The organism is Aestuariibacter sp. GS-14 (genome assembly GCF_006494365.1).
GTDB classification, from domain to species: Bacteria; Pseudomonadota; Gammaproteobacteria; order Enterobacterales; family Alteromonadaceae; genus Alteromonas; species Alteromonas mangrovi.
The window spans coordinates 57,672-115,342 of record NZ_VHIP01000001.1; the positions used below are offsets into that span (position 1 = coordinate 57,672).

40 protein-coding genes (2 of these 40 cut by a window edge) are annotated in these 57,671 nt (G+C 48.1%); 21 read left to right on the top strand and 19 right to left on the bottom strand.

What is annotated here, in order from left to right; genetic code table 11:
• Nucleotides 1-307, bottom strand: partial view of a signal recognition particle protein gene (gene ffh, locus FJ444_RS00270; RefSeq protein WP_140955893.1) — the 5' end (the start) only. It extends 1,100 nt beyond the left edge of the window; only the first 307 of its 1,407 coding nucleotides appear in the window; its start codon is at nucleotides 305-307; the stop codon falls past the left edge of the window.
• 173 nt (nucleotides 308-480) lie between these two features.
• On the opposite strand from ffh, the gene FJ444_RS00275 reads away from it, so the two are divergent.
• Both FJ444_RS00275 and FJ444_RS00280 read left to right on the top strand, forming a co-directional pair.
• Nucleotides 481-1,275: an inner membrane protein YpjD gene (locus FJ444_RS00275; RefSeq protein ID WP_140955894.1), complete on the top strand. Its 795-nt coding sequence runs from the start codon at nucleotides 481-483 to the stop codon at nucleotides 1,273-1,275.
• Between the two features lie 83 nt (nucleotides 1,276-1,358).
• Nucleotides 1,359-2,660: an HlyC/CorC family transporter gene (locus FJ444_RS00280; protein ID WP_140955896.1), complete on the top strand. Its 1,302-nt coding sequence runs from the start codon at nucleotides 1,359-1,361 to the stop codon at nucleotides 2,658-2,660.
• A 44-nt stretch (nucleotides 2,661-2,704) separates the two neighbouring features.
• On the opposite strand, the gene FJ444_RS21295 is transcribed toward FJ444_RS00280, so the two are convergent.
• A complete protein-coding gene (locus FJ444_RS21295) occupies nucleotides 2,705-2,878 on the bottom strand; it encodes a hypothetical protein (RefSeq protein ID WP_181405013.1) in 174 nt (57 codons plus the stop codon).
• Between the two features lie 155 nt (nucleotides 2,879-3,033).
• Nucleotides 3,034-3,543, bottom strand: a complete 510-nt coding sequence (sixA, locus tag FJ444_RS00285; RefSeq protein ID WP_140955898.1) for a phosphohistidine phosphatase SixA — start codon at nucleotides 3,541-3,543, stop codon at nucleotides 3,034-3,036.
• Nucleotides 3,544-3,713: 170 nt separating this feature from the next.
• Here sixA and FJ444_RS00290 point away from each other — a divergent pair, with 170 nt between their 5' ends.
• The 3 genes from FJ444_RS00290 (at nucleotide 3,714) to FJ444_RS21300 (ending at nucleotide 11,857) form a co-directional block, all read left to right on the top strand.
• Nucleotides 3,714-6,461 (top strand): insulinase family protein, encoded by a 2,748-nt coding sequence (locus FJ444_RS00290; protein ID WP_140955900.1) that lies wholly within the window; start codon nucleotides 3,714-3,716, stop codon nucleotides 6,459-6,461.
• 182 nt (nucleotides 6,462-6,643) lie between these two features.
• Entirely contained in the window at nucleotides 6,644-11,155 is a 4,512-nt protein-coding gene (locus FJ444_RS00295) for an EAL domain-containing protein (protein ID WP_140955901.1), read from the top strand.
• A 546-nt stretch (nucleotides 11,156-11,701) separates the two neighbouring features.
• On the top strand, nucleotides 11,702-11,857 hold the full coding sequence (locus FJ444_RS21300) for a hypothetical protein (protein WP_174237803.1): 156 nt from the start codon (nucleotides 11,702-11,704) through the stop codon (nucleotides 11,855-11,857).
• Between the two features lie 64 nt (nucleotides 11,858-11,921).
• Here the strand turns inward: FJ444_RS21300 and FJ444_RS00300 are convergent, their stop codons facing one another.
• The 3 genes from FJ444_RS00300 to fadI form a co-directional block, all read right to left on the bottom strand.
• Nucleotides 11,922-12,119, bottom strand: a complete 198-nt coding sequence (locus FJ444_RS00300; RefSeq protein WP_140955903.1) for a hypothetical protein — start codon at nucleotides 12,117-12,119, stop codon at nucleotides 11,922-11,924.
• A gap of 149 nt (nucleotides 12,120-12,268) precedes the next feature.
• Nucleotides 12,269-14,401, bottom strand: a complete 2,133-nt coding sequence (gene fadJ, locus FJ444_RS00305) for a fatty acid oxidation complex subunit alpha FadJ (protein ID WP_140955905.1) — start codon at nucleotides 14,399-14,401, stop codon at nucleotides 12,269-12,271.
• Nucleotides 14,401-15,711 carry an acetyl-CoA C-acyltransferase FadI gene (gene fadI, locus FJ444_RS00310; RefSeq protein ID WP_140955907.1) on the bottom strand — a complete coding sequence of 437 codons (1,311 nt, stop codon included), beginning with the start codon at nucleotides 15,709-15,711 and terminating at the stop codon, nucleotides 14,401-14,403. Before fadI ends, fadJ begins: the two co-directional genes overlap by 1 nt.
• A 254-nt stretch (nucleotides 15,712-15,965) precedes the next feature.
• Here fadI and FJ444_RS00315 point away from each other — a divergent pair, with 254 nt between their 5' ends.
• The 15 genes from FJ444_RS00315 (at nucleotide 15,966) to FJ444_RS00385 (ending at nucleotide 33,723) form a co-directional block, all read left to right on the top strand.
• Nucleotides 15,966-16,922, top strand: coding sequence for a MoxR family ATPase (locus tag FJ444_RS00315; RefSeq protein ID WP_140955909.1), 957 nt, complete (start codon nucleotides 15,966-15,968; stop codon nucleotides 16,920-16,922).
• Nucleotides 16,923-16,925: 3 nt separating this feature from the next.
• On the top strand, nucleotides 16,926-17,891 hold the full coding sequence (locus FJ444_RS00320; protein ID WP_140955911.1) for a DUF58 domain-containing protein: 966 nt from the start codon (nucleotides 16,926-16,928) through the stop codon (nucleotides 17,889-17,891).
• A complete protein-coding gene (locus tag FJ444_RS00325; protein ID WP_140955913.1) occupies nucleotides 17,879-18,394 on the top strand; it encodes a DUF4381 domain-containing protein in 516 nt (171 codons plus the stop codon). Before FJ444_RS00320 ends, FJ444_RS00325 begins: the two co-directional genes overlap by 13 nt.
• Nucleotides 18,387-19,400, top strand: coding sequence for a VWA domain-containing protein (locus FJ444_RS00330; protein WP_140955915.1), 1,014 nt, complete (start codon nucleotides 18,387-18,389; stop codon nucleotides 19,398-19,400). Before FJ444_RS00325 ends, FJ444_RS00330 begins: the two co-directional genes overlap by 8 nt.
• Entirely contained in the window at nucleotides 19,397-21,337 is a 1,941-nt protein-coding gene (locus FJ444_RS00335) for a VWA domain-containing protein (protein WP_140955917.1), read from the top strand. Before FJ444_RS00330 ends, FJ444_RS00335 begins: the two co-directional genes overlap by 4 nt.
• Complete coding sequence (locus FJ444_RS00340; protein WP_140955919.1) at nucleotides 21,337-23,037, top strand: BatD family protein; 1,701 nt, start codon at nucleotides 21,337-21,339, stop codon at nucleotides 23,035-23,037. Before FJ444_RS00335 ends, FJ444_RS00340 begins: the two co-directional genes overlap by 1 nt.
• 7 nt (nucleotides 23,038-23,044) lie before the next feature.
• Complete coding sequence (locus FJ444_RS00345) at nucleotides 23,045-24,895, top strand: DUF885 family protein (RefSeq protein ID WP_140955921.1); 1,851 nt, start codon at nucleotides 23,045-23,047, stop codon at nucleotides 24,893-24,895.
• 113 nt (nucleotides 24,896-25,008) lie between these two features.
• Nucleotides 25,009-25,524: a sigma-70 family RNA polymerase sigma factor gene (locus FJ444_RS00350; RefSeq protein WP_140955923.1), complete on the top strand. Its 516-nt coding sequence runs from the start codon at nucleotides 25,009-25,011 to the stop codon at nucleotides 25,522-25,524.
• Nucleotides 25,517-26,218, top strand: coding sequence for a DUF3379 family protein (locus tag FJ444_RS00355; RefSeq protein ID WP_140955925.1), 702 nt, complete (start codon nucleotides 25,517-25,519; stop codon nucleotides 26,216-26,218). Before FJ444_RS00350 ends, FJ444_RS00355 begins: the two co-directional genes overlap by 8 nt.
• 145 nt (nucleotides 26,219-26,363) lie before the next feature.
• On the top strand, nucleotides 26,364-27,875 hold the full coding sequence (gene putP, locus FJ444_RS00360; RefSeq protein ID WP_140955927.1) for a sodium/proline symporter PutP: 1,512 nt from the start codon (nucleotides 26,364-26,366) through the stop codon (nucleotides 27,873-27,875).
• Nucleotides 27,876-28,267: 392 nt separating this feature from the next.
• A complete protein-coding gene (gene cysD / locus FJ444_RS00365; protein ID WP_140955929.1) occupies nucleotides 28,268-29,182 on the top strand; it encodes a sulfate adenylyltransferase subunit CysD in 915 nt (304 codons plus the stop codon).
• Nucleotides 29,182-29,775, top strand: a complete 594-nt coding sequence (cysC, locus tag FJ444_RS00370; protein WP_140955931.1) for an adenylyl-sulfate kinase — start codon at nucleotides 29,182-29,184, stop codon at nucleotides 29,773-29,775. The genes cysD and cysC overlap by 1 nt, the downstream gene beginning before the upstream one ends.
• Nucleotides 29,775-30,563 carry a 3'(2'),5'-bisphosphate nucleotidase CysQ gene (gene cysQ / locus FJ444_RS00375; protein ID WP_140955933.1) on the top strand — a complete coding sequence of 263 codons (789 nt, stop codon included), beginning with the start codon at nucleotides 29,775-29,777 and terminating at the stop codon, nucleotides 30,561-30,563. Before cysC ends, cysQ begins: the two co-directional genes overlap by 1 nt.
• Before the next feature lie 2 nt (nucleotides 30,564-30,565).
• Nucleotides 30,566-31,981 carry a sulfate adenylyltransferase subunit CysN gene (cysN, locus tag FJ444_RS00380; protein WP_140955934.1) on the top strand — a complete coding sequence of 472 codons (1,416 nt, stop codon included), beginning with the start codon at nucleotides 30,566-30,568 and terminating at the stop codon, nucleotides 31,979-31,981.
• Between the two features lie 17 nt (nucleotides 31,982-31,998).
• Complete coding sequence (locus tag FJ444_RS00385; RefSeq protein WP_140955935.1) at nucleotides 31,999-33,723, top strand: SLC13 family permease; 1,725 nt, start codon at nucleotides 31,999-32,001, stop codon at nucleotides 33,721-33,723.
• 50 nt (nucleotides 33,724-33,773) lie between these two features.
• Here FJ444_RS00385 and FJ444_RS00390 read toward each other — a convergent pair whose 3' ends face one another.
• The 13 genes from FJ444_RS00390 to FJ444_RS00450 all read right to left on the bottom strand — a co-directional run bounded on the left by FJ444_RS00390 (nucleotide 33,774) and on the right by FJ444_RS00450 (nucleotide 56,796).
• Nucleotides 33,774-35,003: a diguanylate cyclase gene (locus FJ444_RS00390; protein ID WP_140955936.1), complete on the bottom strand. Its 1,230-nt coding sequence runs from the start codon at nucleotides 35,001-35,003 to the stop codon at nucleotides 33,774-33,776.
• Between the two features lie 252 nt (nucleotides 35,004-35,255).
• The gene (locus FJ444_RS00395; protein WP_140955937.1) at nucleotides 35,256-36,008 is read right to left on the bottom strand and encodes a DUF3307 domain-containing protein; all 753 of its coding nucleotides are present in this window, start codon (nucleotides 36,006-36,008) and stop codon (nucleotides 35,256-35,258) included.
• Nucleotides 36,001-36,651 carry a MarR family transcriptional regulator gene (locus FJ444_RS00400; protein WP_140955938.1) on the bottom strand — a complete coding sequence of 217 codons (651 nt, stop codon included), beginning with the start codon at nucleotides 36,649-36,651 and terminating at the stop codon, nucleotides 36,001-36,003. The genes FJ444_RS00395 and FJ444_RS00400 overlap by 8 nt, the downstream gene beginning before the upstream one ends.
• Before the next feature lie 228 nt (nucleotides 36,652-36,879).
• Complete coding sequence (locus FJ444_RS00405) at nucleotides 36,880-40,089, bottom strand: glycoside hydrolase family 3 N-terminal domain-containing protein (protein ID WP_140955939.1); 3,210 nt, start codon at nucleotides 40,087-40,089, stop codon at nucleotides 36,880-36,882.
• Between the two features lie 20 nt (nucleotides 40,090-40,109).
• Nucleotides 40,110-43,040, bottom strand: coding sequence for a TIM-barrel domain-containing protein (locus tag FJ444_RS00410; RefSeq protein WP_140955940.1), 2,931 nt, complete (start codon nucleotides 43,038-43,040; stop codon nucleotides 40,110-40,112).
• 23 nt (nucleotides 43,041-43,063) lie between these two features.
• Nucleotides 43,064-44,788 carry a DUF5597 domain-containing protein gene (locus tag FJ444_RS00415; protein ID WP_255438829.1) on the bottom strand — a complete coding sequence of 575 codons (1,725 nt, stop codon included), beginning with the start codon at nucleotides 44,786-44,788 and terminating at the stop codon, nucleotides 43,064-43,066.
• A 17-nt stretch (nucleotides 44,789-44,805) separates the two neighbouring features.
• Complete coding sequence (locus tag FJ444_RS00420) at nucleotides 44,806-46,236, bottom strand: FAD-dependent oxidoreductase (protein WP_140955941.1); 1,431 nt, start codon at nucleotides 46,234-46,236, stop codon at nucleotides 44,806-44,808.
• Nucleotides 46,233-47,756, bottom strand: a complete 1,524-nt coding sequence (locus tag FJ444_RS00425; RefSeq protein ID WP_140955942.1) for a tryptophan halogenase family protein — start codon at nucleotides 47,754-47,756, stop codon at nucleotides 46,233-46,235. The genes FJ444_RS00420 and FJ444_RS00425 overlap by 4 nt, the downstream gene beginning before the upstream one ends.
• A 52-nt stretch (nucleotides 47,757-47,808) precedes the next feature.
• Complete coding sequence (locus FJ444_RS00430) at nucleotides 47,809-50,679, bottom strand: TonB-dependent receptor (protein ID WP_140955943.1); 2,871 nt, start codon at nucleotides 50,677-50,679, stop codon at nucleotides 47,809-47,811.
• Nucleotides 50,680-50,772: 93 nt separating this feature from the next.
• Nucleotides 50,773-53,178 (bottom strand): glycoside hydrolase N-terminal domain-containing protein, encoded by a 2,406-nt coding sequence (locus FJ444_RS00435; RefSeq protein WP_181405014.1) that lies wholly within the window; start codon nucleotides 53,176-53,178, stop codon nucleotides 50,773-50,775.
• Nucleotides 53,179-53,821: 643 nt separating this feature from the next.
• Nucleotides 53,822-54,706, bottom strand: a complete 885-nt coding sequence (locus tag FJ444_RS00440) for a hypothetical protein (protein WP_140955945.1) — start codon at nucleotides 54,704-54,706, stop codon at nucleotides 53,822-53,824.
• A 112-nt stretch (nucleotides 54,707-54,818) separates the two neighbouring features.
• Complete coding sequence (locus FJ444_RS00445; RefSeq protein ID WP_140955946.1) at nucleotides 54,819-56,012, bottom strand: ABC transporter permease; 1,194 nt, start codon at nucleotides 56,010-56,012, stop codon at nucleotides 54,819-54,821.
• A gap of 1 nt (nucleotide 56,013) precedes the next feature.
• A complete protein-coding gene (locus tag FJ444_RS00450; RefSeq protein WP_140955947.1) occupies nucleotides 56,014-56,796 on the bottom strand; it encodes an ABC transporter ATP-binding protein in 783 nt (260 codons plus the stop codon).
• Between the two features lie 209 nt (nucleotides 56,797-57,005).
• Between FJ444_RS00450 and FJ444_RS00455 the strand changes: the two genes are divergently transcribed.
• Nucleotides 57,006-57,671, top strand: partial view of a Yip1 family protein gene (locus FJ444_RS00455; RefSeq protein ID WP_140955948.1) — the 5' portion only. It continues 39 nt past the right edge of the window; only the first 666 of its 705 coding nucleotides appear in the window; the start codon lies at nucleotides 57,006-57,008; the stop codon falls past the right edge of the window.

Sequence of the window (57,671 nt, forward strand, 5' to 3'; positions counted from 1 at the left end):
CTACTGCTGGCGGTTGAGTAGACAGGTTAAGCCTTTCATTGGCTTCACCCATAACCGCTTCAAGTTCAGACTGAACGATCTTGATGAACACCTGGCCGGGCTTCAGGCTTTTAGTGACTTCCGTGCCGACTGCACGCGCCTTTACCTGATTAACGAATTCTTTAACTACCGGTAGCGCAACGTCAGCTTCAAGTAACGCCATTCTGACTTCGCGCAGGGTTTCTTTAATGTTGTCTTCGGTTAAGCGGCCCCGTCCACTGACATTGCGCAGTGTCTGCCCTAACCTTTCGCTGAGATTCTCAAACATTCTCTGTTTATCAACCCAATCAATGAATAATACCCGGAGTATACCGAAAATTGACCGGTTAACGTAGTGTGGATTAACGATTTATCATTTTCCGGCAGACATGCGGTTGAATTCTCTGTTATTCTGCAGTATCTATACCACGTTATTTATTATTTGCAGGTTTCAATTACTACATGGCTACCTTGTTCGCTTTGCTGGCAGTTGTTGCGTATTTTGTAGCAGCGGCGTCAATGACGGGGCGATTTTTTCACAATCAAGGCCCAAACAGGATGTTAGCGTTAAGCATTGCTGCTGTTGCAGTGCTGTGCCACAGTATGTTTTTAGGCGATGCAATTCTGGCAGCACAAGCTGGCCAGAACATGAGCATAACCAATGTGCTTTCGCTGGTTGCCTGGTTAATTACCCTTTCTATGCTGGTGAGTAATTCACTGCTCCCCAACGTCATTTTGTTACCCGTAGTATTCGGCTTTGCCGGATTTAGTGTGCTTGCATCGGCATTCATACCGGTTGAGCATATTATGCATATTGAGTTGCGTCCCGGCCTGGTAGTGCATATTACGTTGTCTTTATTCGCCTATGGTACGCTGGTTATCGCCTTTTTGTATGCACTTCAGATGTCGTATATAACCCACCAACTGAAGCACAAAGGTGCCAGTCTGTTGCACTCTACCCTGCCACCTTTAATGCTGGTTGAAGGTATTCTGTTTAAGTTGATCCTGATTGGCACCTTATTGCTGATTATCGCTCAGGTAACGGGTTTTGTGTTTTTAGAAAACATGTTTAGTCAGGGTTATGTGCACAAAACCGTGCTATCTATCGCCGGTTTGGCGGTATTTATTGTACTGCTGGCAGGGCAAAAGCTGTGGGGATGGCGCGGAAAACAGGTCATCGCATTAACCATTATTGGTGTAATGCTGCTTTCCTTGGCCTACTTTGGCAGTCGATTTGTAAAAGAAATTCTGCTCTGATAATTAACATCACCAATTAACACTTGAAACGCTCAGAGCGACTGACTACATTGGTGTTTCAAACTACTTAAAGGGATCCCTCGTTGGACGACATATCAACCAGTGCGTTGTTAATTGCACTGGCAATTTTAATTGCTTTATCTGCTTATTTTTCCAGTTCTGAAACCGGGATGATGTCGATCAACCGGTATCGGCTTAAACACTTACAAAGTGAAGGCCACCGGGGTGCAAAACGAGTCCACAAGTTATTGGAACGTCCAGACCGACTCATCGGATTAATTCTCATTGGAAACAACCTGGTTAATATTGCAGCCTCTGCCATTGCCACTATCATTTGTACCCGCTGGTTCGGTGAATACTGGGCTGTATTTGCCACTACCATTGGCTTAACTATTATTCTGCTTATTTTTGCAGAGGTAACGCCCAAAACACTGGCTGCACTCTATCCCGAAAAAGTAGCGTTCCCCAGCTCCATCATATTATCGCCAATGTTAATAGTTATGTATCCATTAGTGGCGTCGATTAACGGGATCACTAACGGTATTTTAGCCTTGTTGCGCATTAAACCCTCTGGCGAAGGTGGCGACTCACTCAGCCGGGAAGAGCTGCGAACAGTGGTATACGAAGCCGGCGCAATGATACCTAAAAAGCACCAGGACATGCTGGTAAGCATTTTGGACCTTGAGAATGTCACTGCCGAAGACATTATGGTGCCCCGCAGTGACATCGCCGCTATCGATATTAATGACGACTGGAAAGATATTCAGAAAAAACTCACCCAGTCTCAGCACACGCGAGTATTGCTTTACCGTGACAGCATAGATGATGCCGTGGGATTTGTGCATGTACGTGATGCATTGCGATTATTGTCGAAGGACCAGTTTTCTAAAGCCAGCCTGTTGCGCGCGGTTCGTGAAATATACTATGCGCCGGAATCGATTCCGTTACACACACTGATGTATCAGTTTCAGTCAGAAAAAGAGCGTATCGCACTGGTAGTTGATGAATACGGCGACATTCAGGGTTTGGTTACCCTTGAAGACATTCTGGAAGAAATCATCGGTGACTTTACCACTACTACCCTGCCAGCTTACAGCAAGGAAGTATCGGTACAACAGGATGGCAGTGTATTAGTCGATGGCAGTGCCAACATTCGGGAACTCAATAAAGAATTGAGCTGGAATTTTCCTACTGAAGGCCCCAAAACGCTGAATGGATTAATTTTGGAATACCTCGAAGAAATCCCAGACAGCAATGTAAGCCTGCGGTTAGCCGGATATCCAATCGAAATTATTGATATTAATGGGAATATGATAAAAACGGTTAGAGTAATACCTGAGTACTATCGCCCCGCTACAGTATCTGCCCCCGACCAACGAAACTAAGTATGGGTCAGCGGTAGCTGACCCATTACACCGCCAGCCAACCTTTACCCTGACTTTCGTTTAGCCAGTACTTTGGCTTTCGCAGCGGCAACCTTAGCCGACAAATCGGATAGCCTGGCCATGATTTGTGCCATTTCCTCGTCATTTTGCAGATCCGACTCTTCTAAGTGTCGTTCTAAAGACTGACGAAGCTGCTCTGGGATAGACTGACTAGACATGCGCTTTTTTGCATTTTCAACGCTGGGCGTTGAAATGATACCTTTGTTCCTCTCTACTACCTGTTTATATCGGTAGCAACGGAAAAAGCTAAAGCGAAAAGTTGGATTTGACGGCTAAATTTCAGCGCTCGAATGCAACGAGATTAGGTTGAGTACTACCCCTGAAAGTGACCCACTAAGACACCTTTACCGGTTTTAAGCTGGTATTTCACAACGGCAACCGATCCGGTGGCAAACAATGACATATTGTGAGAATCGCACAGAGCATCGAGTAAGTAAGATACAAACGGCATATGACTCACCACCAACAAAGGTTTACCGGGGTGTGTTTTCGCCATTTGATGAGCAAGTACATCAATATAATCGTGCGCAACACGAACATTACCTTCCGGCACAATGTCGCTATTTAACTCCATCTGCGCAGCATGAAATGTTTGCAGTACTTCATTATAGGTTTGACGGGTGCGTGTATAAGGACTGACCAAAGCCATTGATAATTCACGGTTCTGGCAATAGGATTCAGACAACCAATCAGAACTGATGTGAACTTCGTTTTTGCCTCGAAGCGTAAGGTTACGACTTTTATCATCGGTTTGCAGTGATTCTGCCTCACCATGGCGCATGATAAAAATAAAAATGTCGTCTTTGCTGCTTTGACCTGACATAACATTGCTAATATGATGAGGAATACATACTAACGATAGCAAAGGTCTGCCGACTCGCCTAGTACTATTATTAACTCTTAGACTAAGGTGTAACGGATGATCCGCCTGCTGTTAACCTGTCCACCGGCTAACTGCAAACAATAACACGTAGACAGAACGAAGATATTACATTGAATATTTCACAGGACATCGACAGCACTTATTCGTTTCAGTTGGAAAATGGCCTGCGGGTGTTAATTATCCACAAGCAGGAATTAACATCCTGTTGCGTTTCAGCGAGCATTAGAGCTGGGCATTTTTTTGACCCCGAAGAATGCCCCGGTCTGGCACATTTGTTAGAGCACATGTTGTTTATGGGTAACGCTGTGCTACCTCAACCCAACGCCATCAACGAATTAATGGAACAGGCTGGCGGCAATATCAACGCCTGGACCGGAACTGAATTTGCCAACTATCACTTTCAGGTGCATGCTCAGGCGCTGCCGCGGGTATTACCCGCTTTCGCGGCAATGTTAGGCGCCCCTAATTTTGACACTGAACAAATTCAGTCTGAAATAAAATCTATCGATGCAGAGTTTAAGTTCAAACGCAAAGACGACTTACGGCGGCTTTATCAGATCCACAAAGAAACCGCTAATCCTGCGCATCCTTTTACAAAGTTTTCTGTAGGTAATCAGCAAACGTTTGGTAAGTTTAGCCTGGAGCAATTGCAGGAAAAATTACAGGCTTTTCACGACACATACTACTGTGCAGCCAACATGACACTGGTGATTCACTCACCGTTCAGCGTAGGGCAAATTACGCCCTGGCTCACGCAGGCATTTGCCCCTTTACCAACCGGGCAAGCTGCAGAAATAAACCTGCCGGTGCTGTATACGCCTGAACAGTTGGGCGTCGAAATTCACATCACACCGCTGCAAGCGGCCAAACGGATGATCGTAACGTTTGCTCTGCCTCCATTGCATTTGGAAATAGCGACACGCCCACTTGATTTTATAAGCCATGTGTTAGGAGATGAAGGCGCCGGCAGTTTATTTGCCTATTTAAAAGCCAGGGGCTGGGTAACTAACCTGATTGCCGGCTCGGGTATTGAAGGTGTCGGATTCAAAGACTTTAATATTAATTTGCAACTCACTGACTCCGGTCTGGACAACCAATTTAATATCGTGTCAGCAATATTCCACATGGTTGAATTAATTAAAATGGCCGCCGGTGACGAGTGGCGTTTACTGGAAAAAGCCAAACTCAATCAGTTGGCCAGACAGTATGACGACTCACACAAGCCGCTACAAACCCTGTGTGACCTGGCAGAATTACATCAGTATTTTGATTGGGATACCATTGCCAGTGCATCGCAAAACGAAGCGCTTACCAGTGAATCATTAAACAGAGCACTGGCTTATTTTGTACCAGAAAATTTGCGTATCAAATTGATTGCGCCAGGACTTGCTACTAATCGTCGTTGTGCACACTACGACGCGGCTTATGCAATTAAGCCGATCTCCTCTGACTCGCTCGCCCGCTGGAAAAAGCCTGCAGCGGTTCACGCTATATCCATGCCCCCCAAAAACCCATACATCGGTGATAGCTACAGTCTGTGTCCACTGGATAACCGATTTGCAATGCCTCAGGAAATCAGAGAAGAAAAAGGCATGAGCATTTGGTTTTGTCAGGACCATACTTTCCGGGTACCGAAGGGTGACGTATTTATTTCTTTCGACATTCCGTCGCTGGCGCAGAACATTCACCAGGTAGCCGCTAAACGACTATGGCTTGCGGGGTTAAATGATTATTTGCAGGGGCAATTCTACCGGGCGGAAATTGCCGGATTGCACTACAGAATATATGGCCACCAGGGTGGATTTACCCTGCATACCAGAGGATTTAGTGCACAACAGGGTCAGTTGGTTCAAAAACTAACGAATGCAATTCACGCCTTTGAGCCCGACCCTCAGACTTTTCTTCAGGTGAAAAGTCTGCAATGCCAAAGCTTGCAAAATACGCTGTTAAACAAACCGATTAACCGCTTATTTTCCCGGTTAAGTGTACTCATTCAGCGAAACACTCACGCACCTGTTGAGCTGCTGGACGCTGTTGAACAATGTCAGTTTGATGATGTAAGGCGCGTTAAGGATCGCGCGTTTGATTATTACCACCTCGAAGGGCTAATTCACGGAAACTGGAGCAAAGAAGCAGCTGAACGCATTGCTGATAGTGTTATCGCGATGAGTCCTGGAGCGAAAGCATCACCACTCCCCCGCGCAATAGCCAAATTGCCAGTGGGACGCACTATGGTGCACGAAGTGAGTTGCGACCATGAAGACGCTGCCGTTGTTTTGTATCTTCAGGCACCCAGTAACGACACCTGGAATGTGGCGATGTGTATGGTACTGGAACAAATGCTGGCCGGGTCTTTTTTCAGTACGTTGCGAACAGAGAAACAGTTGGGATATCTGGTTGGCTCAGGTTATGTGCCGCACAATCAGCATCCGGGTATAACATTTTATATCCAGAGTCCAACGCATGGGCCACAGGTACTCATGTCACATATCAGTCAGTTTCTTCAGCAACAAACTCGTGAGCGAGCATTTTACGAAGGCTACTGGCCGAATATTCAGCGCAATTTACTGAAACAATTACAGGATGTGGATCTTAACCAGTCGATGCGCTCACAGCGCATCTGGCAGGGATTGGGCTCGAACGACAGCAATTTGCACCGCAATCAGCTTATCGCCAGTACAATTGAAAGTATGAGTTTTGACGATATCATTGGTTATGCCACCAATATGAATCTCAACCAGACCTTTGGCGAGCTTGTGCTGTTTTCTGCCGGAAAATTCCCCCCTTTACAAAGCGAAGAACAAGACACCATCACGCACATTGCAGACTTTAAATCCCGCGTAGAGTTCTATTTATAATGAGGGAAACACGGCTGAATACTCAAATTCAGCCGTGTTTGCTGAAGTTTTATTCACCCTGTTTTGCTATTCAAAAAAAACCTTGTAGAGCGCCTTGTAATTCGGCATATTGGTGCTTGGCTAGAACGGACGCTAACCAATTCAAATTAAAAGAAAGATAAGGCATTCATTGCCAAAGGTGTATGGTGCGCTCAACCCATAGAACGACGTTAGCACTGTTTTTAGTCACAGTGATAATTTTTATTGCCCGTTTAGCCAGTGCTAATGCGGCGATTAACGACATCCGCTTTAGTGAATTCACGCGGGAAGATGGTGTGTCTGAAGGCACCATTACATCAATTGCCGAGGATCAGTTTGGCTATATTTGGGTGGGCTCAGTTGACGGTCTGTTCCGCTTCGATGGCTATGAGTTTAAGCACTACCAACACTCACCTAAAAAACCGGATTCCATCCCCCCCGGATTCACCCGAACCATGTACGTTTCCTCAAATAAAGATTTGTGGATTGGTACTTATAATGGTTTAGCAAAATACTTGCCTGAATCAGACAGTTTCCGCGTTTATAAAACGGATAATTCACTTATCAGAAACAATGATATTTGGTCGATCAGTGAAGATACAAAAGGCAATATTCTCGTTGCAGATACCTCAAACCTCTATGTAATTGATGCAAAAAATAATGAATTAGAATTGTTAGACGAACGCATTGATTTTCCAGATGATATTGAGGTAATTCGCAATGAGCCAAGCAGAATTTGGATAGGTACCTACGGATATGGTGCATTTATTTACGATAAAATCCGACGACAGTTATTCCCACTTCGAACAGCGAATCCTTGGGGAATAAATCTGGAAGTCGATTACGTGTTTGACATCAAAGTGATTGATGGAGAGTATTGGATAGCATCCAATGAGGGTGTAAAAATCCTCAACAATCAAGGCGCTGAGATCAAATCAATAGATAAAAATCGTTATCCTGATTTATCGAATGAAACCATCAGAACTATTAGGGAAACAGAAAAAAACAGTGTCTGGCTAGGTACTCAGGATGGGCTGGGTATTCACAGTGCAATAACTGACTCACTGATTGTATATGGCACGGAAAACAGAAACCTCACGTATTTAAAAAATAATCAAATAAGAGAAATATTTAAAGACTCATCAGGCTCGATTTGGATTGCCACTTATGAAGGCTTGTACCGCAAAAATACATCAACTAATTCGCTCCGACTGTATTCTCATTTGAATAATGCTGACTCATCCGGCTCAAAGCGAATTTGGGCTATCGAAGAAGATAACGAGGATGCGCTTTGGATTGCTACGCAAAGTGCCGGTCTGGCGAAGTTTGACCTGAATAAAAGCACTGTCAATTACTATCTTGAAAATGAGCAAAACCAAATCTGGGACTTGGTTGTAGATACCGAAAATAATATTTGGATTGCCACATCCAAAGGCATTCGCCGGTACTCCTATTCAAACAATAAGTTAAAATTTGAAGAGTCTTTCATGGATAACATCATGATTGATGCAATCTATTATGATGGAAGCCAAATATGGACCTGGACCGAAATAGATGGTGTTGTTTCTATTGCAAAACGTAACGCAAAAAACACTGACTCATATACAATTACTCACCATAATCGTGATCTTGTTGCAGATATTTATTCTCCGGTATATGCAGACAGAGAGGGTAATATTTGGCTTACTACCATCGGTAGAATAGACATTTTCAGTCCTGCCCAGAAAAAGATCATAAGCAGTATTAACCTTAAACTGAATAAATCTCATAACACCTCAATTGTGAAATCTGTCTATGAATGGGGAAATTATTATTGGGTTACGACTCAATCGGCAGGGATTTATCAATTTGAAAAGAAAACATTTAAGCTAGTCAAAAATATTACGTTGGAAATCGACTCAAATGTAATTCTGGCGGCAACAGGCTTTAAAGATTCAATTTGGCTTTCTACAGAGACAGCAATCAAGCAGTTAACTCTCCCTTCACTGTCACTGGGCTTTAGCATCAATGGCGACCAGCTTGAATACAACAACTATTCGGAAGGAGCCGTGTCAGTTACACATGACAACGGTTTAGTGTTTGGCGGAGATAAAGGATTTCATTTCTTTTATCCTGAATTATTCGCTGAAGCCACTCAGAATTCTTCAGAAAAGATGTCAAATATACCTCAACTTTTTTCGTTGAAGATTTTTGGTAAGGAACAGGAATTTAGTGGTGCCAGTAGCACATTGGATAAACCGCTGTATTTAAAACAGGACCTGTCGCTTGCTTACAATGATTCCCGATTCAGTTTTTCATTTGGTATTATCAATGCGAGCTCACCAAGAACAGTAAAATACCGATACAGATTAACTGGTTGGGACCACAACTGGAGTGAGTCAGGTCCTGATCGTCAGGCTTTTTATAATGACGTTTCTTTTGGAGACTATACCTTCGAAGTTCAAGCACTCGAGGATGGCAAGGCATGGTCACCTTCGCGTACACTGAATATAACCATCTCCCCTCCCCCCTGGCTGCACCCTGCTGCCCTGGTATTCTATGGTTTCTTTGCTGCGCTAATGGCCCTTTACGTGGTACGTCAATATCACGTAAGACGTTCTCAACGTATTGCGGTATCGGAATCAGAGGAACGATTAAAACTCACGTTGTGGAGTAGCGGCGATGAACTATGGGACTGGGATGTATTCCGTGGTCAGGTATACCGTTCTAATACCTGGGGCACACTGGACTTCCCACAAGACGATATCCGTACCAACAGTGCATACGACGCCAACATACATCCGCACGATTTACGCCGCGTACAGGATGCGTTAAAAGCGCATCTCGACGGAAAAACCGAATTTTTCGAACTCGCTTACCGCGCTCGCACATTCACCAATCAGTGGGTTTGGATCCTTGACCGCGGTAAAGTCGTTCAGCGTGACCACAATAACCAGCCTGTGCGGATGACAGGGACACTGAAAAACATTCAGCATTTAAAAGACGCTGAAGAACAGTTAAATCTGTTTAAACGGTCAATCGAAAACATTTCCGAAGGCGTGTTCATTACCGACACCAAATTCCGTTTTATCTCAGTAAACAATGCTTATTGCACCTACACCGGTGAAACCCGTGAGCAAGCACTGGCGAGTTATTTGTATTTCCATCAATACCCAGAGGCCTTTACGGAGGAAATTAAAAAAACCTTGAAAGCGCGTGGCAACTGGAGCGGTGAAGTGGAAAGTAGCCGGGTGAACGGTGAGCGCTATGAAATTGAATTAAATATTGATGCCGTGCACGACGACGATGGTCGCATTTCGCACTTTGTAGGCGTATTCTCAGACATTACGTCACGCAAGAATACCGAGAAAGAACTGCTGAAACTGGCAAACTCAGATCCGTTAACCGAATTGCCCAACCGTTCATTCTTCCAGGCCAGCCATAGTAATCTGGTGCGCAAAGGTTCACATCATGCCCTACTCTGCCTGGACATGGATAATTTTAAGAAAATCAATGATTCTCTGGGTCATCAAACCGGTGACATTCTGATCAAGCAAATTGCCAAACGCATTCAGCGAATCACCGACGCCAACTCGACCTGCTATCGGTTAGGTGGTGATGAGTTCAGTGTATTAATGGAAGACGTGTCAGACATTCACAGTATTACCCATTTTGCCCAGAATGTGCTCAATACTCTCGCACGACCATTTATTATCAACAAACAGGAATTTGTGCTGGGGGCCAGTATTGGAATTGCGTTGTTCCCAGAGGATGGTTCATCACCCCAGGAGCTGCTTAAAAATGCCGATACTGCCATGTATTTCGCTAAAAACAACGGCGGCAACAGTTACCAGTTCTTCAGTGGTGAAATGAACCAAAACGCTGTGCGCCAGCTACAAATTGAGAACCTGATCCGACAGGGGATCAAAGACGATTTATTTACTGTTTACTACCAGCCCAAAGTAGACATTACCACCGGCAGACTGGTGAGTATGGAAGCACTGGTGCGCTTTGAACATCCTCATAAAGGTATTGTAAGTCCGGGACAATTTATTCCATTGGCAGAGCAAACCGGACAAATCATTGAGATTGGTGAGCAGGTGTTAAGAAAAGCCTGTCTCGACACCAAGCGTTGGGTAAGTGAAGGCTTGTTCAGTGGCCGGGTTGCGGTAAACATTTCAGCAAAGCAATTTGAATTGCCCGACCTGGATGATCGGATTGAGAACATTTTGCGTCAGGTTGGTTTATCTCCTCTTCATCTCGAGTGTGAAATTACCGAAGGCACGTTAATGGAAAATCCCGATGAAGGTTTGCGAATGATGCAGCGCCTTCGCGATCGCGGCATTCATTTGGCACTGGATGATTTTGGTACCGGATATTCTTCGCTGGCGTATTTAAAACAATTCCCGCTGAATACGTTAAAGATAGACAAAGCATTTATCGACGATATCGCAAACAGCAGCGTAGACCGCCATATGGCAGCAGCCATTATCAATATCGCCCATAATTTGGGCCTGAAAGTAGTGGCAGAAGGCGTGGAATATGAAGAGCAGTTGAACATTCTGCGTCGTTACGACTGCGAAATGATCCAAGGCTTCCTGTATAGCAAACCGTTAAATGCAGAGCGGTTTGAAAAGCTGCTCAGAGAAAACAGCCTGCTTCACAAAATCATTAATAAAGTCTCACCTGACGCCTAGCAGCTCTTTGAACGGGCTGCCAGTGTCGTGTTTAGCTTCACCCTGATGATATTACTCATCTCGCTAATATCCGCTCTCAAGCGCGCGTGGTGCGTAAATTTCCTCAACCTCTTGATAAATACTTCCCTAGCCGTTTTAACAGGGTTCAGGAGGCCACACTGGCATACGTATCACTTTTACGCTGTAACATCGAAAACATTAGTTTTACTCAATATATATTGGCTAATGTATTTATTTCTATGTACTTTTCATGCAAGTAAAAAAACAAACAACACATTTTTATAACGCTATTTGCAATAGAAAGGTAAAGAAACGCAAACTTTTGACACCATTGCCTCAAGTTTTTCCGCAAGCGGCAGATAAATGCATAGAACGGCAATAATTTCCGGTAACGGATTTTTGACGCCGCTCACATTAATAATCCAACTTGTTGTTATAAAAGGAATTATAAAGTTGGCACAATGTTAGCTATAGACATTGTGACGACAGAAACAATGTCAGTCAGTTTTGTTTGTTTTGTTTGTTTATAATAATGAGGAATGAAAGATGTTGAAAGCTTATGCAGTCGCGCTAGTTCTTTCTACTACAGCACCTGTCGCAGACCAAAAGCAAGAAGGCGCTCAAAAAGCACCTGTACAGAAAAAAGAAGTTGCAACAGAGACTCAGCAGTTCAAACCTAAGACTAACGGTGTTCGTCTTTAATCTGCAAGATTTCGCGTACAAAAAGGGAGCTTGATGCTCCTTTTTTTATGCCCGACATTCAGCGCTAAGCGCGTAACACAACGTTATTAAAGCCTGTATCACGGCGCATTCTGACATGGCGCGAAATGGTAAACATAGGCAATAATAACGGGCCTAATACGCATCCGGCTGCTGCCCAACGCTTTGCAGCTAACCCAGCTTTCAGAGACTCAACGTAAAAAAATACGCCTGACAAAACCGATACCAAAATAATCGTCAACATTTTGACACCTCGCTCAAAGAAAACTGAAAAACCGATAGTCAGAAAACGCGCGAATAATATACGATCGCACACACAAAACCAGCATTTTTATTCGTTATAATGAAAAAAACCGGGCAATGCCCGGTTTTATACAAGTTATTAACAAGTATTTAATAGAAGCTTCTATTTTCCTTTACCATTTCTTCCAGAACTGGCGCAGGCTGATACTTCTTATCAAGCTTTTCAGCGTAGTAATTCAAGCGCTCTACTACCTTTTTAATGCCAAGTTGATCCATATATCTGAAAGGTCCGCCCAGGAATGGGGGGAAGCCAATACCAAAAATTGCGCCTATATCCCCATCACGTGGATTGCGGATCACACCTTCGTCTAAACAGCGTGCGGCTTCATTTAACATCATGAGTACGCAGCGTTCAGATATTTCAGATTCACTGCGGCTCTTGTTCGGCTGAATACCCAATAAAGTGTACAAACTGTCGTCCACTTCTTTTCCTGGCTTTTTGCCTTCATACAGGTAAAAACCGCGTTTGTTTTTCTTACCCTTGCGATCATCTGCCAACACTTTGTCGAAAGCGCCTGGGGCGGTAAAACGCTCACCAAAGGCGTCAACCAGAATGGGGATAATTTTGGTACCCACATCGATTCCCACTTCATCAAGCAGCTTCACGGGACCCACCGGGAAACCAAAGTTAAGCAGCGCTTTATCGATATGGTCGATAGGCTCACCGGCAAGGATCAGGTTCGCCGCTTCGTTCATATAGGGCGCGAGAATACGGTTCACGTAGAAGCCCGCTCCGTCTTTTACTACTACTGGCGTCTTCCCTTGTTTCTTGGCAAATTCAACGGTAGTTGAAATAGTTTGATCAGACGTCTTTTCATGCGCGATCACTTCCGCCAGTGGCATTTTATCTACTGGAGAGAAGTAATGCAGACCAATGATATTTTCAGGACGCTGCGCCCCTTCAGCAATTTGTCCAATTGGAATAGACGAGGTATTCGACGCAAAAATCGTACTTTCTTTGCAATTGTTTTCCACGTCAGCAACCATCTGCTGCTTCAGTTTCACGTCTTCAAATACTGCCTCAACCACAATGTCTACATCTTGCATACCGGCGTAATCCAATGTGCCGGTTAACAGTGACATTTGCTTCTGCATTTCCGACTTCAGCATAAATTTACGCTGCACTTTTTTAACCAGCAGGTCGTAGCTGTATTTCATGGCATTGGCGATACCAATTGGCTGGATATCTTTAATACGCACTGGCACTTTCGCTTTGGTCGCCGTAACAAACGCAATACCCCCACCCATCAGACCACCGCCCAACACGCCGACTTTAGCCACTTTTTCCGGGGCAACATTCGCCACACCAGATTCTTTCTTCATGGCAGTTGTAGCAAAGAATATCTGACGAAGCTGTTTTGATTCAGGTGTCATCACCAGTTGGCCAAACGCTTTTGCTTCAGCCTCTAAACCAGCTCGCATGCCTTTGCTCAGACCTAATGCCACCACATCAAGAATTTGCTGTGGCGCTGGGTAATTTCCGCGTGTTTTTGACTGGGTTTGTTGCGCCGCTTTGTTAAACAGAATATTGCGACCTGGGCCCGTGCCTTCAAGGAATTTATTAACCAGCCCTTTTTGCGGCATTTCACGGTTTGGTTTGCCCTTAGCAGCAAAGATACCCGCTACGTCCAATAGCACTGAATGCGGCACAACTTCATCAACCAGGCCGTATTTTTTAGCCTGCTTTGGACGTACCGCACCACCGGTGAGCATCATTTTAATGGCTTGTTGAATACCGATTAATCGAGGTAAACGCTGTGTTCCGCCACTGCCTGGTAATAAACCCAGCTGTACTTCAGGCACACCCAGTTGCGTCGCAGGGGCATCGGTACAAACGCGGTAGTGGCACGCTAATGCCAGCTCTAATCCACCGCCCAGTGCAGGGCCGTGAATAGCCGCCACAAAGGTGGCACGCATTTTTTCGATGCGGTCAAAAATGTCCTGACCACCTTTGGCTAATGCCTGTGCCTCTTCCGCCGTTTTACAGGCGTCCAGCATAGTAATGTCAGCACCGGCGACGAAAGAGCTGGGTTTACCACTGATCAGCACCACGCCTTTAATGTTGCTATCAGCTTCAATTTCATCCAGGATTTTGGTGATGTCATCGCCAAACGCCTGTTTCAGGGTATTCATTGACTCACCCGGTACATCCATGGTGAGTACGGCAATGCCGTTGTCCTGGCGGCTTAAAGTAAATGCGCTGTTTGCTGCTTGTTCAGTCATTACGCTGTCTCCAAAATCATAGCTGCGCCTAAACCACCTGCCGCACAGGCAGTGATCAAACCGGTACCACCGCCACGGCGGTTCAATTCATTCAGCATTTGCGTGATCATACGCGTACCTGTTGCGGCAAAGGGATGACCATATGCAAGTGAACTTCCCATCACGTTGAATTTGTCCATATCGATTTCACCGGTAGCTTTGCTGCGACCCAGTTTTTCCTGAGCAAACTTATCGCTGGCAAACATTTTAACGTTTGCCAAAGTCTGAGCAGCAAAGGCTTCATGCATTTCAATCAGCGTCAAATCGTTCAGTGTCATGCCTGCACGCTCTAATGCAATGGGTGAGGCGTAAGACGGGCCCATCAGCATATCTTCCCATACATCAATTGCCGCAAATGCATAACTCTTAATATAACCAAGTGGTGTGTAGCCCAATGCTTTCGCTTTGCTCTCGGTCATCATCAGTACTGCTGATGCACCATCAGTTAATGGCGTTGCGTTGGCCGCAGTTACTGAACCGTATTTGCGGTCGAATACCGGACGTAATTTTGCATAGCCTTCCAGCTTTGAATCGAAGCGAATATTGTTGTCTTGCTCCAGCGCACCTTTAAACGGTTCGGCATAGGCAGTCATTACTTCACCAGCCAGTTTGCCTTCTTTCCAGCTTTGCGCTGCAAGCGTATGCGAGCGGTGCGCCAGTTCATCCTGTGCTTCGCGAGAAATACCATGGGTTTTCGCCATCTGCTCAGCAGTTTGTCCCATAGATAAACCCGTTGAATATTCAGCAACCGCCGGCGGTACTGGCAGTAAATCCTTAAAGCCAAGATGCTTAAGTACGGCCCATTTTTGACCCAGGGTTTTGGTTTTTTGCAGGTCAACCAGTGCACGGGCTAATTTTTTCGATACACCAATAGGTGATACAGAGGTTGAATCAGCACCACCGGCCACCCCCACTTCCACTGTGCCAGCCATCATAGATTCTGCGATATTCACCGTAGACTGGAAGCTAGTTGCGCAAGCGCGTGATACGCTGTAGGCGTCGGTATGCACATTCATCCCGGTGCCCAGAACGATTTCGCGTGCGATATTGGGGGCTTCTGGCATTTGAACTACCTGACCGTAAACAAGTTGATCAACTAATTTAGGATCAACGGCATTGCGGATCAGAAGCTCGTTTACCACCATTTTGCCCAAATCCACGGCGGGAACACCGTGAAAATACGTCGCCATTTTTGCGAAGGGCGTTCTAAGCCCAGCGACAATGGCAATGCGATCGCCATCACGCGTTGTAACCGATTGCTGTTTAGCCATTATTTATAACCCTTGTTGTAGACCTGGTAGTGGTCAGACCTGTTATCAATGCGCCGATTTTTACAAACAATTAAACAAATAGCAAATCCGCAGAAGAATATTTTGCAACAATTAATCTCTTGATGAGAAAAAGTAGCTTGAAACAGAATAAGGGAACCTTATATTGACTTAACAGTCAGATAGCTTCAATTCCAACACGGAGCAGTAAGTATACGCTCTGTGATTCAATAACGATAACAAGGTTAGAAAACTCTATGGCAGCTGAGCAGTTCAGGCAGTTACACGCCTATCTTGATTCACAAATTATCGGTCAGTCTCAACTCACGCTGAATATGCTGATTGCACTGCTGGCCGACGGCCACTTGTTAGTAGAAGGCCCACCAGGATTGGCGAAAACCCGGGCCATCAACGCCCTGGCTAAGGGTATTGATGGCGATTTTCACCGCGTACAGTTTACCCCAGATTTGCTACCCGCCGATTTAACGGGTACGGATATTTATCGCCCGGAAACAGGCCAGTTTGTGTTCCAGCAAGGTCCTTTGTTCCATAATCTGGTGCTGGCAGACGAAATTAACCGTGCGCCGGCAAAAGTGCAATCTGCGCTGCTCGAAGCCATGGCTGAGCACCAAATTACGGTTGGCAACAAAACCTATGCTCTACCAGAACTATTTCTGGTAATGGCAACGCAGAACCCGCTGGAGCAGGAAGGCACCTATCCCCTGCCAGAAGCGCAGTTAGACCGCTTCCTGATGCACCTGGAAATTGATTACCCGGATGCCGACACCGAACTGCAAATCCTGCAATTAACGCGCAACGAAGAGCTGAGTAAGCCCACAGCGCTGCCACCTACATTGAGCCAGCAAGATATCTTCGCTGCGCGTAAAGCGGCATTAGCACTGCACATGGCCCCCGCACTGGAAACCTATTTAGTGCAGTTGATTATGGCCACGCGTCGCCCTGAAAATTATTCACCTGAATTAGCTCAGTGGATTGAATTTGGTGCCAGCCCTCGTGCCACCATTTCACTGGATCGCTGCGCCCGTGCCCATGCGTGGTTGGCCGGCAGGGATTTCGTTGGTCCCGACGACATCCAGGCTGTGTTCCACAATGCGCTTCGCCACCGTTTGATCCTGTCTTATCAGGCCGAAGCGGAAGGCGTCACTGCAAATCAGGTTTTGGACACCATATTAAATCTGGTCGCTGTGCCTTAATCAATGATTGCCGTACAACAACAGCTCAATAGCCTGCAGTCCAATGGCATTCAGTTAAATGTAAAGGAACTGCTGCAATACAAGCAGTTTGCCGGGCTGTTAGACATGAAACCCACACGCACGCCTCAGGCGCGTTTGGCAGGTAGTTACCTGACTAAACACAAGGGGCGTGGTATGGAGTTTGATGAAGCCAGGCACTATCAGGCGGGTGATGACATTCGTGCCATCGACTGGCGCGTGACTGCGCGTACCGGGAAAACCCACACCAAGGTGTACCGCGAAGAGCGCGAGCGCCCGGTATTTGTTTTGTGTGATTTATCGGGCTCGATGCAATTTGGCACCCAACTGCTGCTCAAAGCTGTTCAGGCTGCGCATTTGAGTGCATTAATCAGCTGGGCAGCGGCGCAACGCGGCGACAAAGTGGGCGCGTTAATCTATTCGGATTATGCTCATAAAGAATGTAAACCATTAAGCCGCAAGCGCGCAGTTTTAAGCATTTGTCATGAACTGATGCAGTGTCAGAATGAAGCGAGTCAGGCGCAGCTTCCAGCCCCTCAGGCAAATCTGGAACAGGCTTTGTCCCGACTGCGCCGTCTGGCCAGGCCCGGTAGTCTGGTCTATATCATCAGTGATTTTTTGCACCTTGATGAGCGCGCGCTACAGCACTTAACCCAAATTAGCCGGCATTGTGAAGTGAGTGCCATTGCCATCACCGACCCGCTTGAGCATACCTTGCCAACGCTTCGCCACACGCAGAGTGTGAATGTTACCGACGGCGAGCAAAAGCAAACCTGGACATTAGGCGATCCGGTACTGGCTAAACACTATTCCGCCAGCCAGCAAGCGCGCTGGCAGCAGGTGAAAGACAGTCTTGGCCGCTGTAAAACTGGAATGGGCTTTATTGATGCCGGTATCCCCCTAACCGAACAACTTGAACGCTTGCGGAGGCAGCCAGTATGGACCCGTTAGCCCAGTTAAATGATATTCAAACGCCAACTGGCGTAGATTGGTGGCCGCTGGCATGGGGTTGGTGGGCAGTTATTGCGTTGGTATTGCTGGTTACCATAATGGCAATTCGCACCTGGTATCTTCACCGCCAATTTACCAAAGCCAAGCGTGAGGCACTGGCAACACTTGCCGCCTTCGCTACTGAGCCAGGCCAGGCCGCGGTAGACACCAATCAATTACTCAAACGCGTTGCGAAGCACTATTTCGACGCTGAAACCGTTTCCGCATTATACGGTAATCAGTGGCTACAGTTTTTACAAAGCGCAGTTAGCAACAAGCACGCAAAATCCGTGATGGCCGGACTGGAAGTCATGACCAGTAAGGTGTATCAGCAAGCACCTTGTACAGAAGCAGAAGCCAGCGATATTTTTTCAGCGGCAACAGTGTGGTTGAAACAAGCTAATTTTAAGCGAGTTCCCCCCATAGAGACGGCAGTTAAAGCGCGGGAGGCAAGTCATGTTTGAGTTTGCCTGGTGGTGGGCGCTGTTTGCTCTGCCCTTACCCTTCATCGTTCGCTTGCTGAGTCCTAAAACTCAGCAAACGGATGTTGCGCTGCGGGTACCGAATTTAATCAACAATCTGCCGCAATCGAAATCACCTAAGGCAGCAAAACGCGGTTGGTTGATACTGGCAACAATAATGTGGATTTGTTTGGTACTGGCTGCAGCCCGGCCGCAATGGTTGGGTGAGCCGGTTAATGTGCCAAATGAAGGGCGTGAAATGATGCTGGCGGTGGATTTGTCTGGCAGTATGAAAATTGAAGACATGATGGTAAACGGCCGTCAGGTTAATCGCCTGACCATGATCAAATCTGTACTGTATGACTTCATTCAACGCCGGGTTGGCGATCGTCTTGGGTTGATTCTGTTCGCCGACACGGCCTATTTGCAAGCACCTCTCACCTATGACAGGGAAACCGTCGCAACCTTATTGGACGAGGCCGTAATTGGCCTGGTAGGTGAACAAACGGCGATTGGCGATGCTATTGGTCTTGCTGTAAAACGATTTGAACAAAAAGCCGAATCAAACCGCGTACTCATATTGCTTACAGACGGCCAGAACACGGCCGGTAATATCACACCACAACAAGCAAAAGAACTTGCCGTGGATGCCCAGGTTACGGTTTACACCATCGGTGTAGGGGCTGATGCCATGACCGTTTCAAGTTTCTTTGGCAGCAGACAGGTAAATCCCTCGCAAGAGTTGGACGAAACCATGTTAACCGATATTGCGAAAGCCACCGGCGGCCAGTATTTCCGTGCGCGCAATGCCGCCGAATTAAACAACATTTACGCGATGCTCGACCAGCTCCAGCCGATTGAAGGCGAAGCACGTAAAATGCGCCCGCTAACGGCGTTATTTTACTATCCGCTGGCCCTGGCATTGTTACTTAGCGCACTGCCAGTGATTGGTATTTTGCTGCGAAGTATCTGGTTCAGACTGGCTGGTAGCAATGAGGCCGTATCATGAACAGTGCCTTCAATTTTCTCCCTGCAGATTTTCACTTCCTGCGCCCTGAATGGTTTTATGCACTTATCCCATTAGTGTTGCTACTTTGGGTGGTCTATCGCTGGCGTCGCACAGCAACGGGCTGGCAAGGTGTGATTGCTGGACACCTCTATCAATATTTGGTAACCGGGCAACACACGGCAAAAAGCAATACTCTGGTGAGTTGGCTTGCGCTGGCATGGCTACTCGCGGTATTCGCATTAGCCGGACCAAGTTGGGAACGTATTCCCCAGCCTGTTTTTCAGGTAAAAGCCGGTCACGTAATCGTTATGGATATGTCATTGTCGATGCGCGCTACCGACGTTACGCCAGACCGATTATCCAGAGCGAAATACAAAGCTATTGATTTGGTAAAGCTTATCAACGAAGGGGATATGGGCTTGGTGGCTTACGCGGGTGATGCGTTCACCATTAGCCCATTAACTGAAGATGCAACCACTTTAACAGCCCTGCTCCCCAGTTTGAGCCCGGAAATCATGCCCACTTCAGGCAGTGAACCTGTATTGGGGTTAAAAGCCGCGGCCAACTTACTGGAAAGTGCCGGCTATCAGCGCGGTGCACTTTACTGGATCACTGATGGCGTTGAACTGGAACAAATGAAAGAACTCAGCGACTTTTTATCTTCCACACCTTATACCGTGAATATTCTGGGTGTCGGCACGCAAACTGGCGCGCCCATCAAACAGCTCAATGGCGAACTATTAAAACGCAGTAATGGCGCAATTGTGATCCCAAAAATGAATCCGTCAGTGTTGCAACAACTCAGTCGCCAGAGTGGCGGTAAGTTCTCTGAAATCACCGCTAACGACAGTGATATTCGTAAAATTGCTGCGGTAAATCGATTTGATGATGCCGAAACTGAATCACAGGACAACAACAAGCAAGGTGATAAATGGGCAGAAGCCGGGCCGTATTTGCTGCTCCTATTACTGCCGATTGCCGCCCTGTCGTTCCGACGCGGTTTGTTGTTCGTCCTTTGCTTGTGTGTGCTAATACCCATGCAATCGCCTGTTGCCGTAGCGCAAACACAGCCAGGTCAATCACCCGTCGCAGACACCAACGAAGCTGTACAACCCAATACCATTAGTTGGTGGCAGAAACCCTTTTTGAATGCCGATCAACAGGGCTATGAACAGTACAACAGCGAACAATTTCAGGACGCCTCTGAATCCTTTGAAGATTTATCGTGGAAAGGCGCAGCGCAATATCGCTCTGGTGAATACGAAGCGGCTGCAGAGACTTACGGCCAGTTAAACAGTGCGGAAGGCTTTTACAACCAGGGCAACGCGCTGGCAAAAGCGGGCCAATTGGAAGAGGCTATTGCCGCTTATGAACAGGCGTTGGCAAAACGCCCGGATTATCCTGAAGCAGCACAAAACAAAGCGCTGCTTGAACAATTAAAAAATCAACAGGACCAACAACAGGATCAACAAAATCAGGGCGATAATCAGAATCAATCTGACGATCAACAAAACCAAAGTGAGCAAAACGGCGAGAATCAACAGCAAAATGGTGAAGGTTCAGACCAACAGCAAAGTGGAGAAAATGATCCGTCAAAAAGTGACCAGCAAAACGGTCAGGATCAACAGCAGCAATCATCAGACAATCAGCAAAATGCTGAACAGAACGGTGAGCAGTCTGACCCACAGGATGCCCAGGACGAACAACAGCAACAGGCACAACAGCCTGAAAATGGCGAGCAGGAAGCTGGCGAAAGTGAAATGAAACAAGCAATACAAGGTGACGCCGAGCGCGACAAAGAGACCGAACAACGACTCAATAATCTATTGCGTCGCATCCCTGACGACCCAGCCTTCCTGTTGAAACGCAAAATGCAATTGGAAGCGCAGAAACGTCAGTATCGTCGTCCCCCTTCTTCAGACCGGAGTGATTGGTAATGATCAGTAAACGCCTGATTGCAGGTTTATTAATGTGCGTGCTGCCTTGGATATCTCAGGCCGAAGTAACCAGTGTGACAGCCACTATCGACAAAAACCCTGTGATGCTCGACGAGGCTATCGTGTTAACGGTTGTGGCTGAAGGCGATGCCGAGCGCGATGCATTCGACAGTTCCGTTTTATTAAGCGATTTTGTGGTAGGCCGCACGTCAGTGGGTTCACAAACGTCAATTGTCAACTTCTCTACCCGCCAGACAACTACCTGGTCTACTACCTTGTTTCCGCGCAGTGTAGGCAAATTTACTATTCCGGCATTTACCATCGAAGGCAAGTCGAGTGCACCTATTACTGTTAACGTTATCCCGGTACAACAAGGTAGCAATGCGCCGGCCAGAGACTACTACGTAGCCACCGAAGTCAATCAGTCGAATGTGTACCTGCAACAACAGTTGCGCTACACCGTGAAACTCTATCTGGCATCGCAAATTGAACGTGGTAGCCTACAAGCCCCTGAGCTTGAGAATGCGCAAATTCAGCAACTAGGTGAAGACAAGCAATACACAGAGCTGGTAAATGGCAAACGTTATCAGGTAATTGAACGCAACTTTGCGATTCTGCCTCAGCAATCTGGCGACTTTACCATTCGCGGCCCGGTCTTTTCTGGCGAAGTCATTGCAGCGAATACCAATCAGCGATTTGGCTTTTTTAACCGTACTCAGGCTATCAACCGGGTTGGCCCGGATGTGGATATCAGTGTTAAACCCATTCCGCAGGACATAGACTATCACTGGCTGCCGAGCGACTTTGTGCAACTGGATGAAAACTGGCAAACCGATGAATTTGTGGTAGGTGAACCGGTAACCCGCACACTCACGCTTACCGCCGTTGGGGTAGTGGAAGAACAGCTGCCCGAGATAGCACAAATATACCCGCCCGCATTTAAGCTTTATCCCGACCAACCCGGCAGCGCAACCGCCGAGCGCGACAACCGGTTAATTGTACAGCGTACCGAATCAGTAGCGCTGATCCCCACCAAGCCTGGTGAGTTTATTATTCCAGAGGTCAAAGTGCCCTGGTTTAATACCAACACAGGCAAAACGGAATTCGCAACACTGCCTACCCGCACCATCACGGTAGCACCCGCGGCAAACATGGGTAACACGCCAACTCCAGCAACGCCGCAGGCTCAGGTGCCGCCACCTGCAATACAGCAGGTTACATCAGATCAAGGATTACCTGACGCTGATAACGCCCAGCCACAGGCTGCAGAATCACTGATATCACCAAATTCACAGCAAGGAATTGATCATTGGCACTGGCTGTTAGCTGCGCTTTGGTTACTGACTGCAGCAGGTTGGTTAATTCATGCTCAGAAAACGCGCTCAGTGAGCGCAGTGCCTTCATCGCAAAAAACGACTACTAACGCCGATGTTAAATCACTTATTTCAACCATTGAAAAAGGCAATGTGAGTGATATTCAAGCCGCCTTGCGCAGTTGGCAGGCGCAATTTTCTGCCGCACAACGATGGCAAATTCAGCAGTCGATCAAACCCGAGCTTGATCAAATGATGGCCTCGGCTTTTGCGAATCCGCCACAGGCCTGGAATAAGGCTGCACTAATTTCGGCAATAAAACGTATAACAACAATATCCAATACAAAAGACGGGGGGCTCACCCCGCTTTATCCACTACACAAATAGGGTTCTTATGCACATTCAAACACAGAAATTACGAAAGTTAAGCGCCATTGCTTTAGCAGTGAGTGGGCTAATTGCCTGCTCACCGGCAACGCAAACCACCGCCCCAACATCAGATACTGCTCAATCGGTGCAGGCACAATCTGAATCAGAACGTCTGGCAGCCTATTTTGAGCAAACCTTCCAGGACGACTTAAAACGCTCCCCGACTTTCCAGAGCTATCTGGGTATAAAATGGGACTACGACAAATGGGGTGATGAAAGCGACGCTTTTGCTGACGAAAGTATCGCCATTGCCAAAAAGCGCTTACAAGAAATTTCGCAGTTTGATATCAGCAAGCTGAGCGAACAGGAACAAATGAGTGTTCGCCTGTTCAAGCTGGGAATCGAGCGGGATTTAGAAAACGACAAATACCGCCACCATACCTATATTGTGCATCAGTTCAGAGCAGCTCATACCTCTGTTCCCAGCTTTCTGATCAACATTCACCGGGTAACCAGTGTGGATGACGCCAATGCCTACATTGCCCGTTTAAATAACGTACCTGGCAATTTTGATCAGGTAATTGAGCAAATGCAGATACGCGAAGCCCTTGGTGTGTTTCCACCCAAGTGGGCTTATGATCAAATGATTGAAGCGTCACAAAATGTGATTAGCGGCATGCCATTTGATGATTCTGACAAACCCTCTACGCTGTTGAAAGATTTCAGCGACAAAGTCGACGCCCTGAATCTGCCTGAAAATGAAGCATCGGCCCTGAAAGAGCAAGCTAAAACCGCACTGCTTACGTCTGTGAAGCCGGCTTATGAAAAGCTGATGGCAGCATTTGCCCATCAAAAGACCGTTAGCCCTGAAGGTGACGGTGTTTGGCGTTTACCCGATGGCGACAAATGGTATCAGAACCGCCTTAACTGGTTCACCACAACAGATTTAACCGCTGACGAAGTGCATCAGATTGGTCTTGATAATGTAGAGCGCATTCACAATGCGATGCGCGACATTATGAAGCAGGTTGAATTTGACGGCACGCTGCAGGAGTTCTTTGAATTCATGCGCACCGACAAGCAGTTCTATTACCCGAATACCGATGAAGGACGCGAGCGCTATCTGGCAGAAGCAACCGCCGCCATTGATACTATGCGCGAGGCTCTACCGGCGTATTTTGGTTTAACGCCAAAAGCGCCGATGATAGTAAAACGTGTTGAGGCTTTTCGCGAAAAATCAGCGGGTAAGGCCTTTTATCAAAATCCTGCGCAGGATGGCTCACGCCCGGGTATCTATTACGCCAACCTGTATGACATGAACGCCATGCCAACCTACCAAATGGAAGCGTTGGCGTACCACGAAGGCATACCCGGTCACCATATGCAGCGCGCTATTGCGCTTGAGTTGGACGGCATTCCGCAATTCCAGAAATTCCTGAGCTTTACTGCCTATACTGAAGGATGGGGTTTATACACCGAAGAACTCGCCAAAGACATGGGCTTTTACCAGGACCCCTACTCCGACTTTGGACGCCTGGCAATGGAATTATGGCGAGCCTGCCGTTTAGTGGTAGACACTGGCATTCACGCGAAAAAATGGAGTCGCGAAGAAGCGATTGCGTATTTGATCGCCAACACGCCGAATCCGGAATACGATGCCGTTAAAGCGATTGAACGATACATTGCCATGCCGGGTCAGGCAACGGCCTACATGATAGGAAAACTGAAGATAATGGAGCTGCGCGAAGCAGCAAAAGCCACTCTGGGTGATAATTTCAGTTATGCCCAATTCCATGACGTTGTGCTCAAAGATGGTCCTGTGCCATTGTCGGTACTGGAAGAAAAAGTACATCAGTGGGTTGAAAGTAAATCGTAATCTCACTCATTGTTTGATTGTGATAAAAAGGAGCTTCGCGCTCCTTTTTTGTTTTTTTGAAAAAAATCACCTACTGTTGAAATTTGTTTTACAGCGTGTCGGTCTATTCGGACATGAAAGAAAAAACTCAACGCTATGAAGCTTTAGTTCGCGCTCTGCACGCCGACGTGTATCGATACGCTTACTGGCTCACTAATAATAAGGCCACTGCCGAAGATATTGTGCAGGAAACGTTCCTGCGCGCCTGGCGCGCCCTCGACTCCCTGCAGGATGAAAAAGCCGCAAAATCCTGGCTTATCACCATTTTGCGACGAGAGAATGCACGGCGCTTTGAGCGCAAGCAGTTTGATTTGGTAGACATCGACGATGTGTCAGTTTCTGTGTCATCAGCAGACTGTCACGACAACGATACGGAAATCCGGCAACTGCGACGGGCGATGGCAAAACTGGAAGAAGACTACCGGGAACCGCTGGTACTTCAGATTCTGTTTGGTTTTAGTGGTGACGAAATAGCCCAACAACTGGATTTAAACAAAAACACCGTCATGACACGATTATTCCGTGCCCGCGCGCAATTAAAAGAAGCGCTGGCTCCCAGTCAACCTGAGCGAGGTCGCCAAAATGGATGAATTAGAATTTCGGCGCCGCATTTATGCTAACCCTGCGGATACCGACGAAGCCTTAGTGCAAGCAGCAAACGACGATAAAGGGTATGATGACTTTTGGCAGGATGTTAAACGTCTCGACGATAAACTCACACGCGCCATTGATGTGCCCGTGCCCGATGATTTAGCCAATAAGCTTATTTGGCAGCAAAGTGTACGCGAGTTCGCACACAAAAAGCGTAAAAACCGCTGGTACATTGGCCTGGCGGCAAGTGTTGCATTAACGGCTGGCGTAGGCATTACCGCCTGGCAGCAACAACATGTCTCTCTGGGTGACGCCGCGCTTGCGCATATGTACTACGCGGAACATGAAACGCCGGTAGGCGACGCACCGGTAACCGCGCAAATTGCCAATGCCAAACTGGCACAGTTCGGTGCAGAGATTGATCCGGCCATTGGCAAAATCGCGTCGGTAAATTACTGTCATCTGGATTCAATACGCAGCTTACACCTGATCATTGAAACCGCTCAGGGGCGAATGTCAGTTTTTCTGGTGCCAGAGAAAAATCACCCGGTAAAAAATAGCTTTTCTGACAAGGCGTACGAAGGTTTATCTTATGCTTTTAACCATGCCAATGTGTTAGTGGTAGGCGAAAAAGGCGCGGATATACCGTCATTTCAATCCATCCTGAAGCAAAGTTTAAAGTTCTCTGCATAAACCGTTGCACATGGCCTGCCTGAAAGCAGGTCATGTGTTCAAATCGCTTAAACACGCTAATTCCCGACTCCCGGTAGAAACCAGCCGACCCATCCTGATATAGTAACCATCACTACAATAACGATAACGACAGAAGGAAGCGCTAATGGAAGTTGGCACTATGGTCTCTCTGGGGCTGTATTTTTTAGTGATGTTAGGCATTGGTTGGTATGGCTACAAAGAGGCCGACACCAGTGTAGAAGGCTACATGCTGGGTGGCCGCAAACTCGGTCCAGCAGTAACGGCGCTGTCTGCCGGCGCATCCGATATGAGCGGATGGATGCTGATGGGATTACCCGGTGCAATGTATGTGGCAGGTATTTCGGCAGCCTGGATTGCCATTGGCCTTACCATTGGTGCCTTTTTAAATTATATTCTGGTTGCCCCTCGTTTGCGGGTTTACACCGAAATCGCCAATAACGCGATTACCCTGCCCGATTACTTCGAAAACCGTTTTGCCGATAACAGCCGCATGTTGCGGGTGATTGCTTCAGTGGTCATAGTGGTATTCTTTACCCTTTATACCTCTTCGGGTGTAGTAGCAGGCGGCAAATTATTCGAATCTTCGTTTAATTTAAGCTACGAAATGGGCTTGTATGTTACCGCCGGCGTGGTAGTTGCCTACACAATGATTGGTGGCTTTATGGCTGTGAGCATGACCGATTTTGTACAAGGCTGTATCATGTTTATTTCGCTCATCCTGGTGCCGGTTGTCGTTGTGATGGAGCTTGGCGGTGTATCCCAGGCCAATCAGATCATTACCAGTATCGACCCAGCCATGTTTGACCTGTTTACCGATGCTGCGAGCGGCACAACGTTGTCGTTTATCGGTATTTTATCGCTATTGGCCTGGGGATTCGGTTATTTTGGCCAACCGCACATTATCGTCCGTTTTATGGCGATCCGCTCGGTAAAAGCCATTCCGGTTGCCCGCCGCATCGGTATGAGCTGGATGATCCTGTCGATTACCGGTGCATTGATGACCGGGTTATATGGCTTAGCCTATGTTACTCAACAACCCGACGTGACCATTGATCCCGAGACCGTCTTCATTTACTTGTCACAAATCCTGTTCCATCCCTTGATTGCCGGTTTCTTATTGGCTGCCATTCTGGCGGCAATCATGAGCACTATTTCATCTCAGTTATTAGTTACCTCCAGTTCGCTAACCAGTGATTTCTATCAAATATTTCTGCGTAAAGAGGCGTCAGAGGGAGAACTGGTGATTGCGGGGCGTGTTTCCGTTGTTTTGGTTGCTGCCGTTGCCATTGCGCTCGCATATGATCGCGACAGCACTATACTATCGCTGGTGAGTAATGCCTGGGCCGGCTTTGGCGCGGCATTTGGTCCTCTGGTACTGTTCAGCCTGTTCTCTCGCAATATGACCCGCGCAGCAGCATTTGCCGGAATGATCACGGGCGCTGCCACCGTACTCTTATGGATTTATTTACCAGTGCAAATTCAGGGGCAAAGCCTGAGTCAGTGGATGTACGAAATCGTGCCCGGCTTTGTATTATCGAGCATTGCAATTGTGGTAGTGAGTAAATTCACCCAACCCAGGGAGAGCGTTCAGGCTACTTTTGCCAAATTTGAACAAGCATTGCATCAGCAACGTTAATGCTTATGGCGGCTTAGGGTTTGCAAACCCTAAGCCGCCATACCCTTAATACACCCTTGCAATACACCCTCTCGACACACCCATATAACCATTTGATATAAAATACATCAATGTGGTTTTAAAAAATTCCATTACGTCCTCTCGTCATACCACAGAAATCAGGCGTATACTGCTCTACCCTGTATACTCATACACAACCAGAATCCCTTAACCAGCCTCACTTTTGTCATTTGCATGAGCCGACGTCTTCTTTGTGGAAGAGCCGGTTTAATACAAAGGAATAAAAGGGCTATTTCAAATAGCTAAATGGCATAGCACAAATGCGCCTAAATATGTTAGGGTTCTATGTATATAATCATTTCGTATATAAACCTAAACTTCGGACTCGATAAATGACTGCAAGTATCCCGTCAACCACCCATTTGAAACAACTCGAAGCCGAGAGTATCCATATCTTTCGTGAAGTTGCTGCGGAATTCGAAAACCCAGTAATGCTGTATTCCGTAGGCAAGGATTCCTCGGTGCTGTTACACCTGGCACGTAAAGCATTTGCGCCAGGCAAAATCCCATTCCCGTTATTGCACGTTGATACCACGTGGAAATTCCGCGAAATGATAGAGTTTCGTGATCAGCAGGCCAAAAAGCACGGCTTTGACCTACTGGTGCATATTAATCAGGAAGGCGTCGACATGGGCATGGGTCCATTCAGCCATGGCAGTGCCAAGCACACTGACGTGATGAAAACCGCAGCCCTGAAGCAGGCACTGAACAAATACAAATTCGATGCCGCCTTTGGTGGTGCCCGTCGTGACGAAGAAAAGTCACGTGCAAAAGAACGTGTTTATTCATTCCGTGACAGCAACCACCGCTGGGATCCAAAAAACCAGCGTCCGGAACTGTGGAATATTTATAACTCGCAAATCAACAAGGGCGAGAGCATCCGTGTATTCCCGATGTCTAACTGGACCGAACTGGATATCTGGCAATACATCTACAAAGAGAACATTGATATTCCACAACTGTACCTGGCCAAACCACGCCCAGTTGTGAAGCGTGATGGCGTATTGATCATGGTTGACGACGATCGCATGCCGCTGAAAGAAGGCGAAGTACCAGAGATGAAATCCGTGCGTTTCCGTACGCTGGGATGTTACCCACTGACTGGTGCAGTTGAGTCAACCGCGGCCACACTGCCAGAAGTTATCCAGGAAATGCTGTTAACTAAAACCTCCGAGCGTCAGGGCCGTGTAATTGACCACGACAGCGCTGGCTCAATGGAGAAGAAGAAAATGGAAGGATACTTCTAATGGCCACCAATATTGTTTGGCATAAGCATGAGATCAATAAAACGACTCGTGCAGAAAGCCTCGGCCAACAACCCCGCGTGCTGTGGCTAACCGGATTGAGCGGTTCGGGTAAATCTACCCTGGCCAATTTGCTTGAAAAGAAACTACACGAACAGGGCAAACATACCTATTTGCTGGATGGCGACAACGTGCGTCACGGCTTATGTGGCGATCTGGGTTTCAGCGATAAAGACCGGGTTGAAAACATTCGTCGCATCAGTGAAGTGGCCAAATTGTTCGTGGATTCGGGATTGGTGGTACTCACCGCGTTTATTTCACCCTTTCAAACCGACCGCGATTTTTGTCGCAACCTGTTGGCAAAGGGTGAATTTATCGAAGTGTTTGTAGACACGCCACTGGCAGTTTGTGAACAACGTGACCCAAAAGGCCTCTACAAAAAGGCGCGCAGTGGCGAAATCAAACACTTTACCGGGATTGATTCTGCCTACGAAGCGCCAAGCGCGCCTGAAGTGCATTTACCGTATCAGGAAGAATCTGCCGAAGACACAGCAGAGCGCTTGTTTAACCTGTTAACCGAAAAAGGATTGTTGTAATGGCCATTACGGACCCTCTCGCGTTGCAAGTGCTTGCGATAGCCAAGGACGCGGGTGCAAAAATTATGGAAATTTACCAGCGCGACTTTGCTGTGTATGAAAAACAGGATACCAGTCCGCTAACAGAAGCAGATTTAGCTGCCCACAAGTGTATTGTGGCCGGTTTAGAAGCCATTTCAGACTTGCCAATACTGTCGGAAGAATCGGCTGATATCCCATGGGAAGAGCGTAAAACCTGGAACCAGTACTGGCTAGTCGATCCACTCGATGGCACCAAGGAATTCATTAAAAAGAACGGTGAATTTACCGTCAATATCGCACTGATTGACGGCGGCAAGCCGGTGATGGGCGTGGTATATGCACCGGCTCTGGCAAAGTCCTATGTCGGGATTGTTGGTCAGGGTGCCTGGACTGAAACCGCAGAAGGTGTAAGCGCCATTTCTGCCAAAGTGCACAGTGAAGGTGAAGTGTGGAAAGTGGTGGGTAGCCGCTCGCACCAGAGCCCTGAAATTAAGAATCTGCTGGACCTGCTTGGCGGAGAATCAGAACTGGTTGCCATGGGCAGCTCACTGAAACTATGCCTGGTTGCCGAAGGCGAAGCACATCTGTACCCGCGACTGGGCCCAACCTCTGAATGGGACACCGGCGCTGCGCATGCCGTAGCATTAGCTGCTGGCGCAAACGTGACTGTACTGGATGGCGCAAACCCACTGAATCCTGACGCTGAGGCTCTTACCTACAATCAGAAAGAGTCTGTGTTAAACCCTTATTTCCTCGTGAGTGCATAAGCATGAATAACGAAAACGAATTATTGAAAGAAGACATTCTGTCGTACCTGGATCAACACGAACATAAAGACCTGCTGCGCTTCTTAACCTGCGGCAGCGTTGACGACGGAAAAAGTACCTTAATCGGCCGCCTGCTGCACGATTCAAAAATGATTTATGAAGATCAGTTGGCTGCGATTACCCAGGACAGCAAGAAAGTCGGTACTACCGGCGACAAAGTTGACCTGGCACTACTAGTGGATGGTTTGCAGTCAGAGCGTGAGCAAGGCATCACCATTGACGTAGCCTACCGCTACTTCTCTACTGACAAGCGCAAGTTCATTATTGCCGACACCCCCGGACACGAGCAATACACCCGTAACATGGTAACCGGTGCCTCTAACTGTGACCTGGCTATCCTGATGGTAGACGCCCGCGCAGGTGTAAAAACGCAAACGCGTCGTCACTCATTCCTGGTGTCTTTACTGGGTATTAAGCACGTTATTGTTGCTGTAAATAAAATGGATCTGATGAAATTCAGCGAAGACGTGTACAAGCAAATTCAGGCAGATTACACCGCATTTGCCGCGCAACTGAACATTCCGGATATTCACTTTGTACCAATTTCAGCACTTGATGGCGACAACGTGGTTAATCTGAGTGAGCACACGCCATGGTACAAAGGCAAAACGCTGATGCAAATGCTGGAAACCATTCAAATCAACAAAGACGCCAACACCGAGGACTTCCGCTTCCCGGTACAGTATGTTAACCGTCCAAACCTGGATTTCCGTGGTTTTGCAGGTACTGTTGTGTCTGGTCAGATTAAGCCTGGCGACGAAATCACAGCATTGCCTTCAGGTAAAACCTCTAAGGTGAAGTCGATTGTTACTTTCGATGGCAACCTGGACGAAGCCTATGCACCATTAGCTGTTACTCTGACACTGGAAGACGAAATTGATATTTCCCGTGGTGACATGATTGTAAAATCTGACAACAAGTCACTGCTGAGTACGCAGTTTAAAACGCATTTGGTATGGATGGCCGAAGAGCCAATGATGCCAAACAAGCAATACATGTTTAAGTTTGCTACCAAAACCACGCCTGGCAGTATTGCCGCTATCGATCACCTGATTGATGTGAACACACTGAAGCAAAGCCAGTCGTTGCACATGAATCTGAACGAAATTGGCGTGGTAGACGTGAAGTTCACCCAGCCAGTGCCTTGCGATCCGTACAAGCGCAATCGTGCTACCGGTGCATTTATTGTGATCGACCGCTTAACCAATGGTACGGTTGGTGCGGGTATGATCATCGATGAACTTGCGAAGGACAAGCTGCATGGCGCCACTGAATTCTCTGCATTCGAGCTTGAATTCAATGAACTGGTTCGCAAGCATTTCCCTCACTGGAATGCTATCGACATTAGCAAGCTGTAGGAGCAGGATCTAACAACATGGATCTGAACCACCTCGTGGTACTGGGGTTTTTCCTCGGTACCATCGGGGCGTTGATTTTTTCAAATCAACGCCCCTCCACTATTTTCGCGCTTGCGGTGTTGGGTTTATTAGTTACTCAACAAATCAAATTTGATGAAATTTTAGCCAATCTTACTAACAAAGGCCTGATTACACTTATTCTGTTGCTGCTTGTTAGTAGCGCCATCGACAAAACCGCCTTTATCAAACGCCTTGCGCGAAAGCTGATAACCGCTAACTTTACCCACTCATTCTGGCGACTGTTCGGTTTAACCTTCTTTTCGTCGGCACTACTCAATAACACGGCCATAGTTGCCAGTTTAATTGGGCCGGTAAAACAGAATCAGTATCACCCTGCTTCGCGCTTTCTGATCCCGTTATCCTATGCTGCGATTTTGGGTGGCACGGTAACCTTAATTGGTACCTCGACTAACCTGATTGTTGATAGCTTCCTGCAAGAGCATGGTCATCCAGGCTTTGGTTTTCTCGACTTTACCGTTGTGGGCCTTGGTGCAGGGTTAACGTGTGGTGTATTAATGTATGCACTTTCTCCCCTGTTGCCGAGTATTGCCAATAAGCAAAATGACTTCAGAGAATACATTGTAGAAGCGGAAGTCAGTGACGATTCTGAACTGGTTGGAAAAACCGTTGAACAGAACCACCTGCGTAACCTACCTGAGTTGTTTTTGGTTGAAGTAGTAAGAAAGCGCAAACTGATTAGCCCGGTAGGGCCGGATTTGGTGATTCAGGGTGGCGACAAACTCATTTTCTCGGGTAATGTGAAAAACCTGGATGCGCTTTCGCACATCAAAGGATTAACCACGTTTGCCGAAGCCGATGGATTAATGCGGGAAAACCTCACCGAAGTGATTGTGTCAAACCGTGCGCAAATCATAGGACAAACTATTAAAGCACTGGGCTTTCGTGCGCTTTTTGATGCCGCTGTAGTGGCTATTCGTCGCGATGGCGAGCAGCTCTCAGGCAAATTAGGTGAAATCAAGCTACAGGCTGGTGATTTTTTGTTACTGGCCGTCGGGCCGGATTTCAACTCTCGCCATAACCTGACCAAAAACTTCTTTATACTGTCTGAACAACGCATCTCGCGTCCACTATCAACGCCACAGGAATGGATCACAGTTGGCGGCTTTTTGACCATCGTGGCCCTTGCTGCAACTGAAATACTGTCGCTGGCAGTAGGCTTGTTATTTTTCGCTGCAGTGCTGGTGGGAGCGAATGTTACGTCCAGCGGCGAAATCAAACGCAATATGCCGTTAAACCTCATCGTAGTGATTGTAGGGGCGTTGTCGCTGGCAACCGGATTGGAAAATTCAGGCGTTATTGCACTCAGTACAGACCAACTGCTGCCTTATCTGGCCGACACCAACTGGCTGGTAGCACTGATAGTAGTTTATGTTCTGACACTTGCGTTAACAGAATTTGTTACCAACAACGCTGCTGCGGCACTTATGTTTCCGTTTGCATATGGTTTGGTAGAAATTATTGGCGCACCGCTTTTACCGTTTGCACTGGCTGTTGCATTCGCTGCAAGCGCCAGTTTTATCTCACCGTATGGTTATCAAACCAACTTATTGGTGTATAACGCAGCAAACTATAAGTTTAGTCACTTTGTTCGATTTGGATTACCGGTCTCTATAGTGTATTCCAGTATTGTGATCACACTGCTCAACGTGTTGTATTTATAATGAAAAACGGCCCGTTCACGGGCCGTTTTCTTATGAACCCGAAGCGAGAGCTAACCCGCCAACATTTCAATTACCCTGTTTTTACCGGTATGCTTGGCCCGGTATAATCGTTTATCTGCAACGTCAATCAGTTCTTCCAGACCACCTGTGTTACCCTCGCTTACCCCAATACTGCAAGTCATCGCAATTTTGTGCTCGGTAAACACCAGTTCGCGTAATTTCTGCATAAATAAATCCGTGGTTTTCATTACCTCCGGATAAGGTCTTTCAGACAAAACAACAAATTCCTCGCCACCATACCGCGCTACCAGGTCATCAGAAAAATAGCGTTTTAACAGCAGAGAGAAAGCCTCTAGCAGCTTATCCCCCGTTTTATGGCCGTAGGTATCATTGATGGGTTTAAAGTCATCTACATCAATAATGGCTACCGTGACGCTTACCTTTGCATCCAGCAGTGATTCGCCATGTTCAAACAAAAACCGGCGGTTATAGGTATTGGTTAATGGGTCGATATTTGCAGAGTCCCTTACCTGCGCCATCATCTCCTGTAGCTCCAGACTATGCAGTACACGGCAAAAGAACTCTTCATGATAAAACGGTTTACTCAGGAAATCGTTCGCACCGCTTTTAATGAATTTTGCCGACAACATGCTGTTACCTGTTGCCGAAAGACCAATAAAAATAAGATCCTGGAATTGTCGCTCCTGTCGGATCCGCTTCACTAACTGGAACCCATCCATATTGGGCATCATGTAGTCTGAAATCACCAGCTTAATGTCTTTGTGCTCGTTCAGTGCCGCCAGCGCTTCAACACCATCGTTTACGCACACTACATTGAAACGAAATTTTTGCAGAAACTGGCTCAAAAAACGCTGGCTGGTCAGTGAGTCGTCGGCAACCAATACCTTGGTTGAAAGGTTCTTGCGCAGCCGATCGATGAGTTTTACCACCTGCATGTAGGAATACCTGGATTCTTTGGTAATGTAATCCAGTACACCTTTGTCGAGTAGCATATGCCTTAAATGCTCATCAAAGTTGCCGGTGAGCACAATGGTGGGAATATCATACGGTAAGATTATGTCTACGATTTCGCCGTTAGGTGCATCCGGCAAATTGAGATCAACAATGGCGGCAAGAAACGTTTCACCACTATTCAATTGCTTTTGCGCACTGGCTAAATCTTCACACAACACGCTTTGAAAATGGGGGTTATCTTCGATTAATTTAAAGAGAATTTTTCTGACAATCGGACTGTCTTCGGTAACCAGAATTTTGTGCATATTGTTTGCTCATCAAACGTCACATCTGCATCCTAAGGAGAATAACTCAGTTCTTACCCGAAAACTTGCTCCAAGCGCCAAGTTTATACTGATGTCTAAGTCTGCTAGTCCAATGGATTCTTTTTTACACACATTTTATAGATAAAAAAACATCTCTAAATTTAACGATATAAATAAACTTAGAATAGCTACATTCAGCAGATTGTTATTTCGGCTCCACATTCGGCTAACCGAACATCGTCACCCGTTTTTTTACGACAAACCCATTTTGATTAGCGCCCCGGTAAGCGTAGTGATCACAACCGACAGTAATGAGCCTATTAATACGTATTCTGTCATGCTTCGCCCTTCATCTTTGTTAAGCTCGCCAAATCTGAAAATGGATTTAGCGGCCAGCACAAATCCCACCGCAGCGTAACTGTCTGCCAGCACAAAAGTAAGAATAAGTGTGCGCTCCAGGTACCCTATCAGCTCTCCGCCATCAATAAGTCCTTTCAAGGCACTTTGTGTTTTGGCATCGCCAGTCACTACCGTGTATTTTTTCAGTATGCTTCCAATAACAATCGAACTAGGCTTGAAGATAAAAAGGTATCCGGCTAACACCATTATGGTGTCGGGAAACAGTGCGTGCTTAAATGCGTTTTCCAGCGTGGCCGACTCTGTCATATGAAAGGCAATGGCAGCCAGCACTGCAACATGCAGCAGTTGATCGATAGCGAAATACTTAAATTGTTCGCCCTCTTTGACACTGACTTTCCACCAGTCGATTAAAAAGTGACTCACGGCAACAATAACCACCATACTCACCATGGAATGCCACGATAGACCGATAATGGCGGCGGGGATTAATAATCCGAATCCGTGTAATAATGCATGGGTGTAAAGTGCCCATGAACGTATACCATGAGCTTTCTTCGACGCAATCCACGTATCTGGCTGAAGGTAAAAATCACAAAGCAGGTGTATCAATAAAAATGCGGCTATCAAGCTATAAAAATCAAACATCCAATGTCTCCGCAATCCGTGTGCTAAATTGTTGGTTGAGTGCCTGCATCAACGGCCATCCTGACGCTTTAAGCGATTTACTGGCGGTAGCTACGGCAATATTCAGTGTATCAGCTAATTCACTCACCGATAAACTGTCTTCATGTTGCAGCATGGGCAATAACACTTCGCACTGCCGGGGCGTTAACTGCATAAGCTGCCGGTCCAGATACTTTAGCAATAGCTCAAAATCAGTTACCCATTCGGTGCAATCTGAATCAAAACACAGGTATTCTGTCTTGAGTGACTTTAATCCCCTGCCTGAGCGAATAAAGGCTTCCCCCATAGATTCATCTACCAGTTCACGTATACCTTCATTGCGCGCGATGGCAAAGCTCATCCTACTGTCATACATTTTACCAAGCGACTTTATGCCTACCCGGTATAACAATACATATCGCAGCGTATTTGCCGGATCGTAAATTACGCTCTGAAATTCATCGCCCCGCCTTATACTATGGGCATTCGCCGGATGGCATTGAGAAATCCATGCTTGTATTTGCTTAATTTTACTAAGCAAACTCTCAAACTGCCGGGCTGTCAGCTTAGTTGAATTAACAATATCGCCTGTTATTACCGCAAGGGTTTTACCGGTATCGGTCATGATGAGTCCTAGGGGCTGCACATTTTCAGCATCCACCAAGATTAGCCAAAAATGGCTAAAAATGCAAATTTAGCCAAAATAAGCTAAAAACAAAAAATTAGCCATATAAGGCCAAACAAGAAAACAGCTGAGATGATGCAACTCGGAGCCACAGCTAAATACAGATATGAAGCTGGTAAGACAAAACGCAAGCCACCATGCTGCTAACTGCATGGTGGCTCAGCAGCATTACTTAACGTATTGCTGAATAATGGGCTCAATTTGCTTTGCCCATATATCGTAACCATCTTCCTTGGGATGCAGCAGATCAGGCATCACCTCATTGGTGAGCACGCCATCCTTGGTTAAAAATGCCTTACCAAAATCAATAAATTCCACTTGCCGCTCTTTGGCTAATGCTTTGAGCAAGACGTTGGCTTGATTGTTGTTAACACGCAACTCATCATCAGGCTGCGCACTGCGAGGGAATATTGCCTGAATGACCACCTGTGCATCAGGTACCTGAAGCGCCAACTCATCCAAAATCGCAGCCACACCATCCCGAATACGGGTTGGGTCGTCAAAGCGATGGCCGGTGTTGTTAGTACCAATCATCAGCATCACCAGATCAGGTTTTACGTTGCCCAATTCACCATGGCGCAATCGCCACAATACGTTTTCGGTGCGATCGCCACCAAAGCCCAGGTTAAGCGTGTCGATATCCCCAAAATAGCGCTCCCACACCGATTTACCGTCACCTTCCCAGCCATGCGTAATGGAATCACCAATCATCACCAGCTTAGCAGTGCCTTGCTGCGCCTGAGCAACCTTCTCGTTGTGACGCGGCATCCACCAGTCCACGGCCCAGTATTCGTTGAGCGTATCAGGCTGAGTCGCAATGTTGGCCGGACACTGGATTTGCTGCTCTGCCGGTACACTGGCTTCACGACGGAAATGTACATTTGCCAGCGCAAACCGCCCATCGCCACCAGTACGCAGCGTAAAAGCTCGCTGAACTTGCTTGCCATGTTCCGCATTTTCCAGCATACAATGCATAGGAATACTCACCTGTTGCCAGCCTTTGCCTTGCTTTTCCACCGCCCAATCACGCATGGCAATCATATTGCGACAGTTAATATTGCAGTCCAGGATCACATCCAGGCGGCCTTTTTCCATATCATCAATACGAATATCGAATTCCAGCGCGCCATTTGGGTAGAACGGCGACAGGTCGAGCTGACCGCCCGCAATAAACAGTCCCGACATCCAGTCTTGTTTAAAGGTCACCAGCAAGGCATCTTCCTGAATGTCCTTGTCGGTGGTTTCAACGGTGACGGTGCCATCCGGTAACTGCGCAAACGCGCCGCTAAATATCTGATCCCGCTGACTGTTATTTAAAAACACATTGAACGGCTGAAGCGGGCGACCCGCATACAATGCGATATCCTGCACACCCTCGCCAGCCACACCCGACACATCCTCATCTAACTGCGCAACGGTCTTGCCTTTCGCATAGGTCAGGCCATAGCCGTAGGCAAACAGCGGGTCGTAGTTATCATCACCCACATTCAGCGTATCCTGTAGCGGGGTTTTCGGCCAGGAAAAGGCCAGTGTGCCGGTAAAGTCATACACGGGGTCACTACTGCTATCGCCTACCAGTACATCGGCGATCCCCTGTGCTTCACTGCCCGGTAACCAGGCAGCAACAAAAGCATCTGACGCATTAATGTAAGGCGTCACCCACAAAGGTCTACCAGACAAAAACACCGACACAACCGGTATACCATCAGCCTGTAATTGCTTCAGCAGTGTCAGCGTTTCATGCTTGCCGGGGGAGAACTCCAGCGTATTAATATCGCCTTGTCCTTCTGCGTAAGGATCCTCGCCAAACACCACCACAGCCACATCGGGTTTGGTTGCATACTCGCCTTGCGCGGAATAAGTGACATTGCCACCAGCGGCAGACATGGCTTGCTCAAATCCTTGCAGAATACTGGTCGCGCCCACGTAATCAGCTTGCTGCGTGCCGGTACCCTGCCAGGTAACCGTCCAGCCACCACTTTGCTTGGCCAAATCATTCGCGCCGTCGCCCGCTACCAATACGTTGGCATTGGCGGCAATCGGCAGCGTGCGATTGTTGTTCTTCAATAGCACCAACGACTCGCGAACCGCCTGACGAGCCACGTCGCGGTGTGCTTCGCTACCAACAACGGTATTATTCCCACCTAATTCACGCTCAAGCGGGCCTTTGCCATTAAACAGACCCAGTTGTTTTTTGACCAGTAAAATACGGGAAACCGCTTCGTTCAAGCGGCTTTCTGTGATGTTACCCGCCAGCACCTGCGCTAGCGTATTGGCGTACATGGCTTTCCAATCGTAGGGCACCATTACCAAATCCAGTCCGGCATTTACCGTTTGGAAGCAGCTGTCGTTAGTACAACCCGGCAATTGCCCGTGGCCATTCCAGTCTCCAACCACAAAGCCGTTGAAATCGAGCTTGTCGCGCAGAATGTCATTCAACAAATAGCGATTGCCGTGCATTTTGTCACCATTCCATGACGAGAAGCTCGCCATTACGGTGAGTGCACCGGCATCCAGCGTCGAGAAGTACCCCGGTGCGTGTAAGCGGATCAGGTCGGCTTCTGACACTGCGGTATCGCCCTGATCATCGCCTCCTGTGGTACCACCATCGCCCAGGTAATGCTTAACCGACGCTAGCGTGTGCGACTCATCCAGAAAGGATGGCGTACCGGGTTTGCCTTGCATACCGGTAACCAGTGCCGCGCCAAGTGACGCAACGCGGTTCGGGTGCTCAGAATAAGACTCATAGGTTCTGCCCCACCGGTCGTTCCGCGCAACGGCAACCGTAGGCGCAAAGATCCACTCGATCCCGGATGCGCGCACTTCCCGCGCAGTCACTTCGCCAATGCGCGTCATTAATTCAACATTGTTGGCAGCGCCCAAGCCAATGTTATGTGGAAAAATAGTCGCGCCTATTAGATTGCCATGACCATGCACGGCATCGGTTCCCCACAATACAGGGATTGCCACTTCGCCGTTTTCACTGGTTGCCGTGGCATCATAAAAAGACTGGGCAAAGACTGCCCAGTCACGGGCGGTGGCAGCGGCCTGTCGGTTGGGAACAGAGCCACCACCATTTAAAATAGAACCAATATGGTATTGCCGGGCTTCGGCAGGCGTAATGGTTTGAATTTCCGCCTGCATTAACTGACCCACTTTCTGTTCAGTGCTCATTCGGGCCACTAAATCAGCTACAAACGCCTTGTCTTCCTCAGCATAAATAATAGGGCTTTGCAGTGTCGGCCAGTGGGGTGTTTCAACGGAATCCGCTTTCGATGTTGGATCCGGTGCCGTAGCACTGGTACAAGCGACCAGTGCTACGCTCGCAAAGGCTGCCACAATCAGCGACAGCTTGCCCTTAGTAGAAGGTGTATTCATAAACAGTATCTTACGCATAGTTAAAGACTCACACTCTGCGCAGTACCCTCATAGCGCACTACGGTGGCAGGCACCACAGAGAAATCAGCGGCATTGGTTTGTTCACCGCGAATAACTCTGACCCGGATATCACGCTTCTCTACCATGCCGTCAAACTCGCCCTGTCGCTCGCTAATCGCCAGTGTGCTGTTTGCATCATCCCAGGTGAAATGAATGGTGCTGAAGGCGCCCTGCTCGTAGCCGTAGGTTTTGCCGTCATCCTCATACAAGGTGTAGTCGCCATCGGCACCGGCGTAAATCGTCAGCAATAACGGCGCATCGGGTTGTTCGTATACGGTTTGAATGGCCGGCCCGGTGGGTAGGATAGTGCCCGCTTTTACAAATAACGGCATCCGCGACAACGGCGCATCAGCGGTAATAGTCTGGCCACCCTGATAGGTTTTACCCGTGTAGAAATCGAACCAGCCCGCTCCCTCAGGCAAATACACATCGCGGGTTGTCGCGCCTTCTTCATGCACCGGACTCACCAGGAACCCCGGACCAAACATGTACTGGTCGTTCAGGTTAATGGCGGTGGTGTCATTCGGGAAATCCATAACCAAACCGCGCATCAGCGTGTTGTGGTTGTGATATTGCTTACCAGCTTCACTGTAAATGTAAGGCATCAGGCGATAGCGCAGACGGGTGTAGTACACCATGGAGTTGTACACCTCTGAGTCTTCATCCGCAATATTGTAGATTTCGCGATAGGGGTTTTGACCGTGCGAGCGGAACAGCGGCACAAACGCACCAAACTGGAACCAGCGTAAGTTGAGTTCCTGCCACGGTTGCACATCTTCTGGCTCTAATCCCGAGAAGTGTCCTACGGTGCCATTACTGGTATAACGATAATGGTTTTCAGGGGTAAAACCGCCAATATCCATGGTCCAGTTTGGCATACCCGCCAGACTCGCGCCCAATCCGGCAGCGATTTGCTCGCGTAAGTTAGACCAGCGCGGTACGGTGTCACCGCTCCAAATCGCAGCACCTGCGCGCTGAATACCGCCAAACCCACTGCGGGTAAGAATAAACGAACGCTTGTCGCCATCGTCGCGACGCTCACCTTTGTACACGCCTTCAGCGTTAGGCACGGCATAGGAGTTAAAGTATTCAGCTCCATGCCCTACCGACATTGGCGTCATAATTTCTTTGCGTTTGGTAAACGACAGGTTTGAGTGGATGTCTGGCTCTGAGGCATCCAGCCACCAGGCATCGATACCCACCACATTCAGTTTATCCCGGATCTGACGCCAGAAAATCTCCTGGGCTTCTTCTGGGTACGGATCATAGAATCCGTTCAGGTAACCTTCGCCAATCCAGTCGAGGTTTTTCTCAATATTAACGTTCTTATTGAGCATGTAGCCTTTGGCATCCAGCTCTTTGTAGTGATCAGTGGTTGAGTAAAACTTCGGCCATACTGAAATCATGATATTGGCGTTCAATGCATGCACTTCGTCTACCATTTCTTTGGGTTTCGGGAAGTGCGCTTTGTCGAAATCGTGACTGCCCCAGGCATCCTGTGGCCAGTACGACCAATCCAGCACAATGTTATCAAGAGGAATGCCGCGCTTGCGATACTCTTTCACCACCTCCACCAGCTCCTGCTGATTGGTATAGCGCTCGCGACTCTGCCAGAAACCATAGGCCCACTTCGGCAGCAACACAGCCTCACCGGTCAGCTCGCGATAACCGGCCACTACGCCATCGTAGTTGTCTGCAACCACCACGTAATAATCAATTGATTTACCCGACTCAGAGGCAAACGACAATGAATAGCGGTCTTGCTCCGGCTGCGGCGGCATGTGCTCAACATAGAAGTAACCGCCCTGCGAATCCCACTCCATTTCAACCGGTACGGATTCACCGGCTTTCAGCGGTACTTTCACGTCGTGATACCAGGGGTTCCAGTTCATGCGCCAGCGATGCAGCAACTCTTCGCCATTAATACGCAGTGTGGCATAGCCGCTGGAATACATTTTAAACAGGTGCTCGCCATCGGCATCGGCCTGCATACTGCCTTTCCATACTACGCGTGGCTGTGTCACGTCACCCAATTCTTCCGGGAAAGGTGTTTCACGCGTGTTGTTATTGGCTAAAAACTGGTAGTCGGGTTTGGCTTCTTTTTGCTTGTGAAGCAGCTTGTCGCCATCGTAGTAATACGCCGTCAGTCCACCGGGATTGCCGTCTTCATCAAATAAGGTCAAATGCTTGTCTAGCGGCTGTGGTCCGGCAGGATCACCAAAATGCGTCATGGAGGCGTTATCCCACAACACGCCATAGTTGCGATTCGACACCACCATAGGAATGGTGATTTCCAGGTTGTGGGTGGTCATAAACAGGTTTTCACCGGCGTAGTTCATTTGACCATTCTGATGCTGCCCCAGTCCGAAGAAGCCTTCTTTTGAACCGCGGTTCCACTGCTGACGCAGAGCATAACTGTTCGCCTCTGGCGTAATAGGATCGGTTGTTACCGGGCCAAATTCACCACTGTTTACCGGTTTAAGCAACGACTTGCCGTTGGCATCAAATACTTCAACCGCACCAGTAACCAGACTGATTTGCGCTTTGCCGCCAGACGCAGAGAGGGTGACAACACCATTCTCACTGGACACGTCAAACGCAGAATTGGGTGAGGCCACCACCTGAATACTCTGGGCAACTGCGTCGAGTTGCTTGTGTGCCAAACTGGTGACCCGGAAAATATTGTCGCGATACACCTGTACCTGAACGGCCTGCGCCTGGCCTTGTGATGGATACACCACCACGCCATGCTCGGTACGTTCAAAGTTACTGGCTTGCTGCTGACTGCTTACTGCACTGGCAGAGTCACTGGCTGGTTGACAGGCGGGCAGCAACAATGCTGCGGAAACGGCAATGGCAACACTACCTAATAGCCTGGTTTTATTATTCATGTTCAAATACTCCCTGGAAAAACTTAGCGCGAATAGGTGGCCATACGTACTTTGAGTACGTGCGGACGCGATGTAAAATTCAGACCCCAATCGGTCTGGTCACCATTCCAGACACGCTCAAACACCCACTGCTGGCCATCAAAATGGCCCTCTTCCACTCGTTCGATCATGCTGTGCTGGCCAGCCAGTTCATCAGAAGGAGTCAGGGTGACACGCGCCCGAAAGGCGGTAATTAAAAACTCGTTGTCGCTTAAGCGAACAATGGCAGCACCGCCTGACGCAGGCGTGTTACCGATAGGTGGATTGATCCAAAACATTTCCCGTCCATAGGTGACTTCCGCATTCCACAAGCCCAAATCGGCGCGTTGTGTGAAGTGTTCACCCGGCACAGGCGCTGTGGCATCGGATTCAGATTGCGTAGTACCTTTGGCGTTCCACACATCGCCACTTACCGTTTTCGCATCGGGTTCAGCAAATCCCCACACCGGATGGGTAAACGACAACGCCGCCCAGGCTTCTGCCATGGAGCCAAACAACGCATAATTATCGGCAAACGGCGCTATCACTTCGTCGGTTACTGCCTTTGCGCCCAGCGGGAAGTTAGCGTAATCGGTGTAGTCCATACCAAAGGGCGCAAAACCAATGCCCTGCTCTCCCAACATAGAAAAGAAGTAACGGGCATAGGGCTGGTCGTTGCCTATTTCCGCTACAAACAACGGGTTGTCATCACGAGCATACAGCTCAAGCACTTTAGTGGCGGTTTTATGATCACGAAAATAGATATCGGGGGAAATCATATCGATATGCGGTGCCGCCACTTTCCACAAATCAATCACGTTGTCGGTTGGCCCCCCCATCGAATAGCCGTCGCCAGGATTAAACGGGTTGCGCAGCGCCACATTCACATTCATGGGCAGGTCTTTGATTGCCTGGCCTGCTGCTGCAATTTCATTCACATACCGGCCAATGTGCCAGGCGTGGAAATACTCATCGGCATCGCTACCGAATACCGTTTGCCACGAACCGTTGTTCACACCCAAAGCCTGAGTGAGCTCAACGGGCACAGGTTGTTCAAAAGCCTCATTTGCCAATTCAGAGAAGTCGCGTTTACTGCCGTAGGTGCCTACTTCGTTCTGTACTTGCACCATGATCACCTGATGCGAAGGATCGCTATCGCGCAAGTAGGTCATTAACTGCACAAACGCTTTCTTGTCGGCCTCCAGTGTGGCTTTGCCATGCGGCGACAAGGAATTAAGCAGCTTGCCGTCTTTGGTTATTACCCGGGGAAAGCGCTGGTTATCCAGCTTTACCCAGGCAGGGGCGTAATGAGGTGCATTGTTTTTCCAGGTCGCAAACCAAAGCAATACTAACTTCACATCGTGGGCTTTCGCTTCGGCGATCAGCGTGTCCAGATAACTAAAATCAAAGCGCCCTTCTTCGGGTTCGATTTGTTCCCAGGCCACCGGGATCCCCAGCGTATTAGCATGCATTTTATCCACTACCGGCCACACATCGGGCAGTGCAGCAGGATAATTTGCCGAGTTATTGGTTTGCGCACCCAGCATTAAAAACGGCTTTCCATCTACCTGAAACTGGTGCTTACCCTGCTTAGTAACAATGACCGGCAGTGGTGTGGCTGAAGCCTGTAGTCCACTGCTTTGTGGCCCCTGTCCGGTACTGCTGCAACCTGTCAATATGGCGCTTGCTATAAGTCCTGCGCCGAAGAGGGTTCGTTTGAATGTGTTCACGTCTACTCCTGAAAACGTTAGCACTGGCTTACCAGTGATTGAATTTGTGTCGCAATACGCTGCAAAAACTGTTTGCCTGACGCTTGAGATACCGCATTCAACAGCGGCTCGAAGGCCTGCTCATTGCTACTGGCTAATGCCAGTGCTTCTAACCACCGCTGGCGATGGATCATGGCGTCAGGAGGCACGGAGCAGCGGGCCGATTCGTTAAACAGTGCGAGGGCCTGAGTAAGTGGTTCAGGCAACTGTGGTAACACCTGCCAGGGTTTGCCTGTTTCCTGCTGCCGGTTTGCCATTGCGCTTAGCAACAAACAACTAAAGTCCCGGACGTGCTTGCAGTCTTGCTTAGTGCTTCGGTTGAATGCCCGCCCCCAGGTAGCAGGGGCAGGCAGACAGGGCACCACGTTTAAAAATCGTTCAATGATTCGATGTGTAATGTGCAGTGTGGACATACCCGGCATATCAATGTGATAAGCGGCCGGGCCAACGGCCAGACAGTTGTGCGATACCGGCTCACGAAAACCCGACTCACTTTCACCGGCAACACTATGAGATACAGCAAAGGTAACCGTGCGTTTTACACCGCCTATGTGTTGGGTTTGATAGTAGCCAGAATCAGTTACACACACGGCTAAACTTGTTGTGTGCGAAGCGCTCTGCTCTGTTGTTTCATCTACGTGGCACACAGGTAAGTGTGCATGCCAGCTTTCAAAGGGTTGCTTCAATGCCTGCCCAATCACACGTGCTTGCGACCCGGTAGCATCCACTACCCAATCGCACTGAATTCGCTGGTTATTGCTCAGCAACAATGAGGTGATATCGCCGCTACGTGGACAACGTTCAAACGCAATATCGTTAGAAGTCACAAACGTGACACCACGCTCTGCCGCGTGTTGTGTTAAAAACGCACAATACGCCTCTGTATCGACAACGGCGCCCAGTTCAAAACTGTTGCCCAAGGTACCCTGCTGGCCGGAGGGAAACACGGTTTTTCCAGCTTTAGCCGCGGCAGTAGCAAACGAGGTTTCAACTGATGCCGACTCACCCAGCCAACGCTTTATTTGATGCAGTTCAATGCCATTGAATAACGGCAGCCAGGTATCGTTTGCCAGCCAGACCGGCTCGTTTGGGCGACTGGCAGTTGCAAGCGACATGGCAGTAAAAAACGCCACGCCCTGACTTTGCATAAAAGCCCGTTCGGGTATTTGATAACGGCGATGAAACTCGAAAAGGTGACCGTTACAGGTATGCAAAGACGCCTGTTTAGCCGTTGCTGTTGTTAATGAGACTACGCCAACTTTGATACCAAACGGTTTGAGCGCTGTTGCAAACGCCACTGCGGTGCTAAGGCCGTGTACGTCGTCACCCACTACCCAAATCGATTTCAGTGCGCGGGTATGAGTATTTGCCGGCGTATCAAACAAATCGGCCTGCGTTAATCTGCTCATACCCGTTCTCCCGCCTGCATACCGCTTTTCTGAAGCGGTGTCCGAGCAACCAGTGACAACAAGTAGTCATCCATATTGGGCAGCGTGGCAACCTGAGCGGCAATATCTGATTTTAACTGATTCAGCATGCCGATTAACTGTTGAGGTGGTATGGCTGCAACCCGGCTATCGACATGTTTGGGATGCAAGTGCTGGCCGATACACACCGCAGGCCAGAGTCCGTATTGTTGTTTATCTACCAGGCCACATTCGCGGAAAGCTGCGATCAACTCAGTCAGACTATCGGGTATATTGATGGCCTGACAGTCGCGCCAAAATGGCGTGTCATGACGCTGCGTGAGGTAATAATGCAAAATAATAAAATCGCGGATAACCTGATACTGCTCGGTTAATTCTCGGTTGTACTGATTGCGGCCCGCATGGGTATGCGCGCCGGGTAAATGTTCAAGAAACTTGGCGATCCCCATTTGAATGAGGAAAATACTGGTAGACTCCAGTGGCTCCAAAAAGCCTGCAGATAACCCTATTGCCACACAGTTTTCTACCCATAACTGTTTGCGGCAACCCGCTTTAAAATCCAGAAAACGTGCCTCTGCCAGCGCTTCACCAGGCAATGTTGAGCGCAATGTGTGTTCGGCTTCTTCATCGCTAATATAATCACTGCAAAACACGTAACCATTGCCAATTCGATGCTGTAGCGGTATTTGCCATTGCCACCCGGCGTCTCTGGCCATGGCTTTGGTATACGGGCGGCTGGGCCCGTCTTTTTCACACGGTAACACCACCGCCCGATTGGTTTTCAACCATTCTGACCAGTCGATAAACTCAGCTTGTGGGTAGTCACCTATCAACAGGCTGCGAAAACCGGTGCAATCGATATACCAATCCGCGATGATTTCCTGCCCGTTATCTAGTGATAGCGCTGTGATAGGGCCCCCCTGGTGCGCGCGCTTCACTTCTCGAATTTGCGTTTCGACGCGCTCAACCTGTCGTTGCTCGGCATACTCGCACAAAAATCGCGCATAGGCACTGGCATCCAAATGGTAGGCATAAGTGTAGGTTGATAACAACTGCTCCGGGGAGGCATGTGGTGGCGAAAACTTGCGCTGCCGGGCAGCGACAGCCGCCACACTGAAGGATTCAATAGGTACATCCAGCCCTTGTAAGCTGGCAGCCTGCCACAAATGATGAAACTCAATGCCCGCTAACGGCTTGCCAAGTTCACCAAACGGGTGAATATAACTGTCGCCCTGCTTTCCCCAATGGGTAAACTCAATACCCAGTTTACAGGTTGCCGATGTAGCGGCGATAAACTCGTCCTCGGCAATACCAAGGGCGTCATTAAACTGTCGGATATGCGGAATGGTTGACTCGCCCACGCCTACAGTGCCAATTTGCGCCGATTCCACCAGCGTGATGCGGTAGTGTGAGCGTGGCAAGCGATTTGCCAGCGCCGCCGCTGTCATCCAGCCAGCAGTGCCGCCTCCGGCAATGCAAATGTGTTGTGGGTGAGTAACCAAACCGCGTTCCTTATCTCATTGGGTGACTCAGTTGAGCCACCCAGTGTCCTGCTTAGAAGTTAGCTCGTAGCGACAATGCATAGCGAACGTCGTTTACGTGATAGGCACCGTAATGATTACCCGGACCATTTTGCTTCATGATATTTTTAGTAACGGTATCGGCCAGGTTATTGGCTTCCAGTACCACTGTGTAATTATCATTAATCTTATAAGCAATTGAGCCATCCAGATAACCGGTAGGTGCGTTAAACAACGGCAGCGCCCAGGAGTTGTCATCGGCCTTGAAGCCGTTGGCACGGGTAGACATCAGGAACTCGTCGCGCCAGTTATAGGCTAAACGAATCGACCAGTTGTCTTTTTCATACATACCCACCAGGTTAAACGCCCGCTTCGACAAGCCCTGATAGGGCATGGTGCTGTAGGTAGAACCATCGGTATCGTAGGGGCGAGTATCATTACCCAGCTTAGTGCTGGAATCGATATAGGTATAGTTCGCCTGAATACCCAAGCCATCGAAAGGCGCTGGCAGGTTGTTAAAGAAGTGGTTAATCGTTAACTCAGCACCGGCAATATCGGCTTCGCCTGTGCTTACTGGCCAGGAAGCATTGTAGGTGTAACCACCGTATTCAATCTGACTCTGTGAGTACACCTGATAGCCCGAAATATCTTTGGTAAATAGGGCTGCATACATGGAGTTTGACTCGTCGTAATACCACTCCAGCGACAAATCGAACTGCGTTGACATCATTGGATTCAGATACGGGTTTGAATCGGCGCTTAAGGTTAAATCGTAATCATCCGGCCCCAACGGCTCGCCCGCTTCCTGCTTACCCTGACTGGATTCCTTGACCGTTGCACTTAAGGTTAAGTTAGCCCCCATTGAATTGAAGTCTGGCCTTGCCATGGATTTAGACGCGGCAAAGCGAAGCAATAAACCTTCATCCAGTTCCATTTTCAGGTTAAAGCTGGGCAGCACTTTGGCATAGGAATGCTCGGCATCCAGATCTTCATAAGCACCGTTGCCAAATTCGGTAACGAACGGATACTGCAAATGCCCATGCGCGACGTTTTTAGTGTGTACGTAACGCACACCAACATTACCGCTTATGGGGAATTTACCGTCCGTATAATCGTAATCCACCATGGCGTATAGTGCCGTGGTTTTCTCCGACTGGTTATTTTGCCACTGATCATCGCCTAAATTGCGCTGCGACCAATACGCCCAGCCAGCCCAGTCTGCATACACAAACTTGTCCTGCAGGGTTTCATAACTTTGTGGGTAATCGCGGGCATAAGCCACAATTGGCGCATACACGTTGGCTGGTGATGGTACGCGGCCACCAAAGAAGTTATCAAAGGTATTCAGGTTCAGGTCGGACGCGTCCGGCGTGATATTCTCCTGCCCTTCCACAATACCGCCTTGCAACCAGCTCACTGCCAGTGCGCTCCAGTTGTAACCGGTGTCGGCATTGTCCGCACGAGAGTCGCTGTAACGTCCGCCAAAGCGAACTGCCGACAGTAATTTCATTCCCGTATAATAAGTAAGATCCAGATCTACCGCGGTCATGGTTGCTTCGCGGTCATACTGGTTATCCATCTGGAAATTCCAGTTATAGTTACCAGGGGTAGCAAGATACTCGTTATCAGAATTCACTTTAGGCAGTGAGCCACGGAAATCCACGTCGATATAAGGCACCAGAATTTCAGTAGCAACGGTAGAATCCAGACCTTTGGAGGTGGAGTTTACGCGTTGCACAGAGCTTTCCACCTTCCAGGCATCATTAAACCAGCGATAGCGCAGAGCGAAGTCTTCGGTTTTCGCGGTTTGGTCCGACACGCGAACGTCTGATCCCATTGGAATACCACCGTCCTGATACAGGCGGCCATATTCCAGCACATTGTCATCGCCAAATACAGAATCTGTGGTAGCTTGCACGGCAAAAGGATCATTACCTACGAAGATAGCGTCTTCGTTCCAGGTCATGTCGTAGTCACTCACGAAATACGTAAAGGTAACTTCGTGATCTTCTTTGGGCGCCCATTGCAAGGCTGCATAGCCACCAGAACGCTTGCGGTTAAAATACATGGTCCGCCAGTCGGCGCCACGCGGTACATACACCGTTTCACCTTCATGACCTTCAATGTTATCGCGGTAGAAAAACGGGCGAACATACATTGAATCGTTGCGAGTAGACAATTCAGACTGGGCAACGTCTAGCAACCAGCCCACTTTACCTGCGCTGGTATCCCAGGTATTGGAATACAGCGCGGAAAAGGCTGGCTTGGTTTCTTCGATTAAGTCACCGTAGTTTGCGGTTAACGTAACCGCTGCATGCTGCTCGTTATCATGAAATGGCAGACGGGTTTCCAGGTCGATGGTGCCACCGATACCGCCTTCAATTTGGTCGGCCGACGGGCTCTTATACACGTTTACTGCACTAAGTAGCTCAGGTGGTACATCACCAAAACTCAGAGTACGACCACCATTGGCACTAAAGGTACTACGCCCGTTTAACTCGCTTCGCACCTGGGTTAAACCACGTACAATAACGCCGTTACCTTCAACCGAGAAGTGTTCCGGGTCGCCTTGGGTCATGTAGCGATCGATGGCCACACCCGGTATGCGTTGCAGCGTTTCGGTAACGCTTCGATCCGGCAGTGCACCAATATCCAGGGCACTGATCCCATCCATGATTTTGTCTGACGACATTTTGGCTTCAGTGGCGGTAATAATACTTGAGCGCATGCCGCTAACTTCAATCACCTCAACGACGTCTTCGTCTTCAGTGGTTTGTGGCTCTGCTTCTTGTGCCAGAGTAGCTGAGGCATGGGTAAGTAGCCCCAGCGCACTGAGCACACACAAGGAAGTGCGTGTTCGGCTGAACATGCAACCTTTGTGTTGGTCGGTGTGCGTTTCTTTCATTTGTATCTCCCATTCGCTTTTGTTTTTACTGCCGTGCTGGTAAGAACACTGACAGACATCTCGAGCAAGATGCCCCTGCAGGGACAATGCGCTCTATACTTTGCCTTTGCGTTGAATGCGGTATGACTGTTCTGCACTGATAGCCAGCGTCACACGGCGACCCTGCTGTGTAACCGCAATGCGATTACCAGCCTTGTCCGCAAACTCAAACAGTCCGGCATCCAACGGCAACGTTATGGTTACCTGCTGTGACCGGGGTGAAGAAATCGTGGCCTCGGCCAACTGGCCGCTTTGCCAGGCCATGGCAACGGTTATGTCTCCCATGGCTTTAATGCCGCTAACCTGACCGTTTGGCCAATCACCAGGTAATGCCGGTAAAAGCTGTAGCGCACCGGGCTGGCTTTGCAGCAACATTTCGGTGATCCCCGCGGTGGCACCAAAGTTACCGTCGATTTGAAATGGCGGATGGTTGTCCCATAAATTAGGCAGTGTGCTGTGGCGGAGCTGCTCAATTAACAACTTGTTGGCTCTGTCGCCGTCGTACAGGCGTGCCCAAAAATTGATTTTCCAGGCTTTACTCCACCCTGTTCCCCCATCGCCACGCGCGTTAAGTGTGTGTTTGGCGGCTTCTGCCAGTTCAGGCGTGCGCTCGGGTGAGATTTCCTGATCGGGATGCAAGGCATACAAATGCGAAATATGACGGTGCTGGCTGGTCATGTCGTCAATATCAGCCTGCCATTCCTGAAGCTGCCCGTACTGGCCTATGTTTAAGCCACTGGCAAGGGCCGACAGGGTATCGGCTAGTTCAGCGGCGTGCTCGGTATAACCCAGTTTCACAGCGGTTTTATAGGTATCGCGCAGTAACGCACCAACAATCTGCTGAGACATCGCCGCCCCAACTGTAAAATCGCCATGCTCCGGTGAATAAGAAGGCGCAACGACTAACATACCGCTTGTGGGATCCGTTACTAACGCATGCATCCAGAACCGGGCAGCGCCCCACATCACCGGCCAGGCGCGCTCTTGCAGGAAAGTCTCATCCAGTGAATACAGATAGTGCTGATAAAAATGCGCCGCCAACCAGGCATTGGCCTCAGGTTGCCAGAAGGCGGTTGGCCAGGAAATTAGCCCTGTAAAGCCCCAGATATTGGTGTTGAGCAGCAGTGTCCAGCCTGGGGCATTGAATAACCGACCAGCCGTTTGTTCAGCAGGTTCTCGCAGCCCTTCAACAAAATCGAACAGCGGTATGCCGGCTTCCGACAAATTGGTCATGTCGGCCAGCCAGTAATTCATTTGCAAATTGATATTAACGTGATAATCCGCACTCCATGGCGCCTGAGTATAGTTGTTCCATACCCCCTGAAGGTTCGCCGGTAACGCTCCTTTGCGCGAAGAGGCGATTAACAAATAACGGCCAAATTGATAATAAAGCTGAGTAAGCTGGCGGCGCATTGCCGGTGTGGCCGTGTCATTGATGACGGCACTGAGCAGTGCGTCGGTATTGGTATTAACTGGCGTATGCTCTAAACACAAGTTCACCCGGGAATACAGTGCCTGATGGTCGGCAATATGTTCATCGCGCAGGGCGCTATATCCTTTGCTTTGGGCAGCAGCCAAACGAGCAGTTAGCATTTTGTGTGGATGTTCCCCGCGGTACTGCGGATAAGTATTTGCGTAATTAGTGGCGCTTACCACCATCAATGTGAGCGATTGCGCGTTGTCTACTTTCCAGCCATTTTCCGTTGGTGTTAACACGCCGCCGTGCTGCGTTGCTGCAATTTGGATTTCATAAGCAAGCTGGTTATCGTGGAGGTTACCACTTATTACCAAATGGCCATGTTGCCAGCGGTAATTGACGGAGCGGTTATCCGCGAGCATTGGCACAACGGTTGCCGACAGGCGTTGCGAGCCTGCCGCTGTATACTGTGCAGCCACAACCTGACTGGGGTAATTAACAAAAAACTGGCGTACGTAACGGGTTTTCTGCTGTTGATATGACACGGTAACCAGGCCGGTGGCCATGTCCAGCTGTCGGCGGTAATCACTCACATCACTCTGATGTTCAAACAGTACATCAATGTCTAACATCGACTGGTAACTGCCGTACCCTCTTGGATCACGGCCAATTTGAGCGGCTACATCCTGTGGTGACATAGCCCGTGTGCTAAGAATATTGCGGGTAACGTCTTGCAGTGACTGCTGATAACTACCGGTGTTTTCAGGCCAGCCGAAATCGTACCCTTCGCGACTGCCGGGGCCACCAGTCCACAGCGTCTTTTCAGAAATATTGAGCTTGTCTTTAGCAATACCACCTAACACCGTTGCGCCCATGTAACCGTTGCCAATTGGCAAGCTATGCGCTTCCCACTCGTTGCCGGGCGTAGTGAAAACAAGCGAATGATCAATATTGCATTGCAGTGAACCTGGCGCACTGTCGGCTAACACCGGATTCGATGAGGTGGGAGTGACGTCGGTCTGATTGGAACAAGCTGTTAACAAAGTGCATGAAACCAACACGCCCGCACCACAAGAAAGCGCTTTCTTTGACAGACAAAATGAAGTCAGGTCGGCTTTGCACCGGCCTGACAAGCCAGAAAGGAAAACGTTTACAAATTTAGCTAAAATAACCATGTGGTATGTAAAATTTTTGTGAAAAGCGTGATTTTTCGAAATACTACGTAGCTAAAATTTGTTTATCAATGAAATTCATAAAGATTAAAAAATAAAGTAACTCACTTGTTAAATTTGATACACAAATCGCACTTACATGGTTAGCTCAGTCTTTAGTTTTTATTGATTCAAGAGGGAATAAGGCGCGAAAAACAACCTGTAAACGGATTAGTATTGCAAGCAAAAATTACAAGATTTTGCCAAAAAGCAACGGGAATATTGCGTGCGTATTACGGATAGCAGTTTTAACATAAACGCCTGCACACCTATACAAACTTAGGTGCAAACGTTTTCACTCTGAAACCTACTTCCTTATTTGAAACAAAATAAGCCGTGTAGGTTTTACTGCAAATGCCAGAGCCTGGTTACTCTATTACAGAATAACTACACTCCTGATCTTTAATCAGAGGACTCAGTCTTATTCATGCCATACACAATCCGCTGCAAAACTATATGCTATCGGCGACAGCTCTTAATAACAGCGTTCATTTTCTCCGCGCAGCCATTTTTGTCCGTCGAGATACAGGTTGTCCTGCAGTACTAATTGAAAGCTGGCCTGTTTGCCATTTAAATAAGTGAGCATCAATAAACCGGGTTGATCTAAGCTTCCTTGCGCCTGCCAGGTGCCTGTATTGCCATCGCTCATCGCGCCGCTAAAGCCATCCATACTGAAGCCGCCGGCATTAAACGAGGTTGCAAAACTGCCGTCACTGCATAACCACATTTCCTGCTTTTCATGGTAACCCGAACCAGTGTAAAAACGGGCTATATAGCGTCCTTGCATATACTGTTGCCAGCCCCCCGCATTGCGATCCTGTTCAGGTACCACGGGGGCAGACACTTCAATGCCTGCGGTGATTGCAGTTGTTAATTGCTTTAGCTCAGACGTCATTGAGGAGGCGAATACAATGGCAGCAAGGCTCAGCCCTTCACGTAATTCAGTGGCAGACACGTAAGCAGTCAGCGCTATTGCAGATCCCATAACCTGATAATCATTCACCACAATGCGCTGGGATGTTTGCGTTACTGACACTTGTGGTGCACCGGAAGGTTGTAAATAGGTGCCTTCGTCGAGGGGTATCGCCTGCCCCATCATACTTTCGATTTGGGTCTGATTAAAACGGTCGAACACCAGTAACATCGACGCTTCACCGTTAAGGGCATCGAGTACAATTGCACTTGATCCTTGCGGCAAACCACCCTGCCAGCCTTGCGGTATGGTAACGGATATGCCCAGTGTGGAGGACGTAAGTTCGGTTCCACCAGAATAGAGTTGCCCGGCTACGATCTCTTCACCGTGTGCCAATGGCAGGAGACTCGCCATTAAAAAAGCCGCGAAATACCATCCCTGTTTCATAATCACATCCTCGTTGTTAGTACATAATACCCATTCGTAAAGAAGTGTAGCAGCTAATCAACGCGCATAAAAAAGCCCGATAGCATCGGGCTTAGATAATTTAATGTATATCTTACCGGAACAAGACTTTTTCTTTGTTGAACCAATACACGCAGAAGAACAATAAACCTGCGGCTATTAGTGCTGTGGAGGAAAAAATCGCGACTAACTGGAAGTAATCCATGGTGCCTTTGATCAGCTCTTTAATGGCCAACGCTACGTTTGTAAGCGGCACCCAGGCCCAACCGCCTTTAAGCTCAACACCTGGCAAGGTTGCAAAGATCACCGGGATGATCACAGCAAACACCAGTGGGGTCATGTAACCCTGCGCTTCTTTAAAGCTTCTTGCATATATGGATAAGCTAAGCAATACCGCAGAGAAGATGGCAACAACCGGCACCAGCATAAAAAACATCAGAATAAAGTCGATAGCGCCAATCGCGCTCATAAATTCTGCTACAACTTTAAAAGCCATTCCCTGACTCAACACCATGCCCCACACTGCCATGCTACTTACCGTGATTAATGCAGACGTAACACCTGCAAACGCAATGGTTAAGAATTTACCCAACACTAAATGATGGCGTTCGATTGGCGAAATCAATAGGGTTTCCAGTGTACCGCGCTCTTTCTCTCCCGCACCTAAATCGGTGGCGGGGATCATGGCGCCTTGTAAACACAGCATAAAAATGAAGTAAGGGATCATACCGCCGATTTTTTCCCCCCAGTTTTCGCGTTTGTCCGCCACGTCCACTTTTTCAATTACAATGGGATCCATCAGGGCAACTTGCTGCTCTTCGTTTAAGCCCAGCGACGCAAAAGCTTTGGTTTTACTGGCCTGGGCAAATCCTTCAACAATTTTATCGAGGCGCTTACGCACCATATTCAGCCCGGCGTCATTCAAATAAAGTTGCAACTTTATTTGACCGCTGGCCAGCGCGTCGTCGCTAAAGTTATCGGGGATCACCAACACAAAGTCGGCTTTCTCGGCTTTAACATACGCTTTAATATCATCATCAACGTTAATCAAGACTTCATTGAACATCTCAGATGCAGACAATTGCTCGGCCAGCGCCGGGGCATATTGCGCGCCAATGACGGCGTAGTTAAGCACCTTATTTTCGGCTTTATCCACGGCTTTACTCATGAAAAAGATCGCGATTCCAATGAGTAATGGAAACACCAGAATGGGCAGCGCAATCATAAAAAACAGAGTTTTGCGGTCGCGCAGTAACTCTTTAATTTCTTTTAACATTACCATCCACATGTTATTTCGCTCCCTGTTCTATTATGCGCATAAACGCTTTGTGTAATGAGCCATCGGATTGAGCTTTAAACGCCTCAAAGGTGTCAGAAAAGTGTGTTTTACCGTGATGGATAACCGTTACCCGATCGCACAGTTCAGACACTTCGTCCAGGTGATGGGTAGAAAAAATCACCGGCACGCCCTTGTCTTTGAGGCCTTTAATAAAATTCAGTACCGTTTGTGCTGCCATAATATCCAGGCCAGTGGTAGGCTCATCCAATATCACTACTTTTGGATCGTGCACTACTGCGCGGGCAATAGCCGTTTTTTGTTTCATACCGGTAGAGAAGTTTTCGCAGCGTCGGTCTAAAAAGCTGTGCAAGTCCAGTAAGTCAGCCAGTTCGGTAATTTTGCGATCTATTTGCTCAGCCGACATGCCATGCAACTGGCCAAAATAGGCTATGTTTTCACGCCCGGTTAAGCGGCCATACAAACCGGTAGAACCCGACAGAAAACCAATCATTTTGCGCGCCAGCACCGGGGTTTTCACCACGTTGGTACCGTCTATAATAATGTCGCCCGCATCCGGTGTGAGCGCGGTAGACAACATGCGCAGTGTGGTGGTTTTGCCAGCGCCGTTCGGCCCAAGTAATCCCAGTACTTCACCCGACGAGCAATGAAACGACACGTTTTCCACTGAATGGAAAAAACGCCCTTTTAACCGTGGATCTTTCTTCTCTTGTTCACTGAGTTTTTTCGGGTTTTCCACCGCAAACTTTTTGGCAAGTTGAGAAATATCTATCATGAGTTTTCCCTGTTGTTATCGTTATTCTAAGCAACGTTCAATACTAAACTGACCGGCTTCGTGTCTTTCAGACACGCCTTCGAAAAGGGAAACGGCCTGAAAATGAAAATTCGTTACACTTTTTCACTCCCTCTGCTCCCCAATATCAGTATACTGATAATCAAATTACAATAATTCGATTAAATGTTACAAATTATAAGGAGTCACGGATGTCTGAGGTTACTAACCCAATTCAGGCTTGTAACGACATATTTTTTAAGCCTAACGGGGTGTTTAAAGCGGTAAACGAACACAATAACTGGTCGTGGGTACCGTTTCTGATTGTGATTGTACTAAGCGTATTGCCAGGCTATTTGTTTATTAACTTTGTGGATTTTAGCTGGTATCAGAATATGCTGATTGATACCCAGTACGGCGACTTGAGCCCGTCACAGCAGGAACAAATGCGCGCGGGTATGCAACATTCAGCAATACAAATGTTTATGCTGATTGGCGGTATTCTTGGCCCAATTGTGGTTAACGCCGTCGTTGCCCTGTATTTGCATTTAATGACCAAATCTGACGAACAAAACCTCAATGGTTTTACCGACTGGTATGGCTTTACCTGGTGGGCGAGCATGCCGGCTGTTATCAACGCTTTATTAGCTATTGCACTCATTGCGCTGTCTGAGAATCATCAGGTATTACCCACCATTATCAGTCCGCTGTCGGTGGCTTACTGGGCTGATGTGCAGATGTCGTCTGAGTGGTTCGGCTTCGCCCAGTCTTTGCGCCTTGAAAGCCTGTGGACCATTTACCTGATTGCAGTAGGGATTGCGCAGTGGACCAGTTTCTCCACTAAAAAGGCCACGATCATTGCCTGCGCTCCATTCGCG

Coding starts and splice junctions, on each gene's coding strand:
- FJ444_RS00295 (WP_140955901.1), top strand. CDS start 6,644: ATGGTGCGCTCAACCCATAGAACGACGTTAGCACTGTTTTTAGTCACA.
- FJ444_RS00440 (WP_140955945.1), bottom strand. CDS start 54,706: ATGAAACAGGGATGGTATTTCGCGGCTTTTTTAATGGCGAGTCTCCTG.
- cysD (WP_140955929.1), top strand. CDS start 28,268: ATGACTGCAAGTATCCCGTCAACCACCCATTTGAAACAACTCGAAGCC.
- FJ444_RS00395 (WP_140955937.1), bottom strand. CDS start 36,008: ATGTTTGATTTTTATAGCTTGATAGCCGCATTTTTATTGATACACCTG.
- FJ444_RS00420 (WP_140955941.1), bottom strand. CDS start 46,236: ATGAGCAGATTAACGCAGGCCGATTTGTTTGATACGCCGGCAAATACT.
- FJ444_RS00405 (WP_140955939.1), bottom strand. CDS start 40,089: ATGAATACACCTTCTACTAAGGGCAAGCTGTCGCTGATTGTGGCAGCC.
- FJ444_RS00340 (WP_140955919.1), top strand. CDS start 21,337: ATGATCAGTAAACGCCTGATTGCAGGTTTATTAATGTGCGTGCTGCCT.
- FJ444_RS00400 (WP_140955938.1), bottom strand. CDS start 36,651: ATGACCGATACCGGTAAAACCCTTGCGGTAATAACAGGCGATATTGTT.
- FJ444_RS00315 (WP_140955909.1), top strand. CDS start 15,966: ATGGCAGCTGAGCAGTTCAGGCAGTTACACGCCTATCTTGATTCACAA.
- FJ444_RS00445 (WP_140955946.1), bottom strand. CDS start 56,012: ATGTGGATGGTAATGTTAAAAGAAATTAAAGAGTTACTGCGCGACCGC.
- cysQ (WP_140955933.1), top strand. CDS start 29,775: ATGGCCATTACGGACCCTCTCGCGTTGCAAGTGCTTGCGATAGCCAAG.
- FJ444_RS00300 (WP_140955903.1), bottom strand. CDS start 12,119: ATGTTGACGATTATTTTGGTATCGGTTTTGTCAGGCGTATTTTTTTAC.
- cysN (WP_140955934.1), top strand. CDS start 30,566: ATGAATAACGAAAACGAATTATTGAAAGAAGACATTCTGTCGTACCTG.
- FJ444_RS00450 (WP_140955947.1), bottom strand. CDS start 56,796: ATGATAGATATTTCTCAACTTGCCAAAAAGTTTGCGGTGGAAAACCCG.
- FJ444_RS21295 (WP_181405013.1), bottom strand. CDS start 2,878: ATGTCTAGTCAGTCTATCCCAGAGCAGCTTCGTCAGTCTTTAGAACGA.
- FJ444_RS00430 (WP_140955943.1), bottom strand. CDS start 50,679: ATGAAAGAAACGCACACCGACCAACACAAAGGTTGCATGTTCAGCCGA.
- FJ444_RS00385 (WP_140955935.1), top strand. CDS start 31,999: ATGGATCTGAACCACCTCGTGGTACTGGGGTTTTTCCTCGGTACCATC.
- putP (WP_140955927.1), top strand. CDS start 26,364: ATGGAAGTTGGCACTATGGTCTCTCTGGGGCTGTATTTTTTAGTGATG.
- FJ444_RS00325 (WP_140955913.1), top strand. CDS start 17,879: ATGGACCCGTTAGCCCAGTTAAATGATATTCAAACGCCAACTGGCGTA.
- FJ444_RS00345 (WP_140955921.1), top strand. CDS start 23,045: ATGCACATTCAAACACAGAAATTACGAAAGTTAAGCGCCATTGCTTTA.
- FJ444_RS00410 (WP_140955940.1), bottom strand. CDS start 43,040: ATGAATAATAAAACCAGGCTATTAGGTAGTGTTGCCATTGCCGTTTCC.
- FJ444_RS00320 (WP_140955911.1), top strand. CDS start 16,926: ATGATTGCCGTACAACAACAGCTCAATAGCCTGCAGTCCAATGGCATT.
- FJ444_RS00350 (WP_140955923.1), top strand. CDS start 25,009: ATGAAAGAAAAAACTCAACGCTATGAAGCTTTAGTTCGCGCTCTGCAC.
- fadI (WP_140955907.1), bottom strand. CDS start 15,711: ATGGCTAAACAGCAATCGGTTACAACGCGTGATGGCGATCGCATTGCC.
- sixA (WP_140955898.1), bottom strand. CDS start 3,543: ATGTCAGGTCAAAGCAGCAAAGACGACATTTTTATTTTTATCATGCGC.
- FJ444_RS00335 (WP_140955917.1), top strand. CDS start 19,397: ATGAACAGTGCCTTCAATTTTCTCCCTGCAGATTTTCACTTCCTGCGC.
- fadJ (WP_140955905.1), bottom strand. CDS start 14,401: ATGACTGAACAAGCAGCAAACAGCGCATTTACTTTAAGCCGCCAGGAC.
- FJ444_RS00390 (WP_140955936.1), bottom strand. CDS start 35,003: ATGCACAAAATTCTGGTTACCGAAGACAGTCCGATTGTCAGAAAAATT.
- FJ444_RS21300 (WP_174237803.1), top strand. CDS start 11,702: ATGTTGAAAGCTTATGCAGTCGCGCTAGTTCTTTCTACTACAGCACCT.
- FJ444_RS00275 (WP_140955894.1), top strand. CDS start 481: ATGGCTACCTTGTTCGCTTTGCTGGCAGTTGTTGCGTATTTTGTAGCA.
- FJ444_RS00330 (WP_140955915.1), top strand. CDS start 18,387: ATGTTTGAGTTTGCCTGGTGGTGGGCGCTGTTTGCTCTGCCCTTACCC.
- FJ444_RS00355 (WP_140955925.1), top strand. CDS start 25,517: ATGGATGAATTAGAATTTCGGCGCCGCATTTATGCTAACCCTGCGGAT.
- cysC (WP_140955931.1), top strand. CDS start 29,182: ATGGCCACCAATATTGTTTGGCATAAGCATGAGATCAATAAAACGACT.